We start from the raw sequence: 56,471 nt of genomic DNA, 5'->3' as shown, positions 1-56,471 counted from the left end.
TTCCCCGTCTACCGAGGCGACCTGTTCGAGCCCCTGCCCGCAGCCCTGGCGGGCCACATCCACATCCTCCTGGCCAACACCCCCTACGTCCCCTCCGCCGAGATCGCGACGATGCCCCCCGAGGCCCGCGACCACGAGCCCCGCGTAACCCTCGACGGCGGCCCCGACGGCCTCGACCTGCTGCGCCGCATCGCCGCGCAGGCCCCCCGCTGGCTCGCCCCCGGCGGCCACCTCCTGGTCGAGGAGTCCGAGGCCCAGGCCGAGCCCGCCGCCGCGATCATGCGCGCCGCCGGCCTGACCGCCCGCGTCGCCGAGGACGAGGAACGCGGCGCGACCGTCGTGATCGGCACCCGCCCGGCCTGATCAGCGGGCAGCGGTGAAGGGCTGCGGCTGGATCGGCCTCCGACGCGGGCGGCCAATGACCAGCTCAGGCTGCGGCACCGCCGATCCGGATCCAGAACGGCCGCCGCCGCGGCACGTTGCGAGCGGACACCGCAACTTCACTAGCCACTCGATTGCTGTTCACCACCTGCCGAGGGGAATTCGCTCCGACCGGGCAGGGTGGGCAGGAGTGGCGGGGCGGGTGGGAGAGTGGGCGGGGAGGTAGCTTGGGATGGTGGGTATTCGCGGGGTTCTCTTCGACGTCGACGACACGCTGATCGACTACTCGGCCACGGCTCGGGTGGGGATCCTGCGGCACCTGCGGGCCGAGGGTCTGCTCGAGCGGTTCGACTCCGAGGACGCGGCGGTCGCGCTGTGGCGCGAGCTCGAGGAGCAGGAGTATCCGCGATTCCTGGCCGGGGAGCTCACCTTTCACGGGCAGCAGCTGCTGCGGACCGAGCGATTCCTGGCGCGCATCGGGGCGGAGGTCGACGACCACGCGGCGTGGTTCGCGGGATACGCGGCGCGGCGCGACACCAACTGGGTGGCGTTCGCCGAGGTCGCGGCCGCGCTCACCACGCTGGGCGGGCGCAGTGCGCTCGGGGTGATCTCGAACTCCTCGCGCGCGCATCAGCTGGGCAAGCTGCGGGCCGTGGGATTGCACGGGCATTTCGGGGACGCGGTGCTGTGCTCGGCCGAATTCGGTTCGGCCAAGCCGGAATCGGCGATATTCCTGGCGGGCTGCGAGATGCTCGGGCTGCCGCCGGAGCAGGTGGCCTACGTCGGCGACCGGTACGACACCGACGGTATCGGCGCGCGGGACGCGGGCCTGCGCGCGTTCTGGCTCGACCGCACGGGCACGGGAGTTTCAGGAGACGGCATCACCGTCATCCGCTCGCTGACCGAACTGGCTGCCGCCGAGGGTTTCGGCATGCTCACCACCTGACCGTCGGTGTGCACGCGAACGCCGACGGCCCGTCCCCGGCGCTCACCGGGGACGGGCGTCGCGTCGAATCCCTACTTGCGGCCGGTGAATTCGTCCATCGAGTGGTAGACGCCGACCGTGTTGAGGTAGAAGTCGCGCACCTTGAGCGGCAGCAGGCCGGAGATCGCGCGGTTCATGCGCGAGGTCCACGGCATGACCACCAGCGCCGAGCCCTTCTTCATCTCCTCCCACGAGGTGTCCACCACGTGGTCCTGCTCCAGAATCGGGGTGAACCAGAATCCCTTGGCGCCGTCGAACATTCCCGTGTTGATGTACGTCGGGCACACCGTGGTGAACTTGACGTGTGTCTTGCCGGCCTGCTCGAGCTCGATGCGCACCGAATCCGACCAACCCAGCGCCGCCCACTTGGACGCCGCGTACACGCTCATGCGCGGATTGGACACCAGAGCCGCCGACGACGCGATGTTCAGTACGCGCGCCTCACCGGTACCCGCCACCATGGCCGGCAGGAACTCGAGCGTGATGTACATGGGGGCAAGGGAATTGATCGCCATCGTCTTGTCGATGTCGGCGCGATTCTCGGTTTCCCAGAAGTAGCTGTTGCCGCGCACGATGCCCGCGTTGTTCACCAGCACGTCGATGTCGCCGACCTCGCCGCGCACCGCCGCACCCGCCTCGGCGATGGCGTCACGGTCCGATACGTCGACCACGTAGCTGTGAATTCGACTGCCGCCCAGGGCCGTCAACTCGGCGACGGTCGCCTTGAGCGCCACCTCGTTGATGTCCCACAGCACCACATCGGCGGCCCGCTCGCGCACCGCGTGCTCGGCGAAGGACTTGCCCAGCCCCATCGCGGCGCCGGTGACCAAAACCTTCTTGCCCGCTACGTTCTTCATGCCCTGCCGCTCCCCTGTCTGAAATTCTCGCCGGATTACTTCTGCCGCAAGCTCTTCATGACACCCAGGTAGAGTGTCATGGTCTTGGCCCACAGCTGCTCGGACATACCGGGCAGCGGCGCGATCGGCAGCACGCGCTGCACCGCGATGGTCTGGGTGTCGATGTACTTGAGCAGCCCCTCGGGACCGTGCCGGCGGCCGGTGCCCGAGATGCCCAGCCCGCCCGACGGGGCGGCGATCGAGCCCCAGGCCGCGATGAAGCCCTCGTTGACGTTCACCGAACCGGCGTTGATGCGCGCGGCGACGGCGCGGCCGTGCTCGGTGTCGCGGCTCCACACGCTGGCGTTGAGCCCGTAGGGGGTGTCGTTGGCCTGGGTGACGGCGTCGTCGTCGCTGGTGACCTTGTAGATCGACACGACCGGGCCGAACGTCTCCTCGCGGTAGACGGTCATGCCCTCACGCACATCGGCGAGGATCGTGGGCTCGTAGAAGTACGGGCCCAGGTCCGGGCGGGCCTTGCCGCCGGCGAGCACGGTCGCGCCCTTGGCGACGGCGTCGTCGACGTGCGCGCTGACGGTATCGATCTGGCGCGGGAAGGTGAGCGAGCCGATCTCGTAGCCGAAGTCCAGGGCCTTACCGAGTTCGAGTTTCTTCGTGTTGGCGACGAATTCGCTGACGAATCGGTCGTACACGGCGGCGTGTACGTAGATGCGCTCGATCGACTCGCACAGCTGGCCGGCCGAGGCGAAGCAGGCGCGGACCGCGATCTTGGCGGCGGCCGAGACGTCGGCGTCGCCCAGTACCAGCAGCGGATTCTTACCGCCCAGTTCCAGGGAGTAGCCGATGAGCCGCTCGCCCGCCTGCTGGGCGATGGTGCGGCCGGTGGCGCTGGAGCCGGTGTAGTCGACGTAGTCGGCGCGGGCGATGACCTCGGGGCCGAGGGTGGCGCCGCGGCCCAGGACCGCCTGCCACAGACCCTTGGGCAGGCCGGCGCGCTCGGCGATGTCGATGGCCCAGAGCAGGGTCAGCGCGGTCTGGTTGTCGGGGCGGCCGACGACGGCGTTGCCGGCGAGCAGCGCGGGCAGCGCGTCGGAGGCGCCGAGGGCGAGCGGGTAGTTCCACGGCGAGATGACCGCGACGACGCCCTTGGGCCGGTTGCGCACCTCGACCTGGGTCAGCACCGGCATGACGCCGCGCGGCTTGCGGTGCGCCAGAATGCGTTTGCCCTCGGCGGCGTAGTAGCGGGTGTTGACCGCGACGTCGGAGACCTCGTCGAAGGCGTGCACGCGGGATTTGCCGGTCTCGGTCTGCACGATGTCCAGGATGGTGTCCTGTTCGGCCAGCACCAGATCGTGCACGCGGCGCAGCACGGCCACGCGCTCCTCGATCGGAGTCCGGGCCCACTCGGCCTGTACGCGGCGCGCGGTCGCGAACGCGGTCTCCACGTCGGCGACCGAGGACTGCGGCAGGTCGGCGATCTTGCGGCCGGTTGCCGGTGCGAAGACCTCGACCGCGGGCGCGCCGCCGGCGACGGCGTGGCCGAGCAGTCGCTGGACCAGGTCGAACGGCAGCGCATCGGCGGTGGCGAGCTGCGGGGCAGTCGTCATTGGTCGCCCTCTCTAGGCGTGTGGCGGGCGACGGCCCGCTATTTTCTGAACACCAATGTTAGGTGAACACTAGTGTTAGATTAATAGCTGTGACGCACCCCATGTCAAGCCTCGCGCCGATCACGCGCCCCTCCGGTACGGGTCCGCGACCGTGACCGCCGCCTCGCCCACCCGGCGCGGCCGCCCGCCGCAGACCGAGGAGCAGGCCGACCAGGTCCGCGCCCGGATCATCCTGGCCACCGCGGAGGTCTTCGCCCAGCACGGTTCGCGCGGGCTGAGCGTGGCTCGCATCATCGAGGCCGCGGGCCTGGCCCGCCCGACCTTCTATCGCTATTTCGCCAACGCGGTGGAACCGCTGCACGCGGTGCTCACGGTCTCGAACGAGGATCTGGTCGGCGGCATCCGTTCGGCCCTGGAACGCACCGAGGTTCCGGTCGAGCTGGGCATCAACATGATCGAGGCGTATCTCTACTGGGCCGGCGGCCACGGCCCGATGCTGTCGCCCCTGTTCGCCGAGCTCTACGACCCCGGCTCCCCCGTCTCGAGCTACCGCGAGTCCGCCCTGGAAGACATCCGGGCTCTGGTCCGAGCCAAGTTCACCGACCTCGGCCGCCCGGTCCCGTCCCCCCTGGACCTGGACACCGCCCTGCACACCTGCGAGTACGTGGTCTACCGGATCTCCGCGACTGGCGAACCCTCCCCCGAGACGATCGCCGCGGCCCGCCTGACGATGATCCGCAGCGTCCTGGTGACCCTCGGCCGCCGCGAGGACGTCGAGTACGCCCTGACGATCCCCACCCTCTTCGCCGACTGAAACATAAGCCGAAATGCAGGTAATGCTTGAAGCATTACCTCTATGCTTGCAGGCATGGCCGAGAACAAGACCACGATCACAACCCGCCCCGCCACCCGTGACGAGCTACAGACATTGGCCAAGCCCAACGAGTCCCTCGACGCGGTGATCTCCCGGCTCATCAGCCATTACAAGTCGACCCAGACCCGCAATCGACTCGCGTGGGAGAACCGCATCGCACGCGATCGCACCGATACGCGCGCGGTGGCCTGGGCGGAGCGGCAGGCGGACATGCTTGTCGATCGGCTCGCACAGCGCCGGGAGGCACACGAGTGAGCGTCGGCTACGTTCTCGATGACACGGTCATTTCCGCTTACGCCCACGGTGATTCGAACGTTTCCAACCTGATCGCGGTCCTGGACAGCCGCGAAGTACGCGTCGCGGTACCGATCCTGGCCCTCGCCACCGGTTTGGTCGGGCTCTCCGAGGATCAACGCGCACAGGTCAACGGCGCGATCGACAACCTCGATTCGATTCAGGTGACAGCGCTCGCCACCACCGACGACGCCAGTGAACTCGCCGATGTCCAGGCGGCGGCGAGCGAGCCGATCGACATCTCGGCCGCGCACACCGTCGCGGTCGCGCTCTACCTCGACTGGGAGATCATCACCACCGATCGCTCCCGCTGGGCGGACGCGGAGCGCAGTCTGCCGTTCCGGATCAACATCGTCGAGTTCGCCGACGACTGACCGTCGAAACCCCGGACGGGCGTGAGTGATTCAGCTGGCGCGGTGGATGGGGTGTACGCGGGAGAGGGCGCGTTTCGCCTCGGCGAGGGAGATCATCTGATTCTCGTCGTCGAGGTCGGACACGGCGGCCTCGGCCCATTCGCGCAGGAGGGTCGAGACGCCTATCCGGCGTTCCTCGGCGAGTTGTTTGAGGCGGCCGTGCAGGGCCAGGGGGAGGCGGATCGACGTCGTGACCATGATGTCGTCGTCCGGCTGCAGGCGCGGGGGAACCCGGTCGGCCGGGACCGGGTCGTCACTGAAGACGAGGCGATCCAGGAATGCGGTCGTCTCCTCCGGGGTGTTCGGGAAGTTCTCGCTCATCACCGGCTCTCCTTCTCCCACTGTTCGAAGGCTTTCAGCTCATCGTCGTGCATTTCGCGGGCGCCGACAATCATCCACGTCCACTGGTCGGTCTGCCTGGTCACGATGATCAGCGGTCGCCCGCTCGCCGCGCGCCCCCAAATGCTGAGCACCTCGACATGTCCATCGTGCGCCGTGCGCGGCCACCGCCGCGCGGCGGCCAGGACCTGGCGTACTTCCTGGGGATCGATGCCGATCAGGTGTGCCAGCGCCCAATCAGCCCAATCAAACCCCATTCCGCCATACTACGCATGTATTACGCCAGGTGACACCGCATACCGGCGAGGGAGGCACCGCACGGACGGCCGGCAACGACGGTCGGCGGTCACGCGGGCGGCGGGCAGGCGGGTTGCTGGGGCAGATTCGACAGGCGCTGCTGTGTCCACCCGAGCAGGTCCGGAACCAGCGGCGAATCGGCGGCGACCACACCGACGTGGTCGCGGCCCGGGTAGGTGCGATAGTCCAGATTCCAGCCGTCGACACATCGTGTTGTGGCATAGAGGGATTGCACACCGGGATCGACGAGGGTGTCGGCCGCGCCCTGAGCCAGCAGAATCGGAACGGTGAGCGCACCCGCCGGAATGTTCTCGCGCAGACGGACTCCCAGCGGACCGGTCAGCGGGTCGGTGGCGAAGATCGGGCGGTCCTTCTCCAGCGACAACGCCGACAACACCGAGACGAGCACACCGGGTTCGGCGAGGCAGCGCTCGCTCATCTGCCGCACGAGGGTCCGGGCGGCCGGGTCGATGTAGGCGTCGAACCGCACGTCGGGATAGTGCGCGGTGTAGGCCGCCACCACGTAGGAGGCGAACACGCTGCCCCCGGTGATCTCGGGCAGGCGCGAGACCAGTCCGACCGCGTCACTGGCCGGAGCCAGTGCGGCGACGCCGATCACCCCGGCGTCCGGTGCGTAGCCGGGCGCGAGCAGGCCGGCCCAGAGCGCGGCGTGGCCGCCCTGCGAATGGCCCCACACCACGGTGCGGTCGGCCAGCCGAGTCTCGGTGAGCTGACGGGCCGCCCGGACCGCGTCCAGCACCGAACGGCCTTCGCCCTGCCCGATGAGGTAGGGGTGTGAGCCCTCGGTGCCGAGCCCGATGTAGTCCGTGGCGACCAGGGCCCAGCCGGATTCGATGATCTGCTCCAGCGCGGGCAGCGCGCCCGATTCGAACGGGTGCGTGGCGAGACTCGGGGCGCAGGGTCGCGCGTATCCGGTGGTGCCGTGCGCCCAGGCGATCACCGGAAACGGTTCGGCGGCTTCGCGTTCCGGTACCACCACGATGCCGCTCGACAGCGCGGGCCGCCCGGTGTCCAGGGTGGTGGTGTACAGGATGCGCCAGGCGCGAGCGGCGCCGGGAACGTCGCGAGTGAAGGGCTCGGCCCGCAGCAGTGTCCCGGCGGCCGCGGGGATTTCCGCCGGCGCGGTGTAGAAGGCATCGACCCGCGGTGTGCCCGCACGCAGGTGCGCGCTGGTGACCGCGGCCGCCACGGCGATCAGCAGCGCGGTCGCGGCGGCCACCACCCGGCCGGCCGCGCCCCAGCGCGCTCGACGCCCGGATGCCTCGGAAGTCGTTGCGCGGCCGCCGGTTACCGCCGCCCACACCATCGAGACGCCGAAGCCGACGGTCCGGATGCCGAACAGCACGGCGACGATCAGCAGCGTGACGTCGGGCCATCGCAGCGCCACGACACCCAGGACGATCTCGGCGACGCCGAGCAGCAGCGCGGTCCATCGCACCGAGGTGGCGCCGCGGCGGGCACGCAGCAGACGCAGCACACCGCCGACGACCAGGGCGATCGCGACGATCGGCGCGATCAACTCGATCGCCACGCCGCAGGCGACGAGAATCAGCACACCCAGAGCAACCCAGGCCAGGGCCAGCATCGCGTCCCAGGCCGAGTGTTCCCGGTTGCCGAGCACCTCACCGACGCCGGTGACGAGGGCGCCGCAGGCGATCAGCAGCGCCAGCACCGTCAACGACGTCAGCGGGCGCACAACAAGAATCGCGCCGACGAGCACCGCGATCACGCCCAGCAGCAGCCCCGCCCAGCGCGGCAACCCGGACAGGAAAGCGGTGATCGCCCGGGACCGACCGGCCAGACCGCCGCGCGTCATACCCGCACCCAGCACATTTCCAGCATCGGGAAATACTGGCACACACCGCCGTCGGGGCCGGGCTACCCGCGAACCGTGTCCCGCGACCCGTTCAGAGGGCGGCGAAGTGCGCGGTCAGCAAGGTGATGAAGTCCAGGATGTGCGGGCGGTCCTCGTCGGGGCGGACCCCGGCGAACCAGGGCCGGATGTCGCCGCGCGCACCCATGCGCACGGGGACGACATCCCCTCGCTGCACGAAAGGCGTTGCGACCCACGAGGGTATGACGCCCACACCCTCGCCGTTGGCGACGAGTTCGATGAGCAGTTCGGTCACCATGGGCACGATCGTCACCTCGGCCGGGCGCGCGCCGGGCGGCAGCGGCAGCGGGGCGGGATGGGGACGGGACTGGTCGTAGCTGTCGTGCAGGATCAGGGTCTCGCCGGTGAAGTCCCGTGCGGTCAGGTACTTGCGGGCCGCCCAGCGGTGATCGGACGGCACGACCACGACCATCTCGTCGTCCATCAGGTGCGTCAGGCGCACGTGGGCGGCGCTCGGGCCGAGTTTGGTGACGATGGCGACATCGATGCGCTGGGTGAGCAGCGCGTCGAGCGGATCGTCGTCGGCGATGTCGCGAATGCGAACCGAGGCGTCCGGGCGCCCGACGCGCAGCTCGCGCATGAGCGGGGTGAGCCAGGAGAACGTGGTCGCGCACTGGGTGGCCAGGCGGACGTGCCGGTCGCCGTACCGGGCGACCTGGCGCACCTCTCGTTCGGCAGCAGAGAGATCGGCCAGGATTCGAGATGCCCTCGGCAGCAAGCCTTTTCCGGCGAGGTTCGGTACCAGCCTGCGCCCGACGCGGTCGAAGAGCGCGGTGCCGAGCCGCTCCTCCATCTTGAGCAGGCGCTGACTCAGCGCGGGCTGGCTCACGAAGAGCCGATCGGCGGCCTGCGCCAGCGTGCCGCCGGTGGCCAGCGCGTCGAGCAGTTCCAGGTCGCGGACATCCAGATCCATAAGCTCAGCTTAGCGTTGGGCACAGTATTGCGTCTTGGACTTATATATCGACCGCGGGCGATCCTCGATAGCGAAGCAGGTCCAGCGGGACCGGCGAGACGAAAGAGGTCGATATGACGAGGGATTCACGTACCGCTATCGTCACCGGCGGATCGAGCGGTATCGGCTACGCGGTGGCGGCGGCCATGGTCGCGCGTGGTGACAACGTGGTGATCGGCGGCCGCGACGCGGACAAACTGCGGGCCGCGGTCGAGCGGCTGGACGGCGGCGCGCGCACCCGGGCCGTCGTGGGCGACATCGGCGATCCGGCGACCGGCCCGGCGCTGGTCGAGGCCGCGGTCGAGGCGTTCGGGTCGGTCGACATCCTGGTGAACAACGCCGGGACCTTCGGCGCCACACCGCTTCTGGACGTGCGGCTCGAGGAACTCGACGGCTTCCTCGACGGCAACCTGCGCGGCACGTATCTGGTCACCCAGGCCGTCGCCCGGCAGCTGGTCGAGCAGGGGCGCGGGGGCGCCATCGTCAACATCACCACGGTGCTGCTCTCGCACGCCCTCGGCGGGCTGCCCGCCAGTGCCGCGCTCGCGTCCAAGGGCGGGGTGCGGGCGCTGACCGTGGCGCTGTCGGCGGAGTTGGCGCCCTACGGCATTCGGGTCAACGAGGTCGCGCCGGGCATCGTGCGCACGCCGTTGCACGCGGCCAACGGGTCCGAGGATCTGGCCGCGCTCGCGGTGCTGAACCGGATCGCCGAGGCCGAGGAGATCGCGTCGTCGGTCCTGCACCTCACCGACGCCGAGTTCGCGACCGGCGTGCGCATCAATTCCGACGGCGGCTACGTCACCGCCCGTCGGTGATCACTCTCTTCTCGAAAGGAAACGACATGCCGTACGTCAATGTGAAGGTCACCCGCGAGGGCGTGACCGGCCCGCAGAAGGCCGAGATCATCCGGCGGATGACCGATGTGCTGGTGGACGTGCTCGACAAGGACCCGAACACCACCTTCGTGGTGATCGACGAGGTGGCGCTGGAGGATTGGGGTGTGGGCGGGCTGCCGGTGGCGGACTACCGCGCGGCCCGGGCGACGCAGCGCTGAGCGCCGGGCCCGCCGAACCCGCAGCGGGGAACCGACATTCGGCGCGGTCGGCACCGATTGCGAAGATCGACGACACCGATCGTCAAGGCGCTGCGAAACATACCGCCCGTTGATATGGTCGCGCCCATGTCGGCCACGCGCGATAGCAGTCCGGAGCTCGCGACGCCGGCCGACCTGGGCGTGGACGATGACGAGCGACCCGCACGGGTGCTGTCCGGGCGGGCGGCGGCGTTCGTGTCGGCGTGCGCGCTGGCGATCGCGGTGTTCGCGCTGTGGCAGGTGTTCCGCCCGCTGCCGCAGGGCAGTCAGTACTACCTGGTCATCTTCCTGGCGTGCACGCTGCCGCTGGTCTTCCTGAGCTATCGGTCGGGGTGGCGGCTGCGGGCGCTCGACCGCGAAGACGGTCCGGCGCCGCTGGATTGGGCGCTGGCGGCGCTGGCGGCGCTGGTGTGCCTGTACCCGGTGCTGCCGGTGCGGATCGGCTCGGGCGGCGGCGGGTACGACGCGTTCCTGGACCGGCAGGGTCTGCTGGATCCGGTCGATGTCGGCATGGGGGCGGTGGTGCTGCTGCTGGTGCTCGAGGCCTGCCGGCGCACGACGGGCTGGGTGCTGCCGGTGGTGTGCGCGCTGTTCCTGGCGTACGGGTATTACGGCGGGCTGCTCCCCCAGCACTGGTCCGTCGCGCATGCCGGACTGGATTTCGCGCAGATCGTGGACGCGCTCTACAACTCCGCGAGCGGTTTCTACGGCACGCCGCTGGATGTGGCGGCGAGCTACATCGTGTTGTTCACGATCTACGGCGCCGTGCTCGAATTCTCCGGTGCGGCACGCTTTTTCGTCGATTTGTCGGTCGCGGCGTTCCGGCGCTCGAACAGCGCGGCCGGGCGGACGGCGGTGACCTCGGGGTTCCTGCTGGGCACGGTGTCGGGGTCGGGCACCGCCACGGCCGTGAGCACCGGCGCGGTGACGTGGCCAATTCTCCGGCGCGCCGGGTACGCCCCGGAACAGGCGGGCGGCATGCTCGCCGCGGCGGGGGTCGGCGCGATCCTGTCCCCGCCGACGCTGGGGGTCGCGGCGTTCATCGTGGCGGAGTACCTGGAGGTTTCGTATCTCACCGTGCTGGTGTGGGCGACGATTCCGACGATCCTGTACTACCTGGGCATTCTGCTCGCGGTGGAGATCGACGCGCGGCGGTTCCACGCCCGGTCCGGTGCGGTCCCGCCGCTCACGGAGGCCCGGGTGTCGGCGTGGAAGCTGCTGGGGCGGTTCGGGTATCACTTCCTGTCGCTGATCGCGATCATGGGTTTGCTGCTGGCCGGGATCAGCGCGACGCGGGCGGTCGCCTACGCCGCCGCGCTCGCCTTCGTACTGGCGATCGCCGATCGGGCTGCGCGGCGGCGTCATTCGGGTGCGACGGTGCCGGGGACGGTGACCGATCGGGTGACTCCGGGTGGGGCCGACGCGGTGGAATCGGCGGGCCCGCCGCGCGCCAACGCCGCGGATGATTCGGCGCGCGAACCCGATCCGGCCGTGCATCACGGGACACCCGAGGCGGCGGGACACTCGACCGCTCGTGACTTCGTGATCGGCGCGCTGACGGCGCTGTCCCGCGGTATTCGCGCGGCCCTGCCCGTCGTAGCGGTGTGCGCGGCGGCGGGCGTCATCACCTCCATGACCACCAAGACCGGGTTGGGCGCGCAGCTCGCGGCGGTGCTGGTGCGGGCGGCGTCGGCGGTGTCGGACAACGCGACCGTCGTGCTGACGTGCACGGTTCTGCTGGCGGCAGTGGCGCTCGCGCTGCTCGGTCTCGCCATCCCGGTGACGGCGTCGTTCGTGATCGGCTGGGTGATCATCGGCCCGGCGCTGCTCGCGCTGGGGGTGTCGCCGCCCGCGACCGCCATGTTCGTCTTCTACTACTCGGTGCTCTCCGAGGTCACCCCGCCGACCGCGCTGGCGGCGGTGGGCGCGGCCGCGGTGACGGGCGGGCGGGCCATGGCGACGATGTGGCAGACGCTGCGCTACGCCCTGCCGGCGTTCCTGGTGCCGCTGGTGTTCGTGCTCACCGGGTCCGGTGAGCGGCTGCTGGGTCGCGGGCCGATCCTGGAGATCATCGCGACGGGTCTGATGGTCGCTGTCGGGGTGGCGGCGCTGGCCATGGCGACGGGCGGCTGGATCTTCGGCGCGGGCGCGGCGGGCAGACCGGCGCGGGCGCTGGCGGCCGCGGCGGGCGTGGTGCTGCTGTATCCGAACGTGGTCAGTCTCGGCATCGGGCTCGCGCTGCTCGCGGTGGCCTGGCTACTCACCCGTATGACCCGGCGCGACCGGGATTCCACTCCGGCGGAAGCGGTTCCGCCACAGGCAGAACTCGAGGGCACACCATGACGAGGTTCGGAACGATCGCCGTGGCGGCGGTGCTGGCGGCGGCCGCGCTCACCGGATGCGGTGGGCGCCAGGACGCGCCGCAGGCCGATACCGGGGGCGCGGTGACGTGCGAGGTCGGTCAGGACACCCGGGTCGGCATCGCGACCGGCAACGCGACCGGGGTGTACTTCGCGCTCGGAAACGCTTACGCGCAACAGATTTCCGAGGCCACGGGCGGCAAGGTCAAGGCCACCGCCGCCGAGACCGGCGCATCGGTGCAGAACATTCAGCAGCTGGTGTCGGGGAACTATCAGGTGGCGTTCTCGCTCGCGGACAGCGCCGCCGACGCGGTGCTGGGCACGGGCGGCTTCACCGACAAGCAACCGGTGCGCGCTCTTTCGCGCATCTACACCAATTACACCCAGGTGATCGTGCGCGCGGACGCCGGCATCGCGTCCGTGGCCGACATGCGCGGCAAGCGCGTGTCGACCGGGTCCCCGAAGTCCGGCACCGAGGTCATCGCCCAGCGCCTGCTGACCGCCGCCGGCCTGAATCCCGAGTCCGACGTCGCGGCCCAGCGCCTGGATCTGGCCAAGACGGTCGACGGCCTGAAGGACGGCTCGATCGACGCCATGTTCTGGTCCGGCGGCCTGCCGACCCCCGGCATCACCGACCTGTTCACGACCGCGAAGGACAAGGTCCGCTTCCTGGACATAGCGAGCCTGCTCGACCCGATGCGCAAGGTGAACCCGGTCTACGAGGCAGGCACGATCCCCGCCGCAACCTACTCCCTCCCCAACGATGTACAAACGATAGTCGTCCCGAACCTCCTGCTGGTCCGGTCCGACCTCGACGCGAACCTCGCCTGCGCCCTGACGAACGTCCTGTTCGATCGCAAACCCCAACTGGAACAGGCGAATCCGGCCGCGAAGGGTATCGACCGCTCCGCCGCCCGGAACACCGCCCCCGTCGAGCTCCACCGCGGCGCGGAGCACGCACTGAAGTAGTGATGCCGTGCGCCGATTCCTTACGGCCGGGGCTCACCACGCGCGCGGCCGCCCCGGCCGATCCGGAACTCGAGTAGGCTCACCAATCGTCCTGGTAGCTCAGTTGGACCACGACGATCCCGCTGTCCTTGATCGATACCCAGGAGCAGGCGTTGTAGCGGTCCAGAGCCCGGCCCTGCATGCGGCAGACGCCCTTCCAGGAAGCACGGGTAGTGGCGTGCCCGGATCGGCTCGGGGTGAATGTCCAGCCCGCCGTGCTCTCCAGGTGCGAGCGGACTCGATCGGCGGTCTGGTCGGGTGTCAGGTTCTCGCCGACGATGACAAAATTGCGATCGCAGCTGCTGGCCGACGACCGGGGCGTACAGCCGCCATCGATGGTCTCCTGGAGGGAAAGCCCCGCAGGAAGGGCGCCGAGGGCGTCTTCCTCCGGCACCCACGAGTATCGCCCGAACATGCCGACCACACCGGCCGACAGGAGCAGGATCGGCGCGCACAGCAGGATGTACGAGGCGTTGAGCAGCCACCCCAGCGCCATTCGCACGTGGGCCGACCGCGCAGGCGGTGGTGGCGCCCAGAAGATGTCCAGCACCGGCCCGACAACAACCACGAACATGATGGTCCCGGTCAGTACCGCCAGCGAGGTGAGCTGATACTCCCGGCCGAGCCACGCGTGCCACATGACGAGCTGCGCACCCGCCAGAACCCCCAGCACCAGCAAACCGATGATCCGCCCGCGCCAGGTCCGGGCGATCAACGCCCAGCTCACCAACGGGGCCAGCCACAGAATCGCGTAGAGCACGGTTGCGACGGTAGTGGACCCCGCGCGGCAGGATGAATGCCTGTCTGCCGCAGTCGGTTATCGGCAGTAGGAATGCATCTTCACAGAGGGGCGCGGCGCGTGGGGGCATCGAACTGTTGCGACGGTTCGATGAGATCGACACCGACGTCCGGGCCGCTCGAGGGCGGGTGCCCGGGACGTACCCGTACGCGTTCTTTCCCGAGCGACGCGGCGGCAGTGCGTTGGCGCGTTGACATCCTGACTCCCGCCGCTGAGGCTCAGGCTGGTTGCAACGGCACGTGGTGGGTCACCACGCGGTGGATCAGGCGGGCGGCGGTCCGGGACGTGCGGCTGTCGGCGTCCAGGGACGGGTTCAGTTCGGCTACGTCGAGGGCTATCAACTTCGCGGACTCGGTCACGCGGGCGCAGACGTGGTGGATCGTCTCCAGGGGGACGCCGTAGGCGGCGGGGGCGCTCACGGCGGGGGCCACCGATGCGGGGAGGACGTCTAGGTCGATCGTCAGGTAGATCAGGTCTACCGCCTCTATGAAGGCATCCAGGAAGTTGTCGACGGCGGTCAGATTCGTTGGGGTGCACGCCTCGTCGAGGAGGTAGTGGACATTGTGGGTGGCGGCCGTATCGAAGAGGGCCACCGTGTTGCTGGGTTGGCTGATGCCCAGGACGTCGTAGCGGAGCGGGGTGCCGGCGGACTCTTCGGCTTTCAGGGCCTGGAGGAACGGGGTGCCGGAGCTGGGGCGCGGGGCGGCGCGGAGGTCGAAATGGGCGTCCAGGTTCAGGATTCCGAGGCGGGGGTGGGTGTGGCGAGGGCGGGCGGCGGCCACGCCGAGATAGGTGCCGTAGGCGACCTCGTGGCCGCCGCCCAGGACCACGGGGAGGCGGCCGGAATCGATGGCGGTGGTTACCGCTCGGGCCAGGCGTGTCTGGCCCGCTTCCAGGTCGCCGTCGGTGACGGCCACGGTTCCGGCGTCCTCGATCGAGAGGGGGGCGGGCAGGGCCAGGGAGGCGAGGGCGGAGCGTAGGGCGTCGGGGCCCGCGGCTGCGCCTACGCGGCCGCCGTTGCGGCGGACGCCCTCGTCGCTGGCGAAACCGATGAGTACGCAGCCGGTTTCGGGGGCCGTCGCGTCGTAGGGGCGGACCGCGCCGTGCCAGCGCAGGTGTTCGGGGCCGTCGCCGTCGACGCGGCCGGTCCAGGGGGCGGGGGGAACATCGGTCACCATCCCCGCTTTCGCGTGGTCCCCGCGATCCGTCGCCGTCATCGGTGTCCTCCCGAGGTGATGAGTGTGCCGTCCTTGAAGACCTCGCGCACGAGCGCGACGCCGGGGCGATACGCCAGATGCAGGTAGGACGGTGCGTCCAGGGCGATGGCGTCGGCGCGCGCGCCGACCGAGAGCGTCCCGATATCGGTGCGCCGCAACGCTTTCGCTCCGCCCGCCGTGGCGGACCACACCGCTTCCTCCGGTGTCATGTGCATCTCCCGCACCGCCAGGGCGATGCAGAACGGCAGGCTGGTGGTGTAGCAGGTGCCGGGATTGCAGTCCGCGCCCAGGGCCACGGTCACGCCCGCGTCCAGCAGGGCCCGAGCGCCGGGATAGGAGTTGCGCGTACAGAAATCCGCGCCCGGCAGCAGCGTCGCCACCGTGGAACCGCCGGCGAGAGCGTCGATGTCGGCGGCGGACACGTAGGTCACGTGGTCGACCGAGGCCGCGCCCATCTCCACTGCCAGCCGCACACCCGGCCCCTGACCGAGCTGATTGCCGTGCACCCGCGGCACCAGCCCGTGCGCCACACCGGCTTTCAGCACCGCGCGGGACTGCTCCTCGTCGAACGCACCGCGCTCGCAGAACACGTCGATCCACTTCGCGTACGGGGCACAGGCTTCGACCATCTCCGCGCACACCATGGCGACGTAGTCGTCGGCCCGCCCCGCGTACTCCGGCGGCGGCACGTGGGCGGCGAGCAGGGTCACCTCGTCGGTGCACCGGCTCGCGATCCGAACCCCGCGCAGCTCGTCGCGGGTGCTCTGCCCGTACCCGGTCTTGATCTCCACCGTGGTGCTGCCCGAGCGCAGCGACTCGTTCAGCAGTCGGCGCGTATTCGCCTCCAGCGCCGCGTCATCGGCGGCCCGGGTGGCCGCGATCGTGGTGCGGATACCACCCGCGGTGTACGGCGTCCCGGTCATGCGGGCCGAGAATTCCTCGGCCCGGTCCCCCGCGAACACCAGATGTGAATGGCTCTCCACGAAGCCGGGCAGCAGCGCCCGCCCGCCCAGGTCCAGACCGTGATCGGCGGCGGGGGCGCGGGCGCTGTCCCCGACCCAGCTCACCACCCCGTCGGCGAAGACCACCGCGGCCTCGCGCCGCACCCCCAACGGCCCGGACCCGAGCACCGGATCGTTGGTGACCAGGGTGCCGATATTGCTGACGACGAACGCGCCCACGATCGAATTCCTCTCAGACCTCGGCCATTTCGGTGTCCGGCGGATAGATCATCCGATCCGGCGGGTTGGCGGTGCGCTTGGCGAGCGGGTAGTACAGGCCCGCGGTGACCACGAGGCCGACGATCCAGGAGATGTCCGCGCCGCCGAGCCACCCGGTGACCGGGCCGGTATAGAGCTTGGTCGCCAGGAACGGAATCTGGATGACGACACCGAGGATGTAGCAGCTCAGTGCGGTCACATTCCAGGCCCCGTAGCGTCCGGCGGCGTCGTAGAGCGCGGGAATGTCGATGCGTTCCTTGGAGATCAGGTAGTAGTCGATCAGGTTGATCGCGCTCCACGGCGTGAACACCATGAGCAGCGCCAGCACGAAATTCTTGAAGTTGGCCAGGAAGTCGGCGCTGGCCGCGATGGCGATGAGCGTCGCGGTGGTGGTGAAGGCCAGGATGTACAGCGTGCGCGCGGTGGTCGAGATGCGCGAGCGGGCCTCGAACGCGGTGACCGTGGTGAGCATGGACATGAAGCCGCCGTAGGCGTTCAGCACGTTGACGGTCAGCTTGCCGACCACGATCACCAGGTACATGGCCATGGCCACCAGCGCCGGTCCGGCCAGATCGCCGATGAAGCCGACCTGGTCCTTCATGAACGATCCCCCGGCCACGGCCGCGATGAGCGCGCCGAACGTCATCGACCACTGCGAACCGAGCACCGTACCCGCGAAGGTGGACCAGAAGGTGGCGCGGTCGCTGGTCGAGCGCGGCAGGTACCGGGAGTAGTCCGCGACGTACGGGCCGAACGTCATCTGCCAGCTCGCGCCCAGGGCGACGGCGAAAAGGAACGTGGGGACGGTGAAGTCGGTGACGCCCACGTGGGCGAACACGTCGTAGCCGGCGAAGAGCCGCACGGCCAAATACGTGAAGCCGATGATGCCGACAACCGTCGCGATCCGCCCGACGATGTGGATGAGCTTGTACCCGGTCACCGCGATGAACGCGGTCAGCAACCCGAAGATCACCATGCCGAGCTCGCGGCTCTCGATGTGCAGGATCTTCGAGATCGCCTGCCCGGCGAGCACCGTGCCGGTGGCCGCGAAGCCCAGGTACATCAGGATCGCCAGCAGCAGCGGTACCACCGCGCCGCGCACCCCGAACTGCGCGCGACTGGAAATCATCTGCGGCAGGCCGAGTTTGGGCCCCTGCGCCGAATGCAGCGCCATGACCGCGCCGCCGGCGATGTTGCCGATCAGCAGGCCGAGGATCGCCCACAGCGCGTCGGCGCCGAACAGCACCGCCAGCGCGCCGTCCACGATGGCGGTGATCTGCATGTTCGCGCCGAACCACAGGGTGAACTGACTGCGCGGGCTGCCGTGCCGTTCGGCGTCGGGAATGACGTCGATGGTGTGGCGTTCGGGGGTGAGTACGACTTCGGCGGGACCGTCGTGCGTCATGGTCTCGGCCTTCCTGCTCTGCGACCGCGGTGGATCAGTTCTGCTCGGACATGGGGATGCGGACGCCGCGGGCGCGGGCCGTGTCGATGGCGTGTTCGTACCCGGCGTCGGCGTGCCGGATGACGCCCGTGCCGGGATCGTTGGTGAGCACGGCCTCGATCTTGCGGGCGGCGAGTTCGGTGCCGTCGGCGATGACGACCTGCCCGGCGTGAATGGACCGGCCCATCCCGACGCCGCCGCCGTGGTGCAGCGACACCCAGGACGCGCCGGAGGCGGTATTGAGCAGCGCGTTCAGCAGCGGCCAGTCGGCGATGGCGTCCGAACCGTCGCGCATGGACTCGGTTTCGCGGTAGGGCGAGGCCACCGACCCCGAGTCCAGGTGATCGCGGCCGATCGCGACCGGCGCGGAAAGCTCACCGCTGGAGACCATCTCGTTGAATTTGAGCCCGGCCAGATGCCGTTCGCCGTAGCCGAGCCAGCAGATGCGCGCGGGCAGGCCCTCGAAGGCGACCTTCTCCCCCGCCATGGTGATCCAGCGGCGCAGGTGCGCGTTGTCCGGGAACAGTTCGAGGATGGCGCGATCGGTCGCGGCGATATCGGCCGGATCGCCCGAGAGCGCGGCCCAGCGGAACGGGCCCAGCCCCTCCTCGAACAGCGGCCGGATGTAGGCGGGCACGAAGCCGGGGAAATCGAAGGCGCGGTCGTAGCCGCCCTTGCGGGCCTCGTCGCGAATGGAGTTGCCGTAGTCGAAGACCTCGACGCCGCGATCGAGGAACCCGACCATCGCGCGCACGTGCGCGGCCATGGACAGCTGCGCCTGCTCGGTGAACCACACCGGGTCCTTCTCGGCGACGGTCTTCATGTCGGCGAAGTCGACGCCGATGGGCAGGTACGCGAGCGGGTCGTGCGCGGAGGTCTGGTCGGTGACGATGTCCAGGGGCGCTTCGCGGTCGAGCAGGGCCGGAAAGACCTCCGCCGCATTGCCTTCCACGCCGATGGACAGCGGGCGGCGGGCATCGCGGGCGGCGATCGCCAGTTCCAGCGCGTGGTCCAGGTCGTCGGCCTTGACGTCCAGGTAGCGGTGCGCGATCCGGCGGTCGATGCGGGTGACGTCGCAGTCGACGCAGATGGCCACGCCCTCGTTCATGGTGACCGCCAGCGGCTGCGCGCCGCCCATGCCGCCGAGACCCGCGGTGAGGGTGATGGTTCCGGCGAGCGAGCCGCCGAATCGCTTGCGCGCGATGGCCCCGAAGGTCTCGTAGGTGCCCTGCAGGATGCCCTGGGTGCCGATGTAGATCCAGGAGCCGGCGGTCATCTGGCCGTACATGGTGAGCCCGAGTTCCTCGAGCCTGCGGAACTCCTCCCAGTTCGCCCAGTCCCCCACCAGGTTCGAATTGGCGATGAGCACGCGCGGGGCCCACTCGCTGGTGCGGAACACCCCGACCGGTTTGCCGGACTGCACCAGCATGGTCTCGTCGCTCTTCAGCGTCTTCAGGGTGGCGACCATGGCGTCGAAGGCGGCCCAGCTGCGGGCGGCGCGGCCGGTGCCGCCGTAGACGACCAGGCTGTCCGGATGTTCGGCGACCTCGGGGTCGAGATTGTTCATGAGCATGCGCAGCGCGCCCTCCTGCTGCCAGCCCAGGGTGGTCAGCTCGGGGCCGCGGGGTGCGCGCACGGGACGGGCCTCGTGCCCGGGGGAAGTGATGTCCATGGTTGTCCTCGGTCTCGTCGGGCGCACAGCCGAACCGTGTGACCCCGTTCTCCGGCGGCCCGTCGATGTGTGCTGGATCGCATTCCGCACCAGTTGTATAGTCCTGTCTATACAACTGTCAAGGCGGCGCGATAGCGGCCGGTAGGCTGCATGATCGACACGGCCGGGTGCGCGGCGGTCGTGGTCGGAGCGCTGGTATCGGGTAGGGAGCAGTACAGGGGCATGGCGACGGTCGCGAGTTCGAACGGCACGGGTGACACCTCGCTCACCGACCTGTACGCGGCGGCGGGCGGGGAGTCGGCGCCCGCGTACGAGCGGATCAAGCTGCTGGTGGCGGCGCAGATCCGGGCGGGGCGCTGGCGCGAGGGCGATCAGCTGCCGTCCGAGCACCAGTTCGTGGCCGCGCTCGGGCTCTCGCGCATGACCATCAACCGGGCGCTGCGCGAACTCACCGCCGAGGGGTTGATCGTGCGCATGATGGGCGTCGGCACGTTCGTGGCCGAAACCAAGAAGCCCTCACCGCTGTTCGAGGTGCGCAACATCGCCGACGAGATCGCCCGGCGCGGGCATCGGCACCGCACCGAGGTGGTGCTGGTGCGTGCGGAACAGCTCGACGCCGGGCAGCCGTTCCTGCGGGAGTCCATCGGGCCCACAGCTTTTCATTCGATCCTGGTGCACTTCGAGGACGACGTCCCGATCCAGGTGGAGGACAGATACGTGAATCCGGTGCAGGCGCCGGACTACCTGGGCCAGGATTTCACCGCCACCACACCGAACGACTATCTCAGCAGGGTGGCCCCGCTGGTGCGCGGCGAGCACGTGGTGGAGGCCGTGCTGGCCGGCGCCGAGGAGACCCGCCTGCTCTCGATCGACGCCGCCGAACCGTGCCTGCTGATCCGGCGGCGCACCTGGTCCGAGACCGGGCTGGTCAGTGTCGCGCGGCTGGTACATCCGGGCTCGCGCAACCGCCTCGAGGGCGTGTTCGAACGCTAGTGGGGTGAGCCGGCTTTCGCGGGCGCCCGGTCGAAACGCAGGGCCGGATCGGTGACGCGGCCGTAGCGGAGTTTCGGAACATCGCGCAGGTAGTTCATGGTGAGTTTCCAGGGTGCGCGGTCGCCCTGTTTGGGCAGACGGTCCAGGGCGCGCAGGACGTAGCCGGGTTCGAAGTCCATGAACGGCGCGGTGCCGACGCTGGGATCGCGGACCGGGGTGGCCGTCGCGTAGCCGTTGGCGTCCATGTGGCGCAGCAGGCGAACCACGTGCTCGCACACCAGATCCGCCTTGAGGGTCCAGGAGGCGTTGGTATACCCGATGATGAAGGCGAAGTTGGGGACGTCGGACAGCATCATGGCCTTGTAGGCCATGGCCTCGGGCAGATCGACGGTGCGGCCGTCCACGACCAAGTCGACCCCGCCGAACACCACCAGGTTCAGACCCGTCGCGGTGATGATGACGTCGGCGTCGAGCCGGGCGCCCGAGGCGAGGTCCAGACCGGTTTCGGTGAACGTGTCGATGCGGTCGGTGACCATGTCCAGCGTGCCGTGCCGGATCGCGCGGAAGAGATCGCCGTTGGGTACCAGGCACAGTCGCTGATCCCACGGGTCGTACGCGGGATTGAAGTGGGTGTCGATGTCGTATCCCGCGGGCAGCCAGCGCTCCTGCAGACCGTGGATCCAGGCCCGCATCCGCTTCGGATAGCGCTGGGACACCTGGTACATGATCGTGGAGAAGACCACGTTCTTGGCGCGCGCCAGGGTGTAGGCGGCCCGGGCGGGCAGCACCCGCCGCACCCGATCGGCGAAGGCGTCGCGGGCGGGCATGGAGATGATGTACGAGGGTGAGCGCTGCAGCAGGCTCACGTGCGCGCCGCGGGCGGTCAGGGCCGGGCCGAGGGTGACCGCGGTCGCGCCCGAACCGATGATGACGACCCGTTTGCCCTCCACCTCCAGGTCCTCGGGCCAGTGCTGGGGGTGCACGATGGGACCCGGAAAGCGGTCCGTACCGGGGAATTCGGGGGTGTATCCCCGGTCGTAGCGGTAGTAGCCCGAACAGCTGAACAGGAATCCGGCGGTGATGGTCACCGGGGTGCCGTCATGGTCGGCCGTCACCGTCCAGCGATTGTGCGCACTCGACCATTCCGCGCGCACGACGCGGTGCCGGTAGCGGATGTGCGCGTCGATCCCGGCCTCGGACGCGGTGTCACGCACGTAGTTCAGGATCGACTCGCCGTCGGCGATGGCCTTGTCACCCAGCCAGGGCCGGAACCGGTAGCCGAGGGTGAACATGTCCGAATCCGAGCGAATCCCGGGGTAGCGGAACAGATCCCAGGTGCCGCCGAGCGCGTCGCGCATCTCCAGGATGGCGTAGGTGCGGCCCGGGAAGGCTTCTTGCAGGTGGTGCGCCGCCCCCACCCCGGACAATCCCGCCCCGACAATGAGCACATCGACGTGCTCGGGTGTAGCGCTCATCGGTACAACCCTTCGAATCGCATGAATCCGGCGCTCGTCGTCAACCGAACCCGGCCGGGGACACCGGCGTATCCGATTTCAGTATCCACCCGTCCACTCCACGGCCTGCTCACCTGCGGGAGAAGAACTCCCCGATGACGCCGGCCACCCGTTCGGGATCGCCCTTGTCGATTCCGAAGTGGTCCACGCCCGGAATGGTGTGGCGTTCGCAGCGCGGGATGGTTGACGCGAGGAGTTCGTGATTGGGTTCGATGAACGCGTGGCGATCCTTGTCGCCGTCCAGCAGCAGGGTTTCCGCGGTGACCTCGGCGTAGTTGGCATAGGTGTCGTTCAGGCGCACGATTTCCCGGTGTTCGCGCAGGCACTCGGCCAGTTGGCCGAATATCGCATCCTTTTCCGGGCCCTTCATGGCCATGGGCATCATGCGGCGCAGCGCCCAGCGCGGCATCTTGCGCACGATGTCCGGACCCAGGGCGCGGACGAATTCGACGAACGCGTCGACCGGTTTGTCCTCGGCGAGGTATTTCTCGAACGCGGGCATCCAGTCCGCGGGCAGCGAACCGGCGATGGAGACACCGGGTTCGTAGAGGGCCAGACGCTCGACGCCGGAATTGCGGCGCGCGGATTCCAGGGCGACGAGACCACCGTAACTGTGCCCGACCACGAGCGCCGCACCCGTTTTCGCCTGCAGCGCGGCGATATCCGCGACGTCGTCGGCGATCGTGTAATCCGGACTTTGCGGACCGCTCCCCCCGCGCCCGCGCCGCTGGATGGTGTGCACGGTGAATCCGGTGCTCAATGCGCCCGAGAAACGGGCGAATCCGACAGCCAGGGTTAGTGCGCCCGGAACCACGATCACCGCGGGACCGTCACCGACGGTCAGATATTCGACCCGGGTGCCGTCCGCGGAAATAACGGTGTCGGCGACCTGATCGATTTCCGGTTCGGTGTCACCCATCTGCAAACCTTCCGGCGAGTGGCGCGCGGGCCTCGAATTCCACGCGCGACAACGGCAATTCGGAGCACCACGCTACGCCTGCGATCGAGGCCGGGAAAGAACTCGCCGACCTCGTACCCCCGCACCGGTGTGTCCGCGGAATGTCAGGCCCGCAGACCGCTGGCGCGCAGCACTCGCCGGCCGATTGCCGCGCGGATCGATTCCTCGGTGCCCAGCACCCGCACGTGCCGCCGGGCCCGGGTGATGGCCGTGTACAGCAACTCTCGGGTGAGCAGCGTGGATTCCGGGCCGGGCAGCACCACCGAGACGTTGTCGTACTGGCTGCCCTGGCTGCGGTGAATCGTCATGGCGTACACCGTCGTGACGCCCGGGAACTGGGTGGGATGCACCAGATACGGCTCGGTGCCGCGCTGCAGCGCCGCGCGCAGCGTGCCGTCGGGCGCGCGCACGATGACGCCGGTGTCGCCGTTGTAGATGCGCGCCTCGTGATCGTTGGCGGTGACCAGCAGCGGTTGACCCGGATACCAGTGCCCCGGACCGGGATCGGTGCTGATGCCCGCCGCCGCGGCCCAGCTCGCGGCCAGCCGGTCCCAGCGTTCGACGCCGAAGGGGCCCTGGCGATGAGCGCAGAGCAGGCGATGCGATTCCAGGGCGGTGAGCGCCGCGGTGGCGTCGCCCGCGACGGCGGCGTCGGTGGCGGAGCGGGCCGCGCGCAGCACATCGGCGCGCACCTCCGCGATGTCCTCGGGGGTGTGCAGCGAGAGTTCGGCGCCGCCCGCGACGAGCAGGTCCATGGCCGTGTCGGCGTCACCGGCGCGCACGGCCACGGCCAGTTCGGCGATCTTTCCGCCGAAGCGGCGGCCCCGGGTGAGACGGACGATCCCGCCGCGCAGGCGCTCGCGTTCGCGACCGGACAGGGCGTCCGGGTGCGCGGCGGTGGCGCGCAGATCGCCGCCGAGAATCTGTTCCAGGGCCGGATTCGCCTGTCCGGCAATCGGTCCGGCCACCAGGTCGGCGAGTACGGCGCCGGCGTCGACCGAGGCCAGCTGGTCCGGGTCGCCGACCAGCACCAGGCGCGCGTCGGGGCGCACCGCCGGGAGCAGGCGGCTCATCATGGTCAGCGACACCATGGAGGTCTCGTCCACCACGATGACGTCGTAGGGCAGGCGGTTGAACTCGTTGTGCTTGAAGCGGCCCGCGCCGCCGCGCTGCCAGCCCAGCAGCCGGTGCAGGGTGGCGGCGGTGAGTTCGGGCAGGCCGATGTCGCCGGCCTGCTCGCGCACCGATTCCTGCAGGCGCGCGGCGGCCTTGCCGGTGGGCGCGGCCAGGGCGATGCGCAGGGCGGGTGCGCCCGGAATAGCCGCCTGGTGGGCGACCAGCAGGGCGAGCACCCGGGCGATGGTGTGGGTCTTGCCGGTGCCGGGACCGCCCGCGACGACGGTGGTCCACTGGGTGGTCGCCAGCGCGGCGGCCAGGCGCTGGCGGTCCGGCGGCTCGCCCGGGCCGCCCTGCTCCGGGAACAGCCGATCCAGTTCGCGCCGAATCAGATCCGCGTCGACCATCGGCTGGGTGGTGGAGCGCTCGGTCAGCACCTGCCGAATCGTCTCCTCCTGCCGGTAGTACCGGTCCAGGTACAGCAGCGGGCCCGCCTCGGAACCGCCCGCCGGGTCGATCAGCCGCAGCGGGCGCAGCGGACCGGCCGCGCTCCCGCACACCAGCGGGCTCACCCGCAGCGCCGCGATGACCTGCTCGATGTCCGGCCACGGCAGCGTGGCCGGGTCGATCGCCGACTCCTCGGCGCCCTCGGCGTCGACGCCGATCTCGTGCATGCGCCGCACCTCGAGGCACACCGAACCCGAGCGCACCGCGCGCACCGCGAGCGCGGTCGCGAACACCACGGCCTCCGAGCTCTCCCGTGCGAGGCGCGTGAGCCGCAGCGCCACATGCACATCCGCGGCGTTGAGGACCCCGGCGGCGTTGAACACCTGCAGCAGTCCCGTACCCCGCTGCGCCAGCTGAATGGCGGTCACCGCGCCACCCCCGCGTCCGAGCGCGGCGACATCGGGCGGGCAATCGTGGTCGGGGGCATCAGCGGGTCTCCGATCCGGGGACGTCGCCCGCCAGGAGGGCGGACAGGGCAACCACCAGGGCGGCGGGGGGCTTCCAGTCGAAAACCCCTGCGCCGTCGGGGGTGTGGGGGCCGATCATGCCGCGGACGAACAGGTAGCGGATGCCGCCCAGATGGATGGCGGGGTCGTAGCCGGGCAGGCGCCAGCGCAGGTAGCGGTGCAGGGCAACCGAATACAGGATCGCCTGCAGGGGGTAGTGCGAGCGCATCATCTCCGCGGCCATGCGCTCGTGGGTGTAGTGCGCGACGGTCAGGTCACCGGCGCCCAGGCGGTTGGTCTTGTAGTCGACCACCACGAAAGCCGGTCCGGGGATACGCAATACGGCGTCGATGCTGCCGGTCAGGTAGCCGCGCAGCGGGGCGTCGTCGAGGTGGGCGAGCTGATCGGCGTAGGGGGCGAACACGTCGTCCGCGGGCAGGTGGCGGCGCAGCAGATCCGCGATCGCCGGGACGGTGACCCGGCCCGCCACGGGCTGATCGCCGCCCGCGAGAGGCAGCTCGAAATCCAGCTCGCTCAACCGGTCCCGGGCCGAGACGGTGGCCAGGGTGCCGAAGCCGATGGGGGTGTGCATGACCGCGAGCAGCGCCCGCGCGAGCACCTCGGGATCGGCGTCGAACATCTGCTCGGCGACCGCGTGTTCGCAGCGCGCGCGCATCTCGGCGGCCAGATCGGGGGCGTCGGTGTCGACGTACTCCAGGATCTCGTGCACCAGGGTGCCGAATTCCGCGCCGTAGGGCAGCGTGTTCATGAGCGAGGGCGCGGCCGCGGCGAAGAGCTCGGCGTCGTCGAGCAGCACGTTCGGGGTCGCGGGCTCGTCGGCGACCCCGCCGCCGTCGGGGGTGTCCCCGGCGGGCAGGGCGTCGTGCGCCCCGGCGGTGAGCGCCGAGTAGGAGGTGCGCCGCCAATCCTGATCCAGGACGCGGTCGAAACGCGCCGCCTCCAGGGGTTCGGGGGCGACGCCGGCGTCGGTGCGGCCCAGGCGTGCGCGCTGGAAGTCCAGCAGCGGTTCGATCGCCAGAACCCCGGGCGGCGCGGTCGCCGCCCACTCCCGGATGCGCTCGAGCACAACCGAATCCGCGGGCACACCGACCTTGTCGGCCACCACGGGACTGCCCGGCTCGCGGCCCAGGATCATGCGGTGCAGCGGCGCGGTCTGGGTGTCGAACGCGGGCGCCCACCAGGCCACCACCTGCGCACCGGCACGGGTGAGCGCCACGTACAGCAGGCGCAGTTCCTCGGCCGCCTCCTCGCTCTCCGCGCGCAGGCGGCGGGCGCCGTAGCCGGGGGCGTCGGGACCGCCGACGTCCAGGACCCGGCGGCCCTGGTCGTCGTGGAAGAGCATGGTCGGGGGGTTGCGGAGCTTGGCGGCGTCCCACGCGAAAGGCAGGTATACGACCGGGAATTCGAGGCCCTTGCTGGCGTGCACGGTCGCGATCTGCACGGCCGCGGCGTCCCGGTCCAGGCGGCGGCTGCGATCGGCCACACTGCCCGACTGCGGGTCGCGAACGCGGTCGGCGAGCCAGCGGGTGAGCGCGCTCAGGCCCAGCCCCTCGCGCAGGGCGGCCTCGTCGAGCAGCTGCGCGATCTGGCGCAGGTCGGTCAGGCGGCGTTCGCCGCCCTCGAGAGCCAGCAGGCGGGGTGTGAGCCGGGTCTGCGCGCTCATCTTCTCGAAGACCGCGGCGAAACCGGTGCGGCCGAACAGCCGGGCCGCGTCGCGCAGTTCCGCGCCCAGCCGGCCCACGAGATCCGCACCGCCGGAATCGATCTCCTGCGCGCTCACCCCGAGCAGCGCGGTGCCCGCCGCGAGGCGCACGCGATCGGCGCGGTGCGGCTGTTCCAGGGCGTGCAGCAGCCACAGCCATTCGGTGGCCGCGGGTGTGCCGAACACGCTCGCGCCACCGGCGAGAACGGCGGCCACACCGGCGAGTTCGAGTTCCTTGCGCACCAGGTCGAGTTGGTTGCGATTGCGGACCAGCACCGCGATATCGCCCGGCCCAAGCGGCCTTTCGCACGGGGTACCGGCATCGATCAGGGTGCCCGATTCCAGCAGGCGCACGATGTCGGCGGCCACGTCGACGGCCACGCGCTCGCGCTGGCGCCCGACCGTGGGATAGCCGGAGCGGTTCAGCGGGCCCGCGCCGGTGCGCGGCAGGCAGCGCAGCCGGAACGGGGTCACCGACGCCGGATCGCCGGACAGGCGGCTGAAGTCCCGGGTCGCCGCCACCCGGTGGACGGTGATCTCCTTGTGCCCCAGGGCCGCTCCGCCGTGCAGGTGCTCGAGGGCGGCCAGCAGACCGGCGTCGCTGCGCCAGTTGGTGGTGAGCTCACGCTTGGCGTCGGCGTGCACGACCGCGTCCAGGTAGCTGAGCACCTCCGCGCCGCGGAAGGCGTAGATGGCCTGTTTCGGGTCGCCGACGAGCACCAGGGTGGTGTGCCCGTGGAAGGCGCGCCGCAGGATGTCCCACTGCAGCGGGTCGGTGTCCTGGAACTCGTCGACCAGCGCGACCTGGAAGCGATCCCGGATCCGGCGGCAGGCGCGTTCGCCGTGCTCGGGATCGGCGAGCACGTCGTGCAGCAGGGTGAGCAGATCGTCGAAATCGCGCAGGCCGGAAAGCCGTTTGCGCCGTGCGGTTTCCGCGCGGGCGGCCGCGGCGAACGCGACCCGTTCCCCCGCCGGGTCGTCCTCGCCCTCGGCGTCGGGCACGAGCACCGCCGCCCGGTCCCCGACCGCGGCCGAGGCGAGCCGCTGGGCGTCGGGCGGGCCGAACGGGGCGTCCCCGCGCGCGTACCGGCTCAGGTACAGGTCGTCCGCGACGGTGGAGACCACGTCCTCGACGCTCTCCACCAGCCGCACACCGGGATCGAGCTCACCCGCGAATCCGAGCTCGTCCAGCATGCGCTGGCAGAAGCTGTGCGTGGTGGCGATGGTCCCGGCGTCGAAGTCCGAGAGCGCGGCCAGCAGTCGTTCCCGCCGCGCGGCCACCTCGGTCGGATTCGCCTGCGCCAGATGCCGGATCAGCTCGTCGCCTCGCGCCTGCGCCCGCTCCGGGTCGGCCAGCGCCGCCGCCACCGCCACGAACCGGTCCCGCGTGCGCTCGCGCAGTTCCTGGGTAGCCGCCCGGCTGAAAGTCACCAGCAGCAGTCGCGAGATGTCGACCCCCGCCTCGGCCACGAACCGCACCGCCAGCCCGACGATGGCGTAGGTCTTGCCCGTGCCCGCGCTGGCCTCGAGCACGGTCGTCCCGACCGGCAGCGCCCCCGTCAACGAGAACCCGTCCCCCGAGTCCCCGTCCCCCGCACCCGGGTTCACCCCGCCACCCGACCTCTCCTCGACCCCCCACAGCCCTTCTCCCTGCCCGTGCCCCACATCAGCCGCTACCGAATCCATCTCCCCCGCAGCGTATTCCGCCGCCGTTTCGCCGTCCTCGACACCCTCCCCACCGAGCACCTCGCCACCGAAAAGGTCGGGTTCGGCCGGTTCGCCGGTGAGCCCGGCAGGAACCGGCGCGCCCGGCTCCTCGTCCGGCCGATCGGCGGCGGCATCGTTCGATTCGGCCGCGGGAACGGAACCGGCGGCGGGCGCAACCGCCGAGTCGGCTCGGTCGTCCTGGACGCCGAAAAGGGCTGGACCATTCTGGTTTTCCGGCCGCGGGTGTGCCGAGGCGCCGGGTTCGGCGGCATGGGGGGCACCCGAGTCCGTGCGCTCGTCCTGGACGCTGAAGAGGTCCGGGGCGTCCGGGGGCTCCGGGGCGGAGGCGGGCGGGGGCGGGGCGGGGTGGTCGCGGCGGGCGCGGGGGGCCGGGGGGATGGCGGGGGCGTCGGCGAGCGAGAAGAGGTCGTCGGTCATCCGCGCCTTTCGGTGGTGCTCGGGTGGATGAGCACCGTGGTGCTCGGGTGGGTGGTCGTCACGGCTGGCCCTGGTGTTCGTTGGTGAGCAGCGGGTTCCACAGGCGGCGGGCCAGTTCGCCGAAGCGGGTCGGTTCGGGTTGGGGGGAGGACGGATCCCCGGCGGGAGCCTCGGTCAGCTGGTGGAAGCGCGGGGCCGGGCCCAGGATGTAGCGCAGGTAGCGGTCGGTGTGTTCGCCGTAGCGGCCGGGACCGTCCTTGCCGCCGTCGAACTCGTGTTCCGCGGCCAGCAGCGCGTCCTCGGGGGTGGCGCCGGCCAGGCGGCGTTCGGCGTAGACCGCGGAGGCCGCGGGGACGATGGGCAGGGGCTCGGCCAGGCCGCGGTCGCGCAGGTCCGCCAGCTCGCGCAGCAGGGCCCGGGCCGTGGGCGCGTTCGGTGAGACCAGGGTGGACTGCCAGGTGGGGCGCTGCATCTTGCCGCGCCCGATCGTGATGGCCCGCCAGCTCTGATGATCGCCGGTGGCCGCGAGCGCCAGCAGCCGCACCCACGCCGCCATCCGGTGTTTGGGCGCGACCCGGGAGAAGGTCGTGCGCAGCACCGCGTCGTCGTGCACCTCGGGCACCGTGCCGGTGAGCCGGCGGCCGTCGCCCAGATCCACCGCGATGTCGACGGTGCGGCCCGGGATCTCGTGCAGCGGCTGCGCGACCCGCACCAGCCGGTCCACGGTGCCCTCCACCTCGTCCAGCACGGCCGCGCCGAGTGCGAACGGCGGCAGGGTGCCGCGCCGCCACTCCGCGGCCCGCAGCGCGTTCGGATCAACCCCGGTGAGCCGGGAGGTCAGCATGCGTTCGCCGATGTTCCATTTGCTGAGCCCGTCGAGTTCCACGGGCAGCCGGTCGGCGATCTCCTCGGCGTCCTCGGGCACCCGAATCCCCAAGCGCTGCCACAGGAACGCGCGCATGGGATGTTCGACGAAGGCCACCAGGTCCGCGAGCTCCACATCCGCGGGCTCACCGCCTGGCAGCGGGGCCGCCAGGAACGGCGGGCGCGGCCCGGCCGGGCGCTGGGCCGCCCGCGCGCCCGCCAGCGCGACGGTGTCGAAGCTGAACGGCCGCTCGGCCCGGAAGTTGCGACGGTCGAAGGGCTGCAACGGGTGTCGCGTGATCACGTGGTCCATGGCCCCGGCCCCGACGTGGGCGCGCACCGTGTCCAGCACCTCGGCCAGCGGAATCGCGGGCGGCCGATGCGCACCGGACACCGGATCGGATCCGGTGTGCAGCAACACCAGTCGCTCCCCCGCCGCCATGATGGCGTCCAGCAGCAGCTGCCGATCCTCGCTGCGCGGATCGCGGTCCCCCGGGCGGCGATGCCGGGCCAGCACGTCGTCCCCGTCCACCCCGCCGGCGCGCGGGAACACCTCGTCGTCGAGTCCGAGCAGCACCACGACCCGGTGCGGCACCGACCGCATGGGCACCATCGTGCACACCGTCAGCTCACCGGTGCGGAAGTTCGCGCGCGAGGGCCGCCCGGCCAGCCTGGCGTCCAGCAGCGCCGCGATGTCGGTGAGCCGCAGCGGAATACGGCCCGCGTGCTCGGTGGCCGCGGCGAGCTCGCGCCGGGCCTGCACGCCCATCCAGCCCTGCGACAGCGGCACGTCGGTCAGCAGATCCAGGGCCCGCCCCAGCACCTGCGCCCACTCGGCGGCGGGCCGCGCGGACCCCGCGGGCTCCTCCAGGGTCGGCCCGCGCAGATCGCGCAGACAGACCGCGAGCCGGTCGACGAATTCCGCGAAGCGCCCCGCCAGGTCGATGTCGTTGCTGTCCACGTCGTCCAGCGGCAACACCAATTCCAGCCAGTCCTCGCTGGATTCGCCCGCGGCCACACCCAGCAGGATCCGGTCGACGGCCGCGTTGAGGGTGTTCTGCGCGAAGTCCCCGAGCCCGAACGCCTGCCGCTGGCGCTGGCCGATCCCCCAGCGCGCGCCGGTCTCCGCGGCCCAGTCCCGCAGTCGCTCGATGTCGTCGTCGTCGAAACCGCAGCGCAGCCGCACCGGTTCGGACGCGGCCAGATCCAGCGCCTCGGTGACGGTGACCCGCCCGTCGGCCAACTCCAGCAGAATGCCAATGACGTCCAGCAGCGGATTCACCGCGCGCTGCGCCCGATCCGCCAGGCGCACGCGCAGCCCGTGCGCGGGATGCCCGTTCTCACCGCCCTCGAGGGACCACTGCCCGAACGCCGCGCGCACCAGCGGCGCGTAACTCTCCACGTCCGGGCACATGACGATGACATCGCGCGGCTCGAGAGTCGGATCGGCCGCGAACAACCCGAGCAGACTGTCCCGCAGCACCTCCACCTGCCGCGCGGGGCCGTGGCACGAGTGCACGGTGATACTGCCGTCGGCCAGGCCCGGGTCGGGCAGCAGCGACCAGCGATCCTGCCGGATGGCGGCCTGCAACTCGGTCAGCAGGGTGCGCGAGCCCGGCGCCCCCGCCGCGTCCGGGCGCGGATGGTAGGTGTCGATGTGGTCGTACCCCGCGAGCCGCTCCTGCAGCTCCCGCACATCGCGCCCGAGCGCCGCCAGCAACGGATGCCGCACCCGCACACTGGAATTCGGGATCACCTCGGAGTCGGCGAGTTTGGTCCACAGCGCCGGGCTCGGATGCACCAGCCACAGGTGCACGCCCCGCCCGCTCGACAGCGCGGACAGCACCTCCCACTGATCGGTGCTCAACCGCGTCACCCCGAACAGCGAGATCCGGTCCGGCAGCGACACCACCGACGGGTCCGCCCGCAGGCGCGCGCAGGCCGCTTCGAGCCGTTCGGCCGGGCTCGGCGCGCCGACCGCCGCGCGCAGTCGCCGCCACAGCTCGGGCTGCCAGCGCAGATCCTCGGGCAGCTCGTGTCCCGCGCCGTCGGTGTCGGCCCCGCCCGCCCACTCGGCGATCATGGCCGGGCGCTGCTGGGCGTAGCCCGCGAACAGCGCCGCGATCCGGGCCGCGGTCGCGTAGCGCCGCCCGACCCGGTACCCCGCCGGATCCCCGTGCCCGAGGTGCCGGGCGAGCACCGCGCCCCACGGCTCGTCCAGCACCGCGTCGAGCACCGGCAGCAGGGTCCACACCACACGCTCGGCCGCCCACGGATCCGCGTCCGGCGCGTATCCGGTGGCCTCGGCCAGCACCGCCGCGACCAATCCCGCCGGATCGGCGAAATCGATATTGGCCGATACTCCATCGGCGAGCGACGCGCTGCCCAGCACCGCGGACAGCCGCTGCTGCAGCCACCGCTCGATGCCTTTGGCCGGAACGGCCACCACCTCGGGGGCGAAGGGATCGGCCGGCGGATCGGCGAGCAGTTCGGCCAGCGCGTCGGCGAGCGTGTCCGCACGCTCGGCCCGATGAATGTGCACGAGCTGTGTTTATACAGTCAGCGACTCACATGCAATCACCGGGCACCCCGGCTCGCCGGGTGACGCCCGCCACACGCCGAAGATTAGCTAGGGCGCGTCACCCCGCATATCGAGTGTGCTATGCGACAGTGCATTTCGGGGGAGGCAGGAAAATCGGTGAAGGAAAGGCTGGTTCGAGGCATGTCAGCGTCGGTGATTCCCATGGTCCCCAGACGCGGGTTCACGGTCCGCCGGGTCGGAGACCGCTGGGAACTCGTGCACTCGCGGTATTACGGCCGCGGCGTGGTCCTGGCGGCGTGGCCGCGCGATCGGCACACCGAAGCCTTCGAACACTGCTACCGCCTCAACGGACGCAGCACCGACGAACTGACAGCGGCTTTCCACTGATCGCATCGACGCGCCGGAGCGGTTCGCGAATCCCGGTGTGACAGTGGAATTTCGCTATCACATCCATTGCTTTCGCTCAAGACGTGCGCCAACCGCATTGTGATGTCTATTGTTCCCTGCGTGCGTTCCCCCATGGCCCGGCGCTCCCGCGTGGCCGCCTCCGCTTGCGTCCTCGCCGCTGCCGCCTTCATTCCAGCCGCACCGGTATTCGTCCCCTCGGCCGGTGCGCTGCCGGTACTCGCGCAGGGTTGCCTGCCCGGTTTCGACTGCGATCTGAGTACCCGGATCACCGCGGTCGACAACTACCTGCGAACCAGGCCCGGCACCACCGGATACGTGGTGCGGGACAGAGTTACCGGCGGCATCTATCGAAATGACCACGCGGAGAGGATGTTCTGGACCGCGTCCACCATCAAACTGGCCATCGCGGAGGATTTGATCAATCGCGCCCGGGTCGGGGCCATCAACCTCGATCCCGGTGATCGCGCCCTGCTCGAATCCATGCTCGCCACCTCCAACGACAACGCGGCGGACATTCTCTGGAACAAGTACGCGGGCATGGACCGCATGGCGTTCCAGAATGCCTTCCGCGCCAACGGAATGCGCAACATCGTGCCGCTGCCGCCGGTCACCACCGTGGAGCAGACGAAGCTGTTCCCGGACTGGGGATTCCAGCAGTGCAGCCCGTCCGACCTGGACGCGCTCATGGACAACGTGCTGACCCACATGCACCCGGACGATCGCGCCTACCTGGTCGATCGCATGCGCCGGGTCGACACCAATCAGCACTGGGGCGTGTGGGGCGCGGGCGCGGCCATGCAGCCCGGGCTGAAGAACGGCTGGTCGCAGGAGAACGGCGGCTGGGTCGTGAACTCGGTCGGGTTCGCCGGACCCGGTGAGCGCTACACCCTGGCCATCATGAGCGAGCAGGGCTTGGACGGCAGCTACACCGACGGCTCGGAAACCACGACGCGCGTCGCGAAAATGCTCTTCGCCGGACGCTGACCGGCACCGGACGACGTCGCGATCCCGGCTCCGGCCGGGGTCGCGGCCACCGCCGGGCACCCGGGGTGAGAACCGACCGGCCAAGATGACCACGAGATTGCCCCTGAGCGACCGCCCATATTGTATTTTCGATAGAGCTGTTGCGACGCGGTTTCCGATTGGTCCTGATTGGTCGTCGCACCTCACGCCGTACTACCGTTGGGCGTGAAGTGTCGTACTTTCACCCGTCTGGCGAGGAGCAGGGACTAGATGAGCACCGATAATTCCGTCGAACAGCGCCATCGCGTGGTGGTGATCGGGTCCGGGTTCGGTGGACTGTTCGCCTGCCAGCACCTGCGCAAGGCCGACGTGGACGTCACGTTGATCTCCAAGACCTCCACGCACCTGTTCCAGCCGCTGCTCTACCAGGTCGCCACCGGCATCCTGTCCGTCGGTGAGATCGCCCCCGCCACCCGCATCGTGCTGCGCAAACAGCGCAACGTACGGGTCATCATGGGTGAGGTCAACGACATCGACCTCGACGGCGGCACCGTCACCTCCCGCCTGCTCAACCAGGACACCGTCACCCCGTTCGACAGCCTGATCGTCGCCACGGGCGCGCAGCAGTCCTACTTCGGCAACGACCACTTCGCCACCTACGCCCCCGGCATGAAGACCATCGACGACGCCCTCGAATTGCGCGCGCGCATTCTCGGCTCCTTCGAAGAGGCCGAACTGGCCAAGGACGAGGAGACCCGCGAGCGCTTCATGAACTTCGTGGTCGTCGGCGGCGGCCCCACCGGCGTCGAATTGGCCGGGCAGATCGCCGAACTCGCCGATCGCACCCTGGACGGCACCTTCCGCAACATCGACACCCGCGACGCGCGCGTCATCCTGGTCGAGGGCGCGGACGCCGTGCTCAAGCCCATGGGCCCCAAGCTCGGCGGCAAGGCGCACCAGCGGCTCGAGAAGATGGGCGTGGAGATCCAGCTCAACGCCATGGTCACCAACGTCGACGCGCGCGGGGTCACCGTGAAGGACAAGGACGGCACCCGCCGCATCGAGTCCGCGTGCAAGGTGTGGTCGGCCGGCGTGCAGGCCAGCGAGCTGGGCAAGATGCTCGCCGAGCGTTCCAAGGGCACCGAGACCGACCGGGCCGGGCGCGTGATCGTCGAGCAGGACCTGACCATCAAGGGCTACCCGAACGTCTTCGTCATCGGCGACCTCATGTCGGTGCCGAACGTGCCGGGCCAGGCGCAGGGCGCGATCCAGGGCGGCACCTACGCGGCCAAGGCCATCAAGGCCGGGCTCTCCGGGGAGCAGCCCGACGCGCGCAAGCCCTTCAAGTACTTCGACAAGGGCTCGATGGCCACGGTGTCGCGGTTCTACGCCGTGTGCCAGGTCGGCAAGCTCGAGTTCAGCGGGTTCTTCGCCTGGCTGGCGTGGCTCGCGCTGCACCTGTGGTATCTGGTCGGGTTCCGCAGCCGCTTCGTCACCGTCTTCGAGTGGTTCGTCTCGTTCCTGGGCCGGCACCGCGGGCAGATGGCCGCGACCGAGCAGTGGGTGTTCGCCCGGCTCGCACTCGAGGCGCTGGACGACCCGGAGGAGGCGCTCGAGCTGCACAAGCAAATCGGCGGCGAATCCCCTTCGGAGAATGGCAAATCCACAGCGAACACCAAGACCGGTCCGTCCGGGGAACAGCGCGCGGGGTAATCCCCTAACCTCGACCGGGGGGATCCCCTAACCAATCCGGCCCGTATGACTGATCCGAATGCCCGACATCAGTGGACATTCGGTTAGAGAGGTCATCCATGGGCAAACGCCAACCGGTTGATCGGAGTTCGTCGCGTCGGCGGCGTATCGGTTCCCTCGCCATCGCGGGCGCGCTCCCGCTGGTCGCCGCACTCGGTTCCGCCGGAACCGCAGCGGCAGAACCGGTTCCGACAGAAGAAACCCAGCCCGCCGCCACCGAGCCGCAGACCGGACTGCTCGACACCCCGTTCGGGCAGTTCGCGGTTCCGGCGGAACTGCGCGGCCTGATCCCGGCCGCACCGCCCGCCGTCGAGACCGCGCCGGTCGCGCTCGACGTCGAACCGGCGGCCGAGACCGAGCAGGTGGTGGCGGCCGAGCCCGCCGTCGCCGAGGTCGCGCCGGTGGTCTACGTCGGGCGCGATTCCGCCACCGGGGTACGCCAGATCCCGAACGCCCCGCTCGCGGCGGTGGACTTCGACGCGCTGCGCATGCCCGATCCGGCGGCGGCCCGGGCCGTGGCCCCCATCGCCGCGCCCGAGGGCAAACTGCGCTTCGGTGACACCCAGGTCGACATTCCGACGTGGCTCACCCCGGAGCAGGCCGCGCAGATCAACGGCGTGTCCGCGCGGGCCGAGGCCGATCTGGCCGCGAGCCTGGATTCGGCGGGCTTCGAGGCCAGCCGCTCGGATCGCATCGCGGCCCAGACCATCGGCAACGCCGCGGTCGGCGCGGTCGTGGGCGTCGGTGTGGCCGCGCCCGTGGAGATCGCCGCGGCGGCCATGGGCGGACTGGTCGGCGCGCTGGCCGGTACGCCGTTCGCGCCCTTCGGCTGGTTCTTCGGCCCGACCATCGGGGCCACCGCGGCGGTCGCGCTCGTCGCAGTCCCCGCGGCTGCGGTCGGCGCGGGCATCGGCGCGGCGGTCGGCGCGGCCAACGGCGTCATGGCGCCGGCAGAGGTCGTGCCAGCGGGGTAGTCCCATCGATCGAATTCGCCGGCAGGCGTGTGCTCGGGCGCCGATAACCGGTTCTATCGAACCGGCAGCAACGCCCGAGTGATTGCAATCGCATCCGGGCCGGGATCCCCCAGCGGGGATTCCGGCCCTATTGCGTGAATTGTGCCGAATTTAGCTAACTTTCGGCAATACGGACGATTCCGATAGTTCGATTCGACCACCAATCCGGTTGACCGACGGGTCCGAATGTCGGGCGTCGATGTCCCCCCGGAAGAAAGGTCGTAATGGCCGCAGGTAAGCACCGCGCGCTCAACCCGCACCGCAACAAAGTCGGAAATGTGGTGGCAGCAGGCGCGGTTCCCCTAGTCTTGGCGATCGTTGGCACCGGCGCCGCCAACGCCTCACCGGTGGAACCCAATGCGGTGACCCACACCGGCGACGCGCCCGCTCAGTGGCCCGCCGCCGACGCGCCCAATGTCATGCCCTACGAGGGCCTGCAGATCCCCGACCAGACCTACAGCTCGATCCAGTGGTCGCGTCAGGCCCCGGACAAGAGCTACCTGGCTCCCGTCGGAGTACTGCACCCGCCGGCGCCGGTCCCCGCGGTGCCGCCGATCGCCCCGCCCGCCGGTAAGTTCCGCTTCGGCGACGTGGTGGTCGACGCTCCGACCTGGATGGACAAAGAGCAGGCCATCCAGATCAACGACCAGTCGGCGCAGACCGAGGCCAACATCGCCACCTTCCTCGACTCGATCGGGATGGAGCGCAGCCGTTCGGACCGGATCGCCGGACAGACCGTCGGCACCGCGGCCATGGGTGCGGTTGCGGGCGCGAGTGCCTCGATGCCGGTCGCGCTCACCTCGGCGACCGTCGGCGCGGCCCTGGGCCTCGTGGTCGGCCTGCCGCTGTTCCCGGTCGGCCTCGTGGCCGGTCCGCTGGCCGGCGCGGCCGCCGGCGCCGCCGCCGTCGCCATCCCCGCTGCCGTGGCAGGCGCCGCGGTGGGTGCGGCCGTCGGCGCGGTGAACGCGTACAACGCTCCGCCGCGCGTCGTCGGCAACTGATTTCGTTTCGGCGACACTCTTTTCGCGGTAATTCGATAGTGAGCAGGACCGTGCGGCGGGTACCGGGGGTGAGGTCCGGTTCCCGTCGCACGTGAAGTTGCCGGGTGGTCCGCACGCACCGCCTCGCGTGCCCACCGGCACGCCGCGGGTCACACGCGCAGGAGCCGCGCGGTCCGGGTGAACAGCGTGCCCCCGGCGGCGAGCGGCAGCAAAGCCGACTCCGGTCCGGCGGTCTCGGCCGCACGGGAATCCGGGTAGGTGAGAACACTTTCCAGCGCGCGCGGACCGGACAGCGCGTCCTCGGTCACGGCGTCCGCGCCCAGCTCCAGCCGGTGTCGCAGCAGCGGCGTCTCGCCCACATCGGCGCGCAGCTCCCCCGACCAGTACCCGTGGTCCTCGCCGATCCGGCCGATCTGCACTCTTTCGCGCAGCCGCAGGCGCGCGTTCTCGCCCAGCAACACCGTGGTGAACGTATCGTGCCGCGCGCCGCCGGCGACCACCGTGGGTTCGGGATCGACGTCGAGCTCCCCGCCCGCGCCCACCTCGAAGCGCCAGTGCGCCACCGACGTCAGGGTTCGCAGACCCGGCAGCGCGATCGTGGCCGCCACCGACCGCACGGCGAGCCGGGCGCCCGGGCCCACCACGATCGAGATATCCAGTTCGTCCCCGCCCAGGGGCGTGGCGGCGGTACCGATCAGGTGCACGGTCTCCGGGCCGGTGTGCCGCGCCGCCAGTCCGCCGACCGCGTGCAGCCGCGGCAGTTCGCCCGCCGCGGCCACGATCCGCAGTTCAGTGCGCACGGCCCACCGTCGCGGGCCGGCCGGCGGGTGCGTCAGTGTGTATGCGGCGCACCGGTTGTCGCATCCTGCGCGGTGTGCGCGTGCGTTCCGGCCGCGTCCTGGGCGGCGGCCAGTCGCAGCTGATCACGCACCCAGGACAGCACCGGGGTCGCGGCCGGATCCTCGGTGAGCGAGGTGAACACGAACGGCCTGCCCTCGCGCACCTTGGTCGAATCCCGGTCCATGACGGCCAGATCCGCGCCGACCATGGGCGCCAGATCGGTCTTGTTGATCACCAGCAGGTCGGAGAAGGTGACGCCCGGGCCGCCCTTGCGCGGCACCTTGTCGCCACCGGCCACGTCGACCACGAAGATCTGCGCGTCGATGAGCCCCGAGGAGAACGTGGCGGTCAGGTTGTCCCCGCCCGACTCCACCAGAATCAGGTCCAGCGGCGGATTCGCCTCGATCAGATCGTCGATCGCGTCCAGGTTCGCGGTGATGTCGTCGCGAATGGCGGTGTGCGGGCAGCCGCCGGTCTGCACCGCGGTGATCCGCTCGTCGGGCAGCACCGCGTGCCGCCGCAGGAAATCCGCGTCCTCGGTCGTGTAGATGTCGTTGGTCAGCACCGCGAGGGACAGCTCCTCCCGCAACTGCCTGCACAACGCCGCCACCAGCGCGGTCTTACCCGACCCGACCGGTCCCCCGATGCCGATTCGCACCGGCTCCCCCGCCGTCCGCTCGCGCCGCGGCCGGTCCGGCCCATGATCGTGCGGCTCTCCATCGATGAAATGAGGTGGCATGGGTCCATCCTCGCCCACCCGCGTGAACCGCGTGTAACCCGCCCGGCCGCCACGCCGTCCGCGAAAGACTTCCACGACCATCGCGGTACTCGGACAATGTCCGTTGTGAACGATGAGGAAACGACCTGGGCCGATGTCCGGGCGTGGCTGCGGCGGAAACGGCCGAGCCCCACGGTCGGCCCCGACGGCCGAGCCGGGCTGCGGATCATCCTCTGCGCCGGTGACGTCGCGTACGCGACCACCCCGTGGCACTCCGCGCGGGAGCCGATGCTGCTGTCAGCGGCCGTGATCGCCCGCGACTGTGATCTGCCGGTCGCCGAGGTGTGCGGTCGCGACTACACCGCCGCCGGTACCCGGGACGGCCTGCGGGACTTTCGACTCGTGTTCGACCCGCGGCTCTAGCGGAGCGAGACGCGTTCGCGCGCTGCGACTTTCGCCGGGCTACGAGGCGAACAGGGGCATGTCCCTGGTCACGTGGCGTTCGGCCAGGACGTCCTGGAGGGGGTCCGAGAGGGCGGTCAGGGACCTCGCGGCGGCGCGGGCGGTCTCGTCGCACAGGGCGGACAGGCGGATGGTGCAGGCGGCCACGGCGGCGGGGTCCAGGGCCAGCAGGCGCTGGGCGGCGGTCGCGGCGCCGGTCATCGTGGTGTAGACGACGACCGCGGCGACCTCCTCGGGGGTGGCGGCGCAGGCCGGGCCGACGACGCCGAAGACCGTGGACAGGTGCGGGCGCGGGGGCAGGGGGGTCCAATCCGCTTGCGGCCAGACCTGTTTGGCCAGGCGCAGCAGGCCGCGGCCCTGGGCGCGCGAGGCCACGCGGGCCGCCGGGGACGGGGTGCGGGCATCGGCCTCGAGCTCGGCGCGGGCCGGGGTGAGATCGCCCGCGCACACCGCGGCGGCCAGCGCGGCCGCCACCGCGCCCGAGGTGCGCACCCGGCGGCGCAGGTACAGCTCGACCGTCCGTACATCGCGCACGAGCCCGGAGGCGATGGCCTCCTCGATGCCGCCGGAGTGCACGTGCCCGCCGATGGGCAGGCGCGAGTCGGCGAGATTGAGCAGGGTGGCCAGGCTCATCGGCGCTGCTCCGGGGATCGCATCGCTCGATCTTAGAGCGAAGCGGACCGGACGCTTGACCTGAACCCGGGGTGAGGTTGCAGGCTTAGCGGCAGTCGAGTTCTAGGAGTCACCGTGCACGCCATACGTCTCGAAGCCTTCGGGTCCGCCGAGAATCTGCGCTACGACACCGTCGAGGATCCGGTCCCCGGACCCGGTCAGGTGCGTATAGCGGTCGCCGCGAGCGGGGTGCACGTCATCGACACCGCCCTCCGGCGAGGCATCGCGGCGGGACCGCTGCCCCTGCCCGCGCTACCGACCATTCCCGGCCGCGAGGTCGCCGGCCGGGTGGATCTGATCGGGCCCGGCGTCGCGGAACAGTGGCTGGGCCGCGACGTCGTCGCCCACCTGGGACCGGTACCCGGCGGCTACGCCGAACTCGCCGTCACCGATGCCGAACGGCTGCACGAGATTCCGGCCGGCCTGGACGCGCCGACCGCCGTCGCCATGATCGGCACCGGCCGAACCGCCCTGGGCATAGCGCAATTCGCCGACCTCACCCCGGTGACGACGGCCGTCGTCACCGCCGCCGCGGGCGGCATCGGCACCCTGCTCGTGCAGTACCTGAAGAACGCCGGCGCCACGGTCATCGGCGCCGCGGGTGGGCCGGAGAAGGTCGATCTGGTCGCCCGCAACGGCGCGGACCTGGCCGTGGACTACCTGCGCCCCGACTGGGCCGACCGTATCCGCGCCGAGTACGGCGACCGTCCCGCGCGGGTGCTGTTCGACAGCGTCGGCGGCGACATCATCCGCACCGCACTGGGTTTGCTCGAACCCGGCGGCACCCGCCTGATCTACGGGTTCTCCGACGGCGACGCCCCGATCACCGACGCGGAACACGCCGCGCTCGGGGTGAGCTCGCGCGTGGTGCTCGGCCCGCCCATGCTCGAGCGCGCGGGCGGTCTGCGCGCGCTCGAGGAACGTTCGCTGGCCGAGGCCGCCGCCGGTCGGCTGCGCCCCGATCTGCACCGCTTCCCGCTGGCCCAGGCCGCGACCGCGCATCGGGCCCTCGAAAACCGCGCCACCACGGGCAAAGTCGTGCTGATTCCCTGACACCGGTGAACGGCCCGCCGCATACGCGCGCGGCGGGCCCGCACGCGGCCCACGGACGTCATCTCCGAACCGCGCCCGCCACAGACGCGCGGCGGGCCCGGTTCACTCCCGGCCGCGGAAGCTGCGCTCCATGAAACGCTGGGTGGCGCTGCGACGCAGGTCCGTCCACGCCTGCACGGGGCCCGTCCACCACGGGGTGATCTCATGCGGGCGCGAAACCACCGCGTGGCACACCAGATCCGCGGCTTCGGCGGCGGTGAGCCCGGGTACGCCGCTGAAATCGCTCGGCGCGCTCATACGGGTGTGGACCAGGGGCATGTAGACCGAGGTCGTCGTGACGTTGTCGACGGCGATCTCGGTCGCCACCGTGCGCAGCCAGATGTCGAACGCGCCCTTGGAGGCGCCGTAGGCCGCCCAGCGCGGGGCGGGCGGCATGCGCAGGCCCCAGGTCGAGATGTTGACGATATGCCCGGTCCGGCGCTCGCGCATGCTCGGCAGCAGCGTCAGCAGCAATCGCACGGGGCCGAGGTAATTGATATCCATGGTGCGGGTGAAATCGTGGAAGCGATCATAGGATTCGTCGAGCGAACGGCGAATCGACTTGCCCGCGTTATTGATCACCACATCGACCCGCCCGTGCTCGGCGAGCACCGCGGCCCCGAGTTCCTCGACGGCCGCCATATCGGTGAGATCGGCGCGATAGATATGCGCGACACCGCCGTCCGCGCGGATCTCCGCGGCCACCACTTCGAGATCCTCGAGGGTGCGCGCCACCAGCAGCACGATCCCGCCGGCGGCGGCGAGCTTCTTGGCCGCGGCCTTGCCGATCCCGTGCGAGGCGCCGGTGACCAGCAGCACCCGCCCGGACACGGCCTCGCGCAACTCTTTCGCGCGCGGCCGGGTGGTCGGATACAGAATCCTGGTCGCGACCCGCTCGGCGAACGGACGGCCGTTCGACCCGGGATTCTCGGTGGTGTTCGGCGTCGAATTCTCACCCACGCTTCGACTGTAACCTCGTTGGCGCGACCGGGGGCCTGAGTGGAAATACCCGGGGCACGAAGAGTTTTGCTACGGGATCGATCGCGTCCCGCACGGGAAAGGATGGGACGCATGCCGGTACAGACTCCGCCACAGCGGGATTCGGAAAACACCACCATCGGCGGCTGGATCGCCCGCGCCATCGCGGTGGTGATCTTCCTGCCGTTACGCCTGCTCTGGGAGGGCTGCAAACTCCTGGGCCGCGTGGTGGTCGCGACGCTCGAGTTCGTCCTCGATCATCTGCTCGCTCCGATCGGCCGCTTCATCCGGCGCTGGATCGTGCGCCCGGCGATCGTGTTCGTCAAGGATTACCTGTGGGGCCTGGTGATTCAGCAGCTGCTGTGGGGCGCGATCCTCACCCCGCTGGGCGCGCTCCTGCTGGATTTCGTGCTGCGGCCGCTGAAAAACGCCGTGGAACAGTGGATCTGGCGGCGCGCGCTGCGCCCGGCGCTGGTCTGGCTCGGCACCCGCGTCATCGCGCCGACCGCCGGCTGGATCGACCGCTGGATTCTGCGCCCGGTGACCCGGGCCGTCGTCCGGATCACCTGGTTCCTGGTGAAGTGGCTGATCGTCGTGCCGGTCCTGGCCGTCGTGCGGTGGATCATCCTGCCGATCGCGCACGCCTTCGGGGCCGCGCTGGCGTTCGGCTGGCGGGTCGCCACCGTCATCGTCGGATTCCTGGTGGTGGCCCCCTGCCGCTACCTCTACCGCACCGTCCTGCGACCGCTGTTCACGGCGCTGGCCCGCGCGTGGCGGACGACCGTGGTGCGCCCGCTGCGCTGGATCAACGCCCGGGTCCTGCGGCCGGTGAACCGGGCGATCGGCGAGGTCATGAGCGCGGTGTTCGGCCGCTGACCCCGGCGATGATCGCCATGATCCCGAGCAGGATCGCGCCCGCGGTGGTGGCCACGTGCATGCCCTGCACGAAGGACGCGCGCGCCGCGTCGATCAGCGCCGCGTTGTCCCCGGCGTGCGTGATCGTCTCGCCCAGCGTCTGACCGAAATCACCGCCGTTGCGGAACACCAGCGCGGCGAGCGAACCCAGCAGCGCCAGGCCCAGGCCGTTGCCGAGTTCGAAACTGGTCTCGGAGATGCCGACCGCGGAACCGGCCCGCTCGGGCGGCACCGAGGACACCGCCACCTCGGACACCAGGGTGAACGCGATACCCAGTCCGGCGCCGGCGATCACGGTTCCGGCGATGTAGTAGCCGATCCCGTCGTGCACGCCCATGCCGAGCAGCAGCAGATTGCCGATCGAGGCCATACCGAGCGCGAGCACGAAACTGCGCCGGTTGCCCAGCCACCGCCCGACCCGGGCGCCGGTCATCGAGCACGCGAAAACCGTGACGGCCATCGGGATTCCGAGCAGCGCGGCCTGCAGTGGATCGCGTCCGGTCACCGACTGCAGGTAGGTGCTGGTCAGGAAGCTCATGCCCGCGAGCGCGAGCATGCCGACCGTGCTCGAGCCGATGGCGACCGAGAACAGGCCCCGGCGGAACAGGCTCAGATCCAGCAGCGGCTCGCTCAGGTTCCGCTGCCTGCGCACGAACAGCACGAGCAGCAGCGCTCCGACCAGGCCGATGCCGATCGCGGGCGCGTCGAATCCCTCTGCGGCACAGTGCTTGACCGCGTAGACCAGGGGCAGGATGCCGCCGATGGACAGCGCCACGCTCCGCAGATCCAGCGGGCCCAGGGCCGAGGCGCGGTGTTCGGGCAGCAGCAGCGGCCCGAAGACCAGCAGGACCAGCAGCACCGGAGTGTTGATCAGGAAGACCGAGCCCCACGAGAAGTGGTGCAGCAGGACGCCGCCGATGATCGGCCCGACGGCCGAACCGCCCGCGAAGAAGGCCGTCCAGATGCCGATGGCGGTGGCACGCGCCCGGGCCTCGGGGAAGAGATTGGAGATCAGCGCCAGGCTCGAGGGCAGCAGCGTCGCGCCGCCGAGACCCATGAGGGCGCGCGCGGCGATGAGCACCGGCGCGCTCGGGGCGAAGGCCGCCAGCACCGAGGCGAGGCCGAAGACCGTGGCGCCCGCGAGCAGGATGTTGCGGCGCCCGATGCGATCGCCCAGATTGCCCATCGTGATGAGCAGGCCGGCGATCATGAAGCCGTAGATGTCCAGGATCCACAGCTGCTGGGTCGCCGAGGGATCCAGGTCCGCGGTCAGGGTGGGCATGGCCAGGTACAACACGGACATATCCATCGACACCAGCAGGACCGGGAGCAGTAGCACCGCCAGTCCGGCCCAGGCGCGGCGCGGCGTCTGCTCGGCAGAGCGCGCGAGAGTACTGGTCATCACCTATCCTTCGGGCTGAATTTTCGGGGCTGTACGCGGCAGCCCGGGAGATCGGAGCGGCCGTGCGTACGACGTACGCGTGGGCCGGGGTACAGTGTACGCACGCCGTCGTGGAAAAGGGAAGAATCATCCGATGACCGAGGCCAAGCTCACCCGGACGGCCATTGTCGACACCGCCATCACCCTCGCCGACGTCGACGGACTGGACGCGCTGTCGATGCGCCGCATCGCCGAGCGGATGGGCGCCGGGGCGATGTCGCTGTACCGGCACATACCCAACAAGGACACGCTGCTGGCCGAGATGACCGACGAGGTCTCGCGGCGCAATCCCTACCCGCCCGCCGCGGGCCAGGGCTGGACCTGGCGCGATCGCGTGCGCATCGCCGCCGAGGTGGATTGGCGGCTGTACCGGCAACATCCATGGGTGCTGTTCACCTTCGCGGTGCCGCGCTACAACTTCGGCGAGCACAGCCTGGTCGTGCTGGCGTGGCTGGTCGAGGGCTTCCGCGAACTCGGCGTCGACACCCGCGAGGCGACCCGCATGTCACTGTCGGTGTGGAGCTACATCGCCGGGGTCGCCCTGCAGCATGTCAGCGCGGACCTGCTCGCGGTCCGCGACAGCGACGCCGAACCCGGCTCGGGCCTCACCGCGCTGCTGGACGGCACCCCGCGCTGGCCGACCCCGCCCGCCCTGGCCGACCTGCACGGCATCGGCGACGCCGGGCTCCTGGATCCCGGCTACCTGCTCGACAGCGGGCTGACCGCGCTGTGCGACGGCTTCGAGGCCCGCGCGGGCAGGTGATTCCGGCCCGGTTTCCCCGGCGGCGATGAATTCCGCCGCCGCGCATCGTCCCCATTGATGCACGCGGCGCACATCCGGCGTACCCGCCTGCGCGTCACGATTCGATCGACGAGGAGATGACATGCCATTCACCCCGGGCACACCCTGCTGGTTCGAGGTCAGCGCACCCGATATCGGCGCCACCGCGGAGTTCTATCGCGGACTGTTCGGCTGGACCGCACAGGACATGGGAGCCGAGGCCGGGCACTACACGCGGTTGTCGCTGGAGGGTGCGCAGGTCGGGGGCATCGTGACCGCGCGCGCCGACGACGGTTCGCTCAAGCCCGCCATCTGGCTGCCGTATTTCGCGGTCGAGGACGTCGCAGCCACGGCCGCCGCGAGCGTCGCGGACGGCGGCGCGGTCTTCCTGGAACCGCGAGACGCGTTCGGCGAGTTGGAGTTCGGCATTCTCACCGATCCCGACGGCGCGCCCTACGGGATCATCCGGCTGCGGACCGCGCCCGGGACCGAACGCTGGGGGCAGCCGGACAACCCGTGCTGGATCGAGTACGGCGCGGTGCGCGCGCCCGCCGAGGCGCTCGCCCACTACGGGCGAGTGCTGGGCTGGAGCTACGGCAATGCCGCGTGGGAGACCGCGACCGAGAATCCGTACCAGGCGATCACGGTGGCCGGTGGCCACGAGTTCGGCGGGGCGCACCGGGTGACGCCGGGCGAACCGGCGCCGTTCTGGGGCACCACGATTCGCGTCTCCGACGCCGACAAGGTCGCGGCGCGCGCGGTCGAACTGGGCGGCTGCGTGATCCAGGAGCCGCAGGACCTGCCCGGGCCGTCGCGGGTCGGCGTGCTCGCCGATCAGGCCGGGGCGATCTTCGGAATCATGGCCGTGGGCTGATGTCGCCGTCGAGGTAGACCCACTCGCCGTCGGCGCGGCGGAAGCGGCTGTTCTCGTGCAGCGTGCCCGCCGCGCCGCCGGCCCGGTAGTGCGCGCGGAACTCGACCGTGCCCTCGGTGTGGAAGGGCCCGCCGCCGGTCGAGCCGAGTATCTCCAGCCGTTCCCAGCGAGTGCCGGGATCGAAGTCGACATCGGCCGGGCGTGTGCTCGGATCCCAGCTGCGCAGCAGATACGCCTCGTCACGCACCGCGAACGCGCTGAACCGCGAGCGCATGAGCTGTTCGGCGGTACCTGCCCGCACGGTTCCCGCGTGCAGCCGGCCACAGCACTCGGTATAGGGCGCGGGCAGGCCGCACGGGCAGTCCACGGCGACCGGACGGGGCTTCCCACGCTTCGACATGCGCACCATTGTGCTGGGACGAGACCCGGCGCCGAACAGCGGCATACCGCACCCCCTGCCGCCCCGCATCCGCACGCCCGCCCGGCGCGTTCGCACACGGCCCGATTCACGAGGCGGCCGACGCCCGTGCACCGGTTGGAGATTCGAAAGCACTGTCGCAGAAAACATATGGGCACATTCATCGGCCGCGAAACAGCCGCGCCCCTGTCCCGGTGCGCGGCCGAGGCTCGTGCGCGGAGGGTTACGACGGCTGATGGGCGACGGTGGGCGCGACCGTGGCCGTGGTGGCCCGGCCGTCCTTGACGTGCGCCGACCCGCCGTGGTCGCCCTGCCACATGATGGCGGCCAGCAGGCCGACCATCAGCACCAGGGTGGCGGGCGGGGCGACCAGAACGACGGTGCGGCGCAAGCGTTCTCGCAGGGGGTGGGACGCGGGCTCGCCGGGCTCGCGGGGCGCCATGAACCCGGGCGGCGGGAAGGTGGGTCCGTACGGGTCGCTCATACCCGCCGACGGTATTGACCTATCACCCGGCATACAAACAGCAAACGCGAGAACTGCGCCACACCCCCGGAATCACCCCAGCTCAGGGGCGTTGGGTGAGCTATAACACCCGTCAGTCGGCGTCTTTGACCACCGCGTAGGCGAATCCGTCCCAGCCCTTGCTGCCGACGGTCTGCACGGCGGTGGCCTCCAGGGTCGGCTCGGCCGCGAGCAACTCGAGGACCTCTCGGCTGGCGCGCACCGCGGCATCGGCCGAATCCGGGTCCGCGATCCCGCCGTGGCGCACCACGTTGTCGACGATGATGACCGAGCCCGGGTGGGTCAGCCGCAATGCCCACGTGACGTAGTTCGCGTTGTTGACCTTGTCCGCGTCGATAAAGACCAGATCGAACGGCTCGGGGCCCTCCTCGGCGAGTACCGGCAGCGTGTCCAGTGCGGCGCCGACGCGGATGTCGACTCGGTCCCCCACCCCGGCCCGGTCCAGGTTCGCGCGCGCGACCTCGGCGTGCTTGGGCTCGAACTCGAGGGTGACGACCCGGCCGTCCTTGCCGGCCGCGCGGGCCAGCCAGGTGGTGCTGTAGCCGCCGAGCGTCCCGATCTCGAGGATCCGGCGCGCGCGGGCGGACTTGGCGAGCAGGTACAGGAACTTGCCCTGCGGCGGCGACACGTCGATGGCGGGCAGCCCGGCGGCGGCGTTCGCGTCCAGAGTCGCGGCGTCCCCGTCTCCCACCAGGGTGTCCACCAGATAGCGATCAACATCGGCCCAGTCGGCAGTAGTCATACCGGCAAGTCTGCCACCGGCACGAGAACGCCGGTCCCCTTCGATTCAGCGTGATCGGGATCCGGGGCGGCGTGATCGTGATCCGAGCCGAGTCGCGACCGGGGTAGACGCGATCTCGCGCGACCGGGCGCCGCACGCCGCCGTGGCGAGGGTCCACGCGGCATCGCGGCCAGGTGCACGTGCCGCGATCCGCGCGTTTGCCCGCGTCAGAACAGGAAGTAGCGCTGCGCCATCGGCAACTCGACCGCGGGCTCCTCCGCCCACACCTCGCCGTCGATCCGCACGGTGAAGGTGTCGGGATCGACCTCGATGCGCGGCATGGCGTCGTTGCGCGGCATGTGTTCCTTGGTGCGCTTGCGAACGTTGGCCACCGGCACCAGTTGCCGATTCACCCGCAGGCGGTTCGGCAGCCCGTCCTCGATGGCCTGCTCGGACACGAACGAGAGCGAGGTGCCCGCCGCCACCACCGGTGCGGCCCCGAACATGGGGCGCGGCAGCACCGGCTGCGGGGTGGGAATCGAGGCGTTGGCGTCGCCCATCGCGGCCCAGGCGATCATGCCGCCCTTGAGCACCGCGTGCGGGCGCACCCCGAAGAACGCCGGTTCCCACAGCACCAGATCGGCGAGTTTGCCGACCTCGATGGAACCGATCTCGTGGTCGAGCCCGTGCGCGACGGCCGGGCAGATCGTGTACTTCGCGATGTAGCGCTGGACCCGATTGTTGTCCGCCATACCGTCTCCCGCGAGCGCGCCGCGGCGCTTCTTCATCACGTGCGCGGTCTGCCAGGTGCGCATGACCACCTCGCCGATGCGGCCCATCGCCTGGGAGTCGCTGCCGATCATGGAGATCGCGCCCATGTCGTGCAGCAGGTCCTCGGCGGCGATGGTGGAGGGCCTGATGCGGCTCTCGGCGAAGGCCAGATCCTCGGGGATGGACGGGCTCAGGTGATGGCACACCATGAGCATGTCCAGGTGCTCGTCCAGGGTGTTGACCGTGTGCGGGCGGGTCGGGTTGGTGGAACTGGGCAGCACGTTGAGATGCGCTGCGACGGTGATGATGTCGGGCGCGTGCCCGCCGCCCGCACCCTCGGTGTGGTACGAGTGGATCGCGCGGCCGCGAATGGCGGCGAGGGTGTCCTCGACGAATCCGGCCTCGTTCAGGGTGTCCGAGTGCAGGGCGACCTGCACGCCCGAGGCATCGGCGACGGTGAGGCAGGCGTCGATGGCCGCCGGGGTGGTGCCCCAGTCCTCGTGCAGCTTGAAACCCGCAGCGCCACCGCGCAATTGCTCCCACATGGCCTCGTGCCGCACGGTGTTGCCCTTGCCGAGCAGCACGATGTTCACGGGCCAGCCGTCGGTGGCCTCGAGCATGCGGCCCAGATGCCACGCGCCCGGGGTGACGGTGGTGGCCTTGGAGCCCTCGGCCGGTCCGGTGCCGCCGCCGATGAGCGTGGTGATGCCGCCGCCCATGGCCTCCTCGAGCAGCTGCGGGCAGATGAAGTGCACGTGGGTGTCGATGGCGCCCGGGGTGACGATGCGGCCGTTGCCGGCGATGATCTCGGTGGAGGCGCCGACGACCAGGTCCGGGTGCACGCCCGACATCGTGTCGGGGTTGCCCGCCTTGCCGATGGCGCTGATGCGGCCGTCGCGAATGCCGATGTCGGCCTTGATGATTCCCCAGTGGTCGATGATGACCACGCCGGTGATGACGGTGTCCGGGACGCCCTCGGCGCGGGTGGCCCGGGCCTGGCCCATGGATTCGCGCAGGACCTTGCCGCCGCCGAACACCGCCTCGTCACCCGCGAGACCCGGTCCGCCGCTGCGGTCTTCGGTGATCTCGATGAGCAGGTCGGTGTCCGCCAGCCGAATTCGGTCGCCGGTGGTGGGGCCGAAGAGTTCGGCGTAGCGGGCGCGGGAGAGTTCGGCCATCAGGCGTCCAGCTTTCCGGGAGGGGTGAGGCTGATGCCGTGGACTTCGCGGGCGCCGCCGAGCGGGACCAGCCGGATCCGCTGGGCCAGACCGGGTTCGAAGCGGACTGCGGTGCCGGCGGGGATGTCGAGGCGGTGGCCGTGCGCGGCGTCGCGATCGAACTCCAGGGCGGGGTTGGCCTGCGGAAAGTGCACGTGGCTGCCGACCTGGACCGGGCGGTCGCCGGTGTTCACCACGTCGAGTTCCACCCGCCGCGCGCCGGGGTTGAGCTCGATGGTGCCGTCGGCGCAGAGGTATTCACCGGGAATCATGCGCGTCAGCCGATCGGGTGGTGGACGGTGACGAGCTTGGTGCCGTCCGGGAAGGTGGCTTCGACCTGCACGTCGTGAATCATCTCCGGGACGCCGGGCATGACGTCGGCACGGGTGAGCACGGTGCGGCCCGAGGACATGAGTTCGGCGACCGTACGCCCGTCGCGCGCGCCCTCGAGCACGTGGTCGACGATGAGCGCCACCGATTCCGGATGGTTCAGCTTGAGCCCGCGCGCCTGTCGCCTGCGGGCCAGCTCGGCCGCGTAACTCAGCAGCAGGCGTTCCTGCTCGTGCGGCGACAGTCGCATTCGGGCTCCTCACCGAGGTCGCGGGCGGGTTGTCGGCCATTCTGGCACGGTCCGGGTTAACCGCGTGTTTCGGCGCGGGCCGGGCAGTTCGGCGCTGCCCGGCCGGCCGCTCAGCCCTGGGTGAGGTTCTGCAGCCGGACCTGCCCGCGCGCCACGGTGCGGTCCTGTTCGTCGGTGATGACGACGACCCACAGCTGTTGCGAGCGGCCGCGATGCACGGGGGTGGCCTCGCCCGTGAGCGTGCCCTCGCGTACCGCGCGCAGGAAGTCGGTGTTGTTGTTGACCCCGACCACGGTCCCGCGCTCCCCCAGCCACGCGCTGCCGGCGATGCTGGCCAGGGTTTCGATGACGGTGCAGTACACCCCGCCGTTCACGATGCCCGCGGGCTGGAACTGCTGCGGCGTCACCACCCATTCCGCGGTGACCCGGTCCGCGCTGAGTTCGGTGAACTTCAGTCCGATGAGGTCGGTGAAGGTGCCCTCGCTGAATTTCGTCATGAGCTCGGGCGTCACGTCGGCCATGGACTTGATCTGGGAGAAGTCGTCGGTCATACCGTCACACTCGCACGCGTCCCCGAAATACGAAGCGGCGGGCTCCCCTCGACAGGGGAACCCGCCGCGGCAGCGATCCAACCCGTGCCCGCCGTCAACAGCCCGGTGATCTCGGTCAGCTCACTCGGGCGTGGGTCGGGGAGAGGCGATGGAGGAGGACTTGTTCGAGAAGGGCCACGAGGACGTCGCGAACCGAATCACGTCGGCGGGCATCACATTCGAGGAGGGGGATCCACTCGTCCAGGCCCAGGGCTTCACGGACTTCGTCGAGGGCGAAGTCCGGGCCCTGGTCGAAGCGGTTGACCGCGACGACGAAGGGGGTGCCGTGTTCCTCGAAGTAATCGAGGACCGGGTAGCAGTCTTCGACGCGGCTGGTGTCGATGACGATGACCGCGCCGAGGGCACCGTCGACGAGGTCGTCCCAGAGAAAGACGAAGCGGTCCTGACCGGGGGTTCCGAAAAGGTAGAGGATCAGCGACGAGTCCAGGGTGATGCGGCCGAAGTCGAGAGCCACGGTGGTCCGGGTCTTGTCGGCGCGGCGGCCGGGATCGTCGACGCCGATCGCGACCTCGGTCATGGCCGCCTCGGTTACCAGGGGCTCGATTTCGGAGATGGCGCCGATGAATGTCGTTTTGCCGACGCCGAATCCGCCGCTGACGACGATCTTCACCGAGGAAGCCAGGGGGCGTTCCGCGGCGGGGGTGCGAACTTCAGAGTGCCCGGACAAGATCTCTGATCCTCTCGATGGCCGCGGTGGACAGTTCCTGCGCCTCGCGCACGGTGACATGGCCCGCGGCGGCCAGATCACTCACGACAACTTTCGCGACGCCGACCGGAACCCGAAGAGCGGCGCCGATTTCGGCGATGGAATGCGGCGCCTGACACAGGCGCACCACCGCGCGTTCCTCGAACCGCAGCGGGGCGGACAGCGCGGCGTGCGGGGCCCGCACCAGGGTTTCGATCCGCAGCCCGTCCACCAGCGGGGTGGTGCGACCGGCGGTGACGATGAACGGTCGCACGAAAGCGTCTTCGCCCTCGACCGGCGCCGGACTCGGCTCGAATCGAGTTGCCCGCCCTCGGGTGTCGCTGACCCACGTGCTGGAAGCTGTCACCGGGATCATCCGCGGGTCGGGCAGCCGCGGCCGGTCCGGATCTCTCATCTGCGCAACGTCTCTCGCAAGTGTGAGATGGTCGCCGGATCGAGCAGCGCCCCCGCCCGCTCGGCCAGCACCGCCATCTCGTAGCCGACCAGCCCGACATCGCAACCGCCCTCGGCGATTACGCCGAGGCAGCTCCCGTCCCCGAGCGCGGACACCAGCAGGAAGCCCCGCCGCATCTCGATCATGATCAGCTTCAAACCATCGAACGCGTAACTACGCGAAGCACTTCGGGCCAGACTCGACAGACCCGACACCATCGCGGCGAGCCGGTCCGCACCGGTGCGGTCGAGTCCCTCGGACATGGCGATGAGCAGCCCGTCCGAGGACACCGCAACGGTGTCGCGCACCCCATCGGTATTGCGCACGAAGTTGGCCAGCAACCAGTCGAAGGTGTGCGGATCGGCGGCGGTCGGTAGCTGTGTGGTCATTGACTCCCCTTCACGGTGCTCATTACTTTCCGATGTGTGGTCACCGGCTCTCCTTCGCGGCGCCCTCCGCGGGTCCACCGCGCTGATGCCCGGTCCGGAAGGCGGACAGCATGCCGCGCACGTCCTCCGGCGACCGCTCGACCAGCGAAGCACTCGGCGGTCGCGGTGCCGCCCGGCGCTGGACCGTCACATCGACCGGCCGAGATCGCTTGGTGCGCTTGACAAGTCCGTTCCGGGTCCGCTGAACGCCTTCCGGTTCCGAGGCAGCAGCGGCACCATCAGCGGGCTCGATGCCCGCGAATTCTCCCGTTTCCGGCTCGCTGTATCGGCGCGTCGAGCCGTTCCGGCCTGAACCGGCAGCGGCCGAATGGTCCCCGGTCGATCGAGGCGTCTCGGTTCCGATCCGAAGGCCGGGGCGGGCATTCGGATCGGTACGAACCCCTGGGCCCAGCACTGCCGGCGGTGCGGCATGGATCGCGGATTCCGCCCGCTCGACGGTGTTCGCCGGTTCGGCGGCCGGCGAGTCGATGCGCGGCATGGACTGCGGCACACCGGCACCGGGTGTCGGGTGCCGATCCTTCTCTCCGCCAAAAAGTTCCGGCGGTAGCAGGAGGCGGGCGACGACGCCGCTGACCGGGGAGACGGTGAGTTCCACTTCGATGCCGAGGCGGCGGGCCAGGCGGCCGACGACGTAGTGGCCCAGGTAGCGGGTGGGGGTGAGGAGGAAGTCGGTGGCGCCGCTGAGGCGGGCGTTGGCTTCGGCGAGTTGTTCGGGGGGCATGCCGACGCCGTGATCGACGACGGCGAGGACGTAGCCGGTGGGGATCTTGCGGCCGTAGATTTCGACCTCGAGGTCCGGCGGGGAGAAAGCCAGTCCGTTCTCGATCAGTTCGGCGAGCATGTGGGCTAATTCGCTGACGATGGCGCCGGGAATGGGGACATCGTCGATGCGGCGCAGGGCGACGCGGCGGTAGTCGTCAACTTCCGAGAGGCCGGCGCGGATCACGTCGGTGAGCGGGATGGGTGCGGCCCAGCGGCGCGGGCCGGCCTCGCCGACGAGGACCAGCAGACTTTCGGCGTTGCGGCGCATGCGGGTGGCGAGGTGGTCGAGCTCGAAGAGGTTGGACAGCGCCTTCGGGTCCATTTCCTCGCGTTCGAATTCGCTGATCAGGCCGAGTTGGCGGCGCACCAGGTTCTGGTTGCGGCGAGCCAGATTGGCCATGGACTCGGTGCTGTTGCGGCGCAGTAGGGCCTGCTGCGAGGACAATTCGTAGGCGGTACCCTGCACGCGATCCAAAGCATCAGCGACAGCGGCGATTTCGACGCTCGCGCCGGGCGGAGTGCGGACCGGTTCGGGCGGGTCCGGCCGGGAGTCGGCGACCTGCCAGGCCGCGATCACCTCGGGCAGGCGGCGGCCGGCGACGTCGTCGGCCGCGGCGGCAAGGGTGGCGAGCGGGCGAACGATGGCGCGCAGACTGGCGATGACCAGGGCGAGTTCGGCGGCCAGGGCGAACAGCGCGAGCAGCGCCAACACGCCGAGCTTGACCGCCGCGCCGCCGCGCAAGTCCTCGGCGCGCTGCCGGACGGCGTCACCGACCGCCTGCTGCACCTCGCGTTGCGCGTCGATGACGGCGGTCATCTGCGCCCACCAAACACCGGGGTCCACCGATTGGGTCAGCGGGCCCGCACTGGAGCCGATCGCGATGTTCTCGGATTCGGTTGCCCTGATCGCGTTCTCGCTGCGCATCGCGGCATCCAGTAACTCCCGCTGGACACCGGTGGCATCGCGGGCGAACGCGGCGAGACCGGCGAGTTTGGCGGCGCGGATATCGAGGAACTGCACGTATTCGCCGGGCCCGAACGCGTCGGCGGCGAAGACACCGTTGAGGAACCCGCGTTCCTTCGCAGTCTGCTCTTTCGCTTCGGAGAGCGCGTAGAGCGCCTGCAGTCCGTGCCGGACCGCGGGGTCGTCGGCCTGATCCAGCCCCGGTTCCGAGAGATTCAAGGCGTTGATCGCGTCGGTATAGAACTGGAACGCCGCCGGACGAGCGAGGCCTCCGGCGTCGATGCGAGCGCGCATATCGCCCAGCCCGGACAGGTAACCGACGGCCTGGCGCACCTGCACCCTGCCGGGAGCGCGCCCGGCCAGCGCGGTGTCCAACGCCCGCAATGCTCGGTCGGTATCGCCACGCTGCTCGGTGACCGCCTGCTCGAGCCGACCGCCGCCGAGCAAGCCGTTGCTGAGACCACGTTCGCGCTGCATCTCGTGCAGCGCGTCCTGCACGGCCAGCGCGAGGCCGACCTCGGCGACGGTATCCCCACTGCGCCAATAGGATTGGACCTCACCGGCGATGGTGACGCCGAGCAGCGCGAACACCAGGGTCAGCGATACCAGCAGAATTCGCGCCAGCTGCCCGCGAATGGTCCGTGGCCGAACCAACCGGGGCACGACAGCTGTTCTCACCCTGCTCCTCCAACGCGTAGGCCGTTGCGGCTCCACGGCGAGCGCACGGAAAAGACAGGGAGCAAATTTCCACAGCGGCTACCAGGTGTCAACGACCCGAAGAGGCATGCCCAGGTATGGATACACGCTGGTAATCAACAATTTTCGTAGTTTCGATCCGCTCACATCGGAGCACCGGCGGCGGTGACGCCATCCGCGCGACAGCCCTCGACGGCTATGTCCGCAAACTGCCAGTGACCCAGAACACCATGCCGGACGCGTATGCATTGTGCCGTCCCGCGCTCCCCCGGCCGCGCGCTACCGGCCACTGGCACGCGCCCCCGAAATACGAAGCGGCGGGCTCCCCTCGAAAGGGGAACCCGCCGCGGCAGTGGACCGGGGATCTCGGCAGCCCTTGTAACACCTTCTTGCAGCGAACTCACCCACTTTCAGGTGTCACAGCACGTCATTGTCCACTTCGGCAAGATTGACCGGTTTCCTCATATCGAGAGGAGGCCGAAGTGACCGAGACCCAGTTCGACGAAGAGGCGGAAGCGGGAGTCCTACTCCACCGCCGCTGGCTAAAGGATGAGCCTCGCCGGTTAGTGCAGCTACGGCGGCATGATTGGACGAGTCGAAGGGCCGCTCTGACAGTGGTGTTGACGATTTCAGGGCTCGGGACGACGAGGATTCGACTCACATGCCAACAACACCACTTGCTAGTTAGGTAAGCCTGACCTACACTTGGGTTGGCGCTTGGATCGAGCGAGACCCGGAGGGCTGCCGCGGTCTCGATCTCCTGCCGGGCGGTGGGTTCCCAGCTTTTGACTGCGGGAACCCACCGCCCTTTCTCTTTTTTCGGAGCGAAGCTCAGTCGACCGACCACGAGTCAAGACGCCGCCGCAGGCCCGTGTCGACATCGAACACATTTCCGTCCAAATTGATCCGACATCACCCAGGTGCCAGGTCCGAAATCAGCGACAGGACCCTACCCACAAACCACATCAAGCTGCACCCATCGACAAGCCTTGCAAGTTAGGTAAGCCTGCCCTACTATCAGCGTGGCGTTCGGATCGAGAGAGGCCCCGAGGGCTGCGGCGGCCCCCGATCCCGTGCCGGCGGGGGGGGGGGGGGCAAAGTGGGTTAAACCCCCCCCCAAAAAAAACCCCCCGCCAAAAACCCCCCACAAAAAGGGAGGGGTGGGAAACACCCCC

General features: G+C 70.1%; 52 protein-coding genes (1 of these 52 cut by a window edge). 20 read left to right on the top strand and 32 right to left on the bottom strand.

What is annotated here, in order from left to right; all coding sequences use genetic code 11:
• Together ACWIGI_RS28460 and ACWIGI_RS28455 are read left to right on the top strand one after the other, a co-directional pair.
• Positions 1 to 363 carry the final stretch of a putative protein N(5)-glutamine methyltransferase gene (locus tag ACWIGI_RS28460; RefSeq protein WP_454205559.1) on the top strand. The gene continues 591 nt to the left of window position 1, outside the view, so the window shows 363 of its 954 coding nt (coding positions 592-954); its start codon lies beyond the left edge, outside the window; the stop codon is at positions 361 to 363.
• A gap of 250 nt (positions 364 to 613) precedes the next feature.
• Entirely contained in the window at positions 614 to 1,327 is a 714-nt protein-coding gene (locus ACWIGI_RS28455; RefSeq protein WP_454205558.1) for an HAD family hydrolase, read from the top strand.
• Positions 1,328 to 1,398: 71 nt separating this feature from the next.
• Here the strand turns inward: ACWIGI_RS28455 and ACWIGI_RS28450 are convergent, their stop codons facing one another.
• Both ACWIGI_RS28450 and ACWIGI_RS28445 read right to left on the bottom strand, forming a co-directional pair.
• Positions 1,399 to 2,223: an SDR family NAD(P)-dependent oxidoreductase gene (locus tag ACWIGI_RS28450; protein WP_454205557.1), complete on the bottom strand. Its 825-nt coding sequence runs from the start codon at positions 2,221 to 2,223 to the stop codon at positions 1,399 to 1,401.
• A 35-nt stretch (positions 2,224 to 2,258) separates the two neighbouring features.
• Positions 2,259 to 3,830, bottom strand: coding sequence for a succinic semialdehyde dehydrogenase (locus tag ACWIGI_RS28445; protein ID WP_454205556.1), 1,572 nt, complete (start codon positions 3,828 to 3,830; stop codon positions 2,259 to 2,261).
• Between the two features lie 151 nt (positions 3,831 to 3,981).
• Between ACWIGI_RS28445 and ACWIGI_RS28440 the strand changes: the two genes are divergently transcribed.
• Genes ACWIGI_RS28440 through ACWIGI_RS28430 form a run of 3 tightly spaced genes read left to right on the top strand, consistent with a single transcriptional unit; the run spans position 3,982 to position 5,372 of the window.
• Entirely contained in the window at positions 3,982 to 4,644 is a 663-nt protein-coding gene (locus ACWIGI_RS28440) for a TetR/AcrR family transcriptional regulator (RefSeq protein WP_454205555.1), read from the top strand.
• A 54-nt stretch (positions 4,645 to 4,698) separates the two neighbouring features.
• The gene (locus ACWIGI_RS28435; protein WP_454205554.1) at positions 4,699 to 4,959 is read left to right on the top strand and encodes a hypothetical protein; all 261 of its coding nucleotides are present in this window, start codon (positions 4,699 to 4,701) and stop codon (positions 4,957 to 4,959) included.
• Entirely contained in the window at positions 4,956 to 5,372 is a 417-nt protein-coding gene (locus ACWIGI_RS28430) for a hypothetical protein (RefSeq protein ID WP_454205553.1), read from the top strand. The genes ACWIGI_RS28435 and ACWIGI_RS28430 overlap by 4 nt, the downstream gene beginning before the upstream one ends.
• 30 nt (positions 5,373 to 5,402) lie before the next feature.
• Here ACWIGI_RS28430 and ACWIGI_RS28425 read toward each other — a convergent pair whose 3' ends face one another.
• The 4 genes from ACWIGI_RS28425 to ACWIGI_RS28410 all read right to left on the bottom strand — a co-directional run bounded on the left by ACWIGI_RS28425 (position 5,403) and on the right by ACWIGI_RS28410 (position 8,875).
• Entirely contained in the window at positions 5,403 to 5,732 is a 330-nt protein-coding gene (locus ACWIGI_RS28425; RefSeq protein WP_454205552.1) for a hypothetical protein, read from the bottom strand.
• Complete coding sequence (locus tag ACWIGI_RS28420) at positions 5,732 to 6,007, bottom strand: hypothetical protein (RefSeq protein ID WP_454205551.1); 276 nt, start codon at positions 6,005 to 6,007, stop codon at positions 5,732 to 5,734. Before ACWIGI_RS28420 ends, ACWIGI_RS28425 begins: the two co-directional genes overlap by 1 nt.
• Positions 6,008 to 6,096: 89 nt before the next feature.
• On the bottom strand, positions 6,097 to 7,884 hold the full coding sequence (locus ACWIGI_RS28415; RefSeq protein WP_454205550.1) for a lipase family protein: 1,788 nt from the start codon (positions 7,882 to 7,884) through the stop codon (positions 6,097 to 6,099).
• Positions 7,885 to 7,975: 91 nt separating this feature from the next.
• Positions 7,976 to 8,875, bottom strand: coding sequence for a LysR family transcriptional regulator (locus tag ACWIGI_RS28410; protein WP_454205549.1), 900 nt, complete (start codon positions 8,873 to 8,875; stop codon positions 7,976 to 7,978).
• Between the two features lie 113 nt (positions 8,876 to 8,988).
• On the opposite strand from ACWIGI_RS28410, the gene ACWIGI_RS28405 reads away from it, so the two are divergent.
• The 4 genes from ACWIGI_RS28405 to ACWIGI_RS28390 all read left to right on the top strand — a co-directional run bounded on the left by ACWIGI_RS28405 (position 8,989) and on the right by ACWIGI_RS28390 (position 13,336).
• Positions 8,989 to 9,729, top strand: a complete 741-nt coding sequence (locus ACWIGI_RS28405; protein ID WP_454205548.1) for an SDR family NAD(P)-dependent oxidoreductase — start codon at positions 8,989 to 8,991, stop codon at positions 9,727 to 9,729.
• A 26-nt stretch (positions 9,730 to 9,755) separates the two neighbouring features.
• Positions 9,756 to 9,968 (top strand): tautomerase family protein, encoded by a 213-nt coding sequence (locus tag ACWIGI_RS28400; RefSeq protein ID WP_454205547.1) that lies wholly within the window; start codon positions 9,756 to 9,758, stop codon positions 9,966 to 9,968.
• A gap of 126 nt (positions 9,969 to 10,094) precedes the next feature.
• A complete protein-coding gene (locus ACWIGI_RS28395; protein ID WP_454205546.1) occupies positions 10,095 to 12,350 on the top strand; it encodes a TRAP transporter permease in 2,256 nt (751 codons plus the stop codon).
• On the top strand, positions 12,347 to 13,336 hold the full coding sequence (locus ACWIGI_RS28390; protein WP_454205545.1) for a TAXI family TRAP transporter solute-binding subunit: 990 nt from the start codon (positions 12,347 to 12,349) through the stop codon (positions 13,334 to 13,336). Before ACWIGI_RS28395 ends, ACWIGI_RS28390 begins: the two co-directional genes overlap by 4 nt.
• Before the next feature lie 79 nt (positions 13,337 to 13,415).
• Here the strand turns inward: ACWIGI_RS28390 and ACWIGI_RS28385 are convergent, their stop codons facing one another.
• The 5 genes from ACWIGI_RS28385 to hutU all read right to left on the bottom strand — a co-directional run bounded on the left by ACWIGI_RS28385 (position 13,416) and on the right by hutU (position 19,727).
• A complete protein-coding gene (locus ACWIGI_RS28385; protein ID WP_454205544.1) occupies positions 13,416 to 14,135 on the bottom strand; it encodes a hypothetical protein in 720 nt (239 codons plus the stop codon).
• A gap of 257 nt (positions 14,136 to 14,392) precedes the next feature.
• Positions 14,393 to 15,352 (bottom strand): formimidoylglutamase, encoded by a 960-nt coding sequence (gene hutG / locus ACWIGI_RS28380; RefSeq protein ID WP_454205678.1) that lies wholly within the window; start codon positions 15,350 to 15,352, stop codon positions 14,393 to 14,395.
• Positions 15,353 to 15,387: 35 nt separating this feature from the next.
• Positions 15,388 to 16,572 (bottom strand): imidazolonepropionase, encoded by a 1,185-nt coding sequence (gene hutI, locus ACWIGI_RS28375; RefSeq protein ID WP_454205543.1) that lies wholly within the window; start codon positions 16,570 to 16,572, stop codon positions 15,388 to 15,390.
• A 13-nt stretch (positions 16,573 to 16,585) separates the two neighbouring features.
• Entirely contained in the window at positions 16,586 to 18,016 is a 1,431-nt protein-coding gene (locus tag ACWIGI_RS28370; protein ID WP_454205542.1) for a purine-cytosine permease family protein, read from the bottom strand.
• A 34-nt stretch (positions 18,017 to 18,050) separates the two neighbouring features.
• Positions 18,051 to 19,727: a urocanate hydratase gene (gene hutU / locus ACWIGI_RS28365; protein ID WP_454205541.1), complete on the bottom strand. Its 1,677-nt coding sequence runs from the start codon at positions 19,725 to 19,727 to the stop codon at positions 18,051 to 18,053.
• Between the two features lie 222 nt (positions 19,728 to 19,949).
• Between hutU and hutC the strand changes: the two genes are divergently transcribed.
• Complete coding sequence (hutC, locus tag ACWIGI_RS28360) at positions 19,950 to 20,720, top strand: histidine utilization repressor (protein WP_454205677.1); 771 nt, start codon at positions 19,950 to 19,952, stop codon at positions 20,718 to 20,720.
• On the opposite strand, the gene ACWIGI_RS28355 is transcribed toward hutC, so the two are convergent.
• From ACWIGI_RS28355 to recC, 5 genes are all read right to left on the bottom strand, one after another.
• Positions 20,717 to 22,195, bottom strand: coding sequence for a flavin-containing monooxygenase (locus tag ACWIGI_RS28355; protein WP_454205540.1), 1,479 nt, complete (start codon positions 22,193 to 22,195; stop codon positions 20,717 to 20,719). The genes hutC and ACWIGI_RS28355 overlap by 4 nt on opposite strands.
• Positions 22,196 to 22,304: 109 nt before the next feature.
• Positions 22,305 to 23,153 carry an alpha/beta fold hydrolase gene (locus tag ACWIGI_RS28350; RefSeq protein WP_454205539.1) on the bottom strand — a complete coding sequence of 283 codons (849 nt, stop codon included), beginning with the start codon at positions 23,151 to 23,153 and terminating at the stop codon, positions 22,305 to 22,307.
• Positions 23,154 to 23,296: 143 nt separating this feature from the next.
• Positions 23,297 to 25,183 (bottom strand): exodeoxyribonuclease V subunit alpha, encoded by a 1,887-nt coding sequence (recD, locus tag ACWIGI_RS28345; protein WP_454205538.1) that lies wholly within the window; start codon positions 25,181 to 25,183, stop codon positions 23,297 to 23,299.
• A gap of 58 nt (positions 25,184 to 25,241) precedes the next feature.
• Positions 25,242 to 29,129: a UvrD-helicase domain-containing protein gene (locus ACWIGI_RS28340; RefSeq protein WP_454205537.1), complete on the bottom strand. Its 3,888-nt coding sequence runs from the start codon at positions 29,127 to 29,129 to the stop codon at positions 25,242 to 25,244.
• A 58-nt stretch (positions 29,130 to 29,187) separates the two neighbouring features.
• Entirely contained in the window at positions 29,188 to 32,535 is a 3,348-nt protein-coding gene (recC, locus tag ACWIGI_RS28335) for an exodeoxyribonuclease V subunit gamma (protein WP_454205536.1), read from the bottom strand.
• Positions 32,536 to 32,715: 180 nt separating this feature from the next.
• Here recC and ACWIGI_RS28330 point away from each other — a divergent pair, with 180 nt between their 5' ends.
• The 5 genes from ACWIGI_RS28330 to ACWIGI_RS28310 all read left to right on the top strand — a co-directional run bounded on the left by ACWIGI_RS28330 (position 32,716) and on the right by ACWIGI_RS28310 (position 37,672).
• On the top strand, positions 32,716 to 32,922 hold the full coding sequence (locus tag ACWIGI_RS28330; RefSeq protein WP_454205535.1) for a hypothetical protein: 207 nt from the start codon (positions 32,716 to 32,718) through the stop codon (positions 32,920 to 32,922).
• Between the two features lie 102 nt (positions 32,923 to 33,024).
• Complete coding sequence (locus ACWIGI_RS28325; protein WP_454205534.1) at positions 33,025 to 33,927, top strand: tat pathway signal sequence; 903 nt, start codon at positions 33,025 to 33,027, stop codon at positions 33,925 to 33,927.
• Between the two features lie 249 nt (positions 33,928 to 34,176).
• Positions 34,177 to 35,619, top strand: coding sequence for an NAD(P)/FAD-dependent oxidoreductase (locus ACWIGI_RS28320; RefSeq protein ID WP_454205533.1), 1,443 nt, complete (start codon positions 34,177 to 34,179; stop codon positions 35,617 to 35,619).
• A 98-nt stretch (positions 35,620 to 35,717) separates the two neighbouring features.
• Entirely contained in the window at positions 35,718 to 36,632 is a 915-nt protein-coding gene (locus tag ACWIGI_RS28315) for a hypothetical protein (protein ID WP_454205532.1), read from the top strand.
• 347 nt (positions 36,633 to 36,979) lie between these two features.
• Entirely contained in the window at positions 36,980 to 37,672 is a 693-nt protein-coding gene (locus ACWIGI_RS28310) for a hypothetical protein (protein ID WP_454205531.1), read from the top strand.
• Positions 37,673 to 37,821: 149 nt separating this feature from the next.
• Here ACWIGI_RS28310 and ACWIGI_RS28305 read toward each other — a convergent pair whose 3' ends face one another.
• Complete coding sequence (locus ACWIGI_RS28305; RefSeq protein ID WP_454205530.1) at positions 37,822 to 38,472, bottom strand: urease accessory protein UreD; 651 nt, start codon at positions 38,470 to 38,472, stop codon at positions 37,822 to 37,824.
• Positions 38,473 to 38,504: 32 nt separating this feature from the next.
• Positions 38,505 to 39,251 carry an urease accessory protein UreG gene (gene ureG, locus ACWIGI_RS28300; RefSeq protein WP_454205529.1) on the bottom strand — a complete coding sequence of 249 codons (747 nt, stop codon included), beginning with the start codon at positions 39,249 to 39,251 and terminating at the stop codon, positions 38,505 to 38,507.
• Between the two features lie 105 nt (positions 39,252 to 39,356).
• Between ureG and ACWIGI_RS28295 the strand changes: the two genes are divergently transcribed.
• Positions 39,357 to 39,653, top strand: coding sequence for a hypothetical protein (locus ACWIGI_RS28295; protein ID WP_454205528.1), 297 nt, complete (start codon positions 39,357 to 39,359; stop codon positions 39,651 to 39,653).
• Between the two features lie 39 nt (positions 39,654 to 39,692).
• Here ACWIGI_RS28295 and ACWIGI_RS28290 read toward each other — a convergent pair whose 3' ends face one another.
• Entirely contained in the window at positions 39,693 to 40,325 is a 633-nt protein-coding gene (locus ACWIGI_RS28290; protein WP_454205527.1) for an urease accessory protein UreF, read from the bottom strand.
• A gap of 114 nt (positions 40,326 to 40,439) precedes the next feature.
• On the opposite strand from ACWIGI_RS28290, the gene ACWIGI_RS28285 reads away from it, so the two are divergent.
• Entirely contained in the window at positions 40,440 to 41,417 is a 978-nt protein-coding gene (locus ACWIGI_RS28285; RefSeq protein ID WP_454205526.1) for a zinc-binding dehydrogenase, read from the top strand.
• 102 nt (positions 41,418 to 41,519) lie between these two features.
• Here ACWIGI_RS28285 and ACWIGI_RS28280 read toward each other — a convergent pair whose 3' ends face one another.
• Positions 41,520 to 42,416 (bottom strand): SDR family NAD(P)-dependent oxidoreductase, encoded by an 897-nt coding sequence (locus ACWIGI_RS28280; RefSeq protein ID WP_454205525.1) that lies wholly within the window; start codon positions 42,414 to 42,416, stop codon positions 41,520 to 41,522.
• Between the two features lie 111 nt (positions 42,417 to 42,527).
• Between ACWIGI_RS28280 and ACWIGI_RS28275 the strand changes: the two genes are divergently transcribed.
• Complete coding sequence (locus ACWIGI_RS28275; RefSeq protein ID WP_454205524.1) at positions 42,528 to 43,310, top strand: hypothetical protein; 783 nt, start codon at positions 42,528 to 42,530, stop codon at positions 43,308 to 43,310.
• On the opposite strand, the gene ACWIGI_RS28270 is transcribed toward ACWIGI_RS28275, so the two are convergent.
• Positions 43,285 to 44,751 carry an MFS transporter gene (locus tag ACWIGI_RS28270; RefSeq protein WP_454205523.1) on the bottom strand — a complete coding sequence of 489 codons (1,467 nt, stop codon included), beginning with the start codon at positions 44,749 to 44,751 and terminating at the stop codon, positions 43,285 to 43,287. The genes ACWIGI_RS28275 and ACWIGI_RS28270 overlap by 26 nt on opposite strands.
• A gap of 133 nt (positions 44,752 to 44,884) precedes the next feature.
• Between ACWIGI_RS28270 and ACWIGI_RS28265 the strand changes: the two genes are divergently transcribed.
• Together ACWIGI_RS28265 and ACWIGI_RS28260 are read left to right on the top strand one after the other, a co-directional pair.
• The gene (locus tag ACWIGI_RS28265; protein ID WP_454205522.1) at positions 44,885 to 45,553 is read left to right on the top strand and encodes a TetR/AcrR family transcriptional regulator; all 669 of its coding nucleotides are present in this window, start codon (positions 44,885 to 44,887) and stop codon (positions 45,551 to 45,553) included.
• 121 nt (positions 45,554 to 45,674) lie between these two features.
• Positions 45,675 to 46,445, top strand: a complete 771-nt coding sequence (locus tag ACWIGI_RS28260) for a VOC family protein (protein WP_454205521.1) — start codon at positions 45,675 to 45,677, stop codon at positions 46,443 to 46,445.
• Here the strand turns inward: ACWIGI_RS28260 and ACWIGI_RS28255 are convergent.
• From ACWIGI_RS28255 to ACWIGI_RS28205, 11 genes are all read right to left on the bottom strand, one after another.
• Positions 46,429 to 46,845, bottom strand: a complete 417-nt coding sequence (locus tag ACWIGI_RS28255; RefSeq protein WP_454205520.1) for a YchJ family protein — start codon at positions 46,843 to 46,845, stop codon at positions 46,429 to 46,431. The two genes, ACWIGI_RS28260 and ACWIGI_RS28255, sit on opposite strands and share 17 nt — an antisense overlap.
• Positions 46,846 to 47,086: 241 nt before the next feature.
• Positions 47,087 to 47,347, bottom strand: coding sequence for a hypothetical protein (locus tag ACWIGI_RS28250; protein WP_454205519.1), 261 nt, complete (start codon positions 47,345 to 47,347; stop codon positions 47,087 to 47,089).
• A 112-nt stretch (positions 47,348 to 47,459) separates the two neighbouring features.
• On the bottom strand, positions 47,460 to 48,128 hold the full coding sequence (locus ACWIGI_RS28245; protein ID WP_454205518.1) for an O-methyltransferase: 669 nt from the start codon (positions 48,126 to 48,128) through the stop codon (positions 47,460 to 47,462).
• 206 nt (positions 48,129 to 48,334) lie between these two features.
• Complete coding sequence (locus ACWIGI_RS28240) at positions 48,335 to 50,056, bottom strand: urease subunit alpha (RefSeq protein WP_454205517.1); 1,722 nt, start codon at positions 50,054 to 50,056, stop codon at positions 48,335 to 48,337.
• The gene (locus ACWIGI_RS28235; RefSeq protein ID WP_454205516.1) at positions 50,056 to 50,367 is read right to left on the bottom strand and encodes an urease subunit beta; all 312 of its coding nucleotides are present in this window, start codon (positions 50,365 to 50,367) and stop codon (positions 50,056 to 50,058) included. Before ACWIGI_RS28235 ends, ACWIGI_RS28240 begins: the two co-directional genes overlap by 1 nt.
• A 5-nt stretch (positions 50,368 to 50,372) precedes the next feature.
• Positions 50,373 to 50,675 carry an urease subunit gamma gene (locus ACWIGI_RS28230; protein WP_454205515.1) on the bottom strand — a complete coding sequence of 101 codons (303 nt, stop codon included), beginning with the start codon at positions 50,673 to 50,675 and terminating at the stop codon, positions 50,373 to 50,375.
• Positions 50,676 to 50,785: 110 nt separating this feature from the next.
• The gene (locus ACWIGI_RS28225; protein WP_454205514.1) at positions 50,786 to 51,226 is read right to left on the bottom strand and encodes a PaaI family thioesterase; all 441 of its coding nucleotides are present in this window, start codon (positions 51,224 to 51,226) and stop codon (positions 50,786 to 50,788) included.
• A 115-nt stretch (positions 51,227 to 51,341) separates the two neighbouring features.
• Positions 51,342 to 51,908, bottom strand: coding sequence for a GTP-binding protein (locus ACWIGI_RS28220; protein WP_454205676.1), 567 nt, complete (start codon positions 51,906 to 51,908; stop codon positions 51,342 to 51,344).
• Between the two features lie 28 nt (positions 51,909 to 51,936).
• Positions 51,937 to 52,245 carry a DUF742 domain-containing protein gene (locus ACWIGI_RS28215; RefSeq protein WP_454205513.1) on the bottom strand — a complete coding sequence of 103 codons (309 nt, stop codon included), beginning with the start codon at positions 52,243 to 52,245 and terminating at the stop codon, positions 51,937 to 51,939.
• 137 nt (positions 52,246 to 52,382) lie between these two features.
• Positions 52,383 to 52,814 (bottom strand): roadblock/LC7 domain-containing protein, encoded by a 432-nt coding sequence (locus ACWIGI_RS28210; protein WP_454205512.1) that lies wholly within the window; start codon positions 52,812 to 52,814, stop codon positions 52,383 to 52,385.
• Between the two features lie 40 nt (positions 52,815 to 52,854).
• Positions 52,855 to 55,278, bottom strand: coding sequence for a nitrate- and nitrite sensing domain-containing protein (locus ACWIGI_RS28205; protein WP_454205511.1), 2,424 nt, complete (start codon positions 55,276 to 55,278; stop codon positions 52,855 to 52,857).
• Positions 55,279 to 56,471 lie beyond the last annotated feature (1,193 nt).

Source organism: Nocardia sp. NPDC055321, assembly GCF_053645575.1.
The sequence above is the reverse complement of the archived record's forward strand: the minus strand, read 5'-3'. Positions and strand labels throughout refer to the sequence as shown.

What these genes read in the sequence shown, in the direction of transcription:
- ACWIGI_RS28245 (WP_454205518.1), bottom strand. Translation starts at nt 48,128, where the DNA reads ATGACTACTGCCGACTGGGCCGATGTTGATCGCTATCTGGTGGACACC.
- ACWIGI_RS28445 (WP_454205556.1), bottom strand. Translation starts at nt 3,830, where the DNA reads ATGACGACTGCCCCGCAGCTCGCCACCGCCGATGCGCTGCCGTTCGAC.
- ACWIGI_RS28210 (WP_454205512.1), bottom strand. Translation starts at nt 52,814, where the DNA reads ATGACCACACAGCTACCGACCGCCGCCGATCCGCACACCTTCGACTGG.
- ACWIGI_RS28455 (WP_454205558.1), top strand. Translation starts at nt 614, where the DNA reads ATGGTGGGTATTCGCGGGGTTCTCTTCGACGTCGACGACACGCTGATC.
- ACWIGI_RS28235 (WP_454205516.1), bottom strand. Translation starts at nt 50,367, where the DNA reads ATGATTCCCGGTGAATACCTCTGCGCCGACGGCACCATCGAGCTCAAC.
- ACWIGI_RS28405 (WP_454205548.1), top strand. Translation starts at nt 8,989, where the DNA reads ATGACGAGGGATTCACGTACCGCTATCGTCACCGGCGGATCGAGCGGT.
- ureG (WP_454205529.1), bottom strand. Translation starts at nt 39,251, where the DNA reads ATGCCACCTCATTTCATCGATGGAGAGCCGCACGATCATGGGCCGGAC.
- ACWIGI_RS28230 (WP_454205515.1), bottom strand. Translation starts at nt 50,675, where the DNA reads ATGCGACTGTCGCCGCACGAGCAGGAACGCCTGCTGCTGAGTTACGCG.
- ACWIGI_RS28420 (WP_454205551.1), bottom strand. Translation starts at nt 6,007, where the DNA reads ATGGGGTTTGATTGGGCTGATTGGGCGCTGGCACACCTGATCGGCATC.
- ACWIGI_RS28315 (WP_454205532.1), top strand. Translation starts at nt 35,718, where the DNA reads ATGGGCAAACGCCAACCGGTTGATCGGAGTTCGTCGCGTCGGCGGCGT.
- ACWIGI_RS28450 (WP_454205557.1), bottom strand. Translation starts at nt 2,223, where the DNA reads ATGAAGAACGTAGCGGGCAAGAAGGTTTTGGTCACCGGCGCCGCGATG.
- hutU (WP_454205541.1), bottom strand. Translation starts at nt 19,727, where the DNA reads ATGGACATCACTTCCCCCGGGCACGAGGCCCGTCCCGTGCGCGCACCC.
- hutC (WP_454205677.1), top strand. Translation starts at nt 19,950, where the DNA reads ATGGCGACGGTCGCGAGTTCGAACGGCACGGGTGACACCTCGCTCACC.
- ACWIGI_RS28350 (WP_454205539.1), bottom strand. Translation starts at nt 23,153, where the DNA reads ATGGGTGACACCGAACCGGAAATCGATCAGGTCGCCGACACCGTTATT.
- ACWIGI_RS28425 (WP_454205552.1), bottom strand. Translation starts at nt 5,732, where the DNA reads ATGAGCGAGAACTTCCCGAACACCCCGGAGGAGACGACCGCATTCCTG.
- ACWIGI_RS28320 (WP_454205533.1), top strand. Translation starts at nt 34,177, where the DNA reads ATGAGCACCGATAATTCCGTCGAACAGCGCCATCGCGTGGTGGTGATC.
- ACWIGI_RS28415 (WP_454205550.1), bottom strand. Translation starts at nt 7,884, where the DNA reads ATGACGCGCGGCGGTCTGGCCGGTCGGTCCCGGGCGATCACCGCTTTC.
- ACWIGI_RS28270 (WP_454205523.1), bottom strand. Translation starts at nt 44,751, where the DNA reads ATGACCAGTACTCTCGCGCGCTCTGCCGAGCAGACGCCGCGCCGCGCC.
- ACWIGI_RS28275 (WP_454205524.1), top strand. Translation starts at nt 42,528, where the DNA reads ATGCCGGTACAGACTCCGCCACAGCGGGATTCGGAAAACACCACCATC.
- ACWIGI_RS28240 (WP_454205517.1), bottom strand. Translation starts at nt 50,056, where the DNA reads ATGGCCGAACTCTCCCGCGCCCGCTACGCCGAACTCTTCGGCCCCACC.
- ACWIGI_RS28400 (WP_454205547.1), top strand. Translation starts at nt 9,756, where the DNA reads ATGCCGTACGTCAATGTGAAGGTCACCCGCGAGGGCGTGACCGGCCCG.
- ACWIGI_RS28435 (WP_454205554.1), top strand. Translation starts at nt 4,699, where the DNA reads ATGGCCGAGAACAAGACCACGATCACAACCCGCCCCGCCACCCGTGAC.
- ACWIGI_RS28255 (WP_454205520.1), bottom strand. Translation starts at nt 46,845, where the DNA reads ATGTCGAAGCGTGGGAAGCCCCGTCCGGTCGCCGTGGACTGCCCGTGC.
- ACWIGI_RS28410 (WP_454205549.1), bottom strand. Translation starts at nt 8,875, where the DNA reads ATGGATCTGGATGTCCGCGACCTGGAACTGCTCGACGCGCTGGCCACC.
- ACWIGI_RS28325 (WP_454205534.1), top strand. Translation starts at nt 33,025, where the DNA reads ATGTCTATTGTTCCCTGCGTGCGTTCCCCCATGGCCCGGCGCTCCCGC.
- ACWIGI_RS28395 (WP_454205546.1), top strand. Translation starts at nt 10,095, where the DNA reads ATGTCGGCCACGCGCGATAGCAGTCCGGAGCTCGCGACGCCGGCCGAC.
- ACWIGI_RS28250 (WP_454205519.1), bottom strand. Translation starts at nt 47,347, where the DNA reads ATGAGCGACCCGTACGGACCCACCTTCCCGCCGCCCGGGTTCATGGCG.
- ACWIGI_RS28260 (WP_454205521.1), top strand. Translation starts at nt 45,675, where the DNA reads ATGCCATTCACCCCGGGCACACCCTGCTGGTTCGAGGTCAGCGCACCC.
- ACWIGI_RS28390 (WP_454205545.1), top strand. Translation starts at nt 12,347, where the DNA reads ATGACGAGGTTCGGAACGATCGCCGTGGCGGCGGTGCTGGCGGCGGCC.
- ACWIGI_RS28290 (WP_454205527.1), bottom strand. Translation starts at nt 40,325, where the DNA reads ATGAGCCTGGCCACCCTGCTCAATCTCGCCGACTCGCGCCTGCCCATC.
- ACWIGI_RS28340 (WP_454205537.1), bottom strand. Translation starts at nt 29,129, where the DNA reads ATGACCGACGACCTCTTCTCGCTCGCCGACGCCCCCGCCATCCCCCCG.
- ACWIGI_RS28330 (WP_454205535.1), top strand. Translation starts at nt 32,716, where the DNA reads ATGTCAGCGTCGGTGATTCCCATGGTCCCCAGACGCGGGTTCACGGTC.
- hutG (WP_454205678.1), bottom strand. Translation starts at nt 15,352, where the DNA reads ATGGTGACCGATGTTCCCCCCGCCCCCTGGACCGGCCGCGTCGACGGC.
- ACWIGI_RS28370 (WP_454205542.1), bottom strand. Translation starts at nt 18,016, where the DNA reads ATGACGCACGACGGTCCCGCCGAAGTCGTACTCACCCCCGAACGCCAC.
- ACWIGI_RS28265 (WP_454205522.1), top strand. Translation starts at nt 44,885, where the DNA reads ATGACCGAGGCCAAGCTCACCCGGACGGCCATTGTCGACACCGCCATC.
- ACWIGI_RS28355 (WP_454205540.1), bottom strand. Translation starts at nt 22,195, where the DNA reads ATGAGCGCTACACCCGAGCACGTCGATGTGCTCATTGTCGGGGCGGGA.
- ACWIGI_RS28225 (WP_454205514.1), bottom strand. Translation starts at nt 51,226, where the DNA reads ATGACCGACGACTTCTCCCAGATCAAGTCCATGGCCGACGTGACGCCC.